The organism is Cyclobacterium plantarum (assembly GCF_011290685.1).
Lineage (GTDB): Bacteria > Bacteroidota > Bacteroidia > Cytophagales > Cyclobacteriaceae > Cyclobacterium > Cyclobacterium plantarum.
The window spans coordinates 230,686-288,356 of record NZ_JAANYN010000002.1 but is presented as its reverse complement, the minus strand read 5'-3'; the positions used below and the strand labels follow the sequence as shown (position 1 = coordinate 288,356).

Annotated in this window: 39 protein-coding genes (2 of these 39 only partly in view); 26 read left to right on the top strand and 13 right to left on the bottom strand. The window is 43.1% G+C overall.

The window, feature by feature from the left end:
- On the bottom strand, nt 1-2,216 hold the 5' portion of the coding sequence (locus G9Q97_RS05220; protein WP_166143847.1) for a TonB-dependent receptor domain-containing protein. The gene continues 313 nt to the left of window position 1, outside the view; the window shows 2,216 of its 2,529 coding nt (coding positions 1-2,216); it begins with the start codon at nt 2,214-2,216; its stop codon lies beyond the left edge, outside the window.
- Between the two features lie 296 nt (nt 2,217-2,512).
- On the opposite strand from G9Q97_RS05220, the gene G9Q97_RS05215 reads away from it, so the two are divergent.
- Entirely contained in the window at nt 2,513-3,586 is a 1,074-nt protein-coding gene (locus G9Q97_RS05215; RefSeq protein ID WP_166143845.1) for a sensor histidine kinase, read from the top strand.
- The gene (locus G9Q97_RS05210; RefSeq protein WP_166143843.1) at nt 3,583-4,308 is read left to right on the top strand and encodes a LytR/AlgR family response regulator transcription factor; all 726 of its coding nucleotides are present in this window, start codon (nt 3,583-3,585) and stop codon (nt 4,306-4,308) included. Before G9Q97_RS05215 ends, G9Q97_RS05210 begins: the two co-directional genes overlap by 4 nt.
- A gap of 57 nt (nt 4,309-4,365) precedes the next feature.
- Here G9Q97_RS05210 and msrA read toward each other — a convergent pair whose 3' ends face one another.
- Nucleotides 4,366-5,457, bottom strand: coding sequence for a peptide-methionine (S)-S-oxide reductase MsrA (msrA, locus tag G9Q97_RS05205; protein ID WP_166143841.1), 1,092 nt, complete (start codon nt 5,455-5,457; stop codon nt 4,366-4,368).
- A gap of 87 nt (nt 5,458-5,544) precedes the next feature.
- Nucleotides 5,545-5,745, bottom strand: a complete 201-nt coding sequence (locus G9Q97_RS05200) for a PspC domain-containing protein (RefSeq protein WP_166143839.1) — start codon at nt 5,743-5,745, stop codon at nt 5,545-5,547.
- A 298-nt stretch (nt 5,746-6,043) separates the two neighbouring features.
- On the opposite strand from G9Q97_RS05200, the gene G9Q97_RS05195 reads away from it, so the two are divergent.
- Both G9Q97_RS05195 and G9Q97_RS05190 read left to right on the top strand, forming a co-directional pair.
- Nucleotides 6,044-6,490, top strand: a complete 447-nt coding sequence (locus G9Q97_RS05195) for a hypothetical protein (protein ID WP_166143838.1) — start codon at nt 6,044-6,046, stop codon at nt 6,488-6,490.
- A 421-nt stretch (nt 6,491-6,911) separates the two neighbouring features.
- Entirely contained in the window at nt 6,912-7,058 is a 147-nt protein-coding gene (locus G9Q97_RS05190) for a lmo0937 family membrane protein (protein WP_166143836.1), read from the top strand.
- A 220-nt stretch (nt 7,059-7,278) separates the two neighbouring features.
- On the opposite strand, the gene G9Q97_RS05185 is transcribed toward G9Q97_RS05190, so the two are convergent.
- Both G9Q97_RS05185 and G9Q97_RS05180 read right to left on the bottom strand, forming a co-directional pair.
- Nucleotides 7,279-7,503, bottom strand: a complete 225-nt coding sequence (locus tag G9Q97_RS05185) for a hypothetical protein (RefSeq protein ID WP_166143834.1) — start codon at nt 7,501-7,503, stop codon at nt 7,279-7,281.
- Nucleotides 7,504-7,915: 412 nt separating this feature from the next.
- Nucleotides 7,916-12,151 carry a hybrid sensor histidine kinase/response regulator transcription factor gene (locus G9Q97_RS05180; protein WP_246255433.1) on the bottom strand — a complete coding sequence of 1,412 codons (4,236 nt, stop codon included), beginning with the start codon at nt 12,149-12,151 and terminating at the stop codon, nt 7,916-7,918.
- Between the two features lie 263 nt (nt 12,152-12,414).
- Here G9Q97_RS05180 and G9Q97_RS05175 point away from each other — a divergent pair, with 263 nt between their 5' ends.
- The 12 genes from G9Q97_RS05175 to G9Q97_RS05120 all read left to right on the top strand — a co-directional run bounded on the left by G9Q97_RS05175 (nt 12,415) and on the right by G9Q97_RS05120 (nt 31,998).
- Nucleotides 12,415-15,588: a SusC/RagA family TonB-linked outer membrane protein gene (locus G9Q97_RS05175; protein ID WP_166143833.1), complete on the top strand. Its 3,174-nt coding sequence runs from the start codon at nt 12,415-12,417 to the stop codon at nt 15,586-15,588.
- A gap of 95 nt (nt 15,589-15,683) precedes the next feature.
- Complete coding sequence (locus tag G9Q97_RS05170; RefSeq protein ID WP_166143831.1) at nt 15,684-17,180, top strand: RagB/SusD family nutrient uptake outer membrane protein; 1,497 nt, start codon at nt 15,684-15,686, stop codon at nt 17,178-17,180.
- A gap of 55 nt (nt 17,181-17,235) precedes the next feature.
- Entirely contained in the window at nt 17,236-18,174 is a 939-nt protein-coding gene (locus tag G9Q97_RS05165) for a dihydrodipicolinate synthase family protein (protein WP_166143829.1), read from the top strand.
- A 1-nt stretch (nt 18,175) separates the two neighbouring features.
- Nucleotides 18,176-20,881, top strand: a complete 2,706-nt coding sequence (locus G9Q97_RS05160) for a sodium:solute symporter family transporter (protein WP_166143828.1) — start codon at nt 18,176-18,178, stop codon at nt 20,879-20,881.
- Between the two features lie 83 nt (nt 20,882-20,964).
- A complete protein-coding gene (locus tag G9Q97_RS05155; RefSeq protein ID WP_246255431.1) occupies nt 20,965-22,479 on the top strand; it encodes a sialidase family protein in 1,515 nt (504 codons plus the stop codon).
- Between the two features lie 490 nt (nt 22,480-22,969).
- Entirely contained in the window at nt 22,970-24,067 is a 1,098-nt protein-coding gene (locus G9Q97_RS05150) for a PAS domain-containing sensor histidine kinase (protein ID WP_246255429.1), read from the top strand.
- Nucleotides 24,068-24,338: 271 nt separating this feature from the next.
- Entirely contained in the window at nt 24,339-25,688 is a 1,350-nt protein-coding gene (locus G9Q97_RS05145; protein WP_166143826.1) for an NAD(P)/FAD-dependent oxidoreductase, read from the top strand.
- Between the two features lie 132 nt (nt 25,689-25,820).
- Complete coding sequence (locus G9Q97_RS05140; protein WP_166143824.1) at nt 25,821-27,365, top strand: 4Fe-4S binding protein; 1,545 nt, start codon at nt 25,821-25,823, stop codon at nt 27,363-27,365.
- Nucleotides 27,366-27,367: 2 nt separating this feature from the next.
- Nucleotides 27,368-28,840, top strand: a complete 1,473-nt coding sequence (locus tag G9Q97_RS05135; RefSeq protein ID WP_166143823.1) for a cellulose synthase family protein — start codon at nt 27,368-27,370, stop codon at nt 28,838-28,840.
- 136 nt (nt 28,841-28,976) lie between these two features.
- Nucleotides 28,977-29,696, top strand: coding sequence for a glycosyltransferase family 2 protein (locus G9Q97_RS05130; RefSeq protein WP_166143821.1), 720 nt, complete (start codon nt 28,977-28,979; stop codon nt 29,694-29,696).
- A 77-nt stretch (nt 29,697-29,773) separates the two neighbouring features.
- Nucleotides 29,774-30,661 (top strand): hypothetical protein, encoded by an 888-nt coding sequence (locus G9Q97_RS05125; RefSeq protein WP_166143819.1) that lies wholly within the window; start codon nt 29,774-29,776, stop codon nt 30,659-30,661.
- Between the two features lie 11 nt (nt 30,662-30,672).
- Nucleotides 30,673-31,998, top strand: coding sequence for a carotene biosynthesis protein (locus G9Q97_RS05120; RefSeq protein WP_246255426.1), 1,326 nt, complete (start codon nt 30,673-30,675; stop codon nt 31,996-31,998).
- Between the two features lie 61 nt (nt 31,999-32,059).
- On the opposite strand, the gene G9Q97_RS05115 is transcribed toward G9Q97_RS05120, so the two are convergent.
- The 4 genes from G9Q97_RS05115 to nirB form a co-directional block, all read right to left on the bottom strand.
- A complete protein-coding gene (locus G9Q97_RS05115) occupies nt 32,060-32,740 on the bottom strand; it encodes a response regulator transcription factor (protein WP_166143817.1) in 681 nt (226 codons plus the stop codon).
- Nucleotides 32,741-32,758: 18 nt separating this feature from the next.
- Nucleotides 32,759-34,576: a sensor histidine kinase gene (locus G9Q97_RS05110; RefSeq protein WP_166143815.1), complete on the bottom strand. Its 1,818-nt coding sequence runs from the start codon at nt 34,574-34,576 to the stop codon at nt 32,759-32,761.
- Between the two features lie 140 nt (nt 34,577-34,716).
- Nucleotides 34,717-35,094 carry a nitrite reductase small subunit NirD gene (nirD, locus tag G9Q97_RS05105; RefSeq protein ID WP_166143812.1) on the bottom strand — a complete coding sequence of 126 codons (378 nt, stop codon included), beginning with the start codon at nt 35,092-35,094 and terminating at the stop codon, nt 34,717-34,719.
- Between the two features lie 47 nt (nt 35,095-35,141).
- Complete coding sequence (gene nirB, locus G9Q97_RS05100) at nt 35,142-37,640, bottom strand: nitrite reductase large subunit NirB (RefSeq protein WP_166143810.1); 2,499 nt, start codon at nt 37,638-37,640, stop codon at nt 35,142-35,144.
- A 161-nt stretch (nt 37,641-37,801) separates the two neighbouring features.
- Between nirB and cobA the strand changes: the two genes are divergently transcribed.
- Nucleotides 37,802-38,566: a uroporphyrinogen-III C-methyltransferase gene (gene cobA / locus G9Q97_RS05095; protein WP_166143808.1), complete on the top strand. Its 765-nt coding sequence runs from the start codon at nt 37,802-37,804 to the stop codon at nt 38,564-38,566.
- A 22-nt stretch (nt 38,567-38,588) separates the two neighbouring features.
- On the opposite strand, the gene G9Q97_RS05090 is transcribed toward cobA, so the two are convergent.
- The 4 genes from G9Q97_RS05090 to G9Q97_RS05075 form a co-directional block, all read right to left on the bottom strand.
- On the bottom strand, nt 38,589-38,981 hold the full coding sequence (locus G9Q97_RS05090; RefSeq protein ID WP_166143806.1) for a DUF7009 family protein: 393 nt from the start codon (nt 38,979-38,981) through the stop codon (nt 38,589-38,591).
- Between the two features lie 11 nt (nt 38,982-38,992).
- Complete coding sequence (locus G9Q97_RS05085) at nt 38,993-40,423, bottom strand: rubredoxin (RefSeq protein ID WP_166143804.1); 1,431 nt, start codon at nt 40,421-40,423, stop codon at nt 38,993-38,995.
- Between the two features lie 155 nt (nt 40,424-40,578).
- The gene (locus G9Q97_RS05080; protein WP_394352965.1) at nt 40,579-44,085 is read right to left on the bottom strand and encodes a molybdopterin-dependent oxidoreductase; all 3,507 of its coding nucleotides are present in this window, start codon (nt 44,083-44,085) and stop codon (nt 40,579-40,581) included.
- A 31-nt stretch (nt 44,086-44,116) separates the two neighbouring features.
- Complete coding sequence (locus tag G9Q97_RS05075) at nt 44,117-45,475, bottom strand: NarK family nitrate/nitrite MFS transporter (protein ID WP_187357710.1); 1,359 nt, start codon at nt 45,473-45,475, stop codon at nt 44,117-44,119.
- Nucleotides 45,476-45,907: 432 nt separating this feature from the next.
- Here G9Q97_RS05075 and G9Q97_RS05070 point away from each other — a divergent pair, with 432 nt between their 5' ends.
- The 9 genes from G9Q97_RS05070 to G9Q97_RS05030 form a co-directional block, all read left to right on the top strand.
- Entirely contained in the window at nt 45,908-46,651 is a 744-nt protein-coding gene (locus G9Q97_RS05070; RefSeq protein WP_449397385.1) for a DUF6503 family protein, read from the top strand.
- 20 nt (nt 46,652-46,671) lie between these two features.
- A complete protein-coding gene (locus tag G9Q97_RS05065) occupies nt 46,672-47,604 on the top strand; it encodes a patatin-like phospholipase family protein (RefSeq protein WP_166143800.1) in 933 nt (310 codons plus the stop codon).
- A 3-nt stretch (nt 47,605-47,607) separates the two neighbouring features.
- Nucleotides 47,608-48,300, top strand: a complete 693-nt coding sequence (locus G9Q97_RS05060; protein WP_166143798.1) for an SGNH/GDSL hydrolase family protein — start codon at nt 47,608-47,610, stop codon at nt 48,298-48,300.
- Between the two features lie 596 nt (nt 48,301-48,896).
- Nucleotides 48,897-52,193, top strand: a complete 3,297-nt coding sequence (locus tag G9Q97_RS05055) for a SusC/RagA family TonB-linked outer membrane protein (RefSeq protein ID WP_166143796.1) — start codon at nt 48,897-48,899, stop codon at nt 52,191-52,193.
- Between the two features lie 39 nt (nt 52,194-52,232).
- On the top strand, nt 52,233-54,014 hold the full coding sequence (locus tag G9Q97_RS05050) for a RagB/SusD family nutrient uptake outer membrane protein (protein WP_166143795.1): 1,782 nt from the start codon (nt 52,233-52,235) through the stop codon (nt 54,012-54,014).
- 54 nt (nt 54,015-54,068) lie between these two features.
- Complete coding sequence (locus G9Q97_RS05045) at nt 54,069-54,782, top strand: DUF3823 domain-containing protein (protein WP_166143793.1); 714 nt, start codon at nt 54,069-54,071, stop codon at nt 54,780-54,782.
- A gap of 613 nt (nt 54,783-55,395) precedes the next feature.
- On the top strand, nt 55,396-55,905 hold the full coding sequence (locus tag G9Q97_RS05040; RefSeq protein ID WP_166143791.1) for a plastocyanin/azurin family copper-binding protein: 510 nt from the start codon (nt 55,396-55,398) through the stop codon (nt 55,903-55,905).
- A 68-nt stretch (nt 55,906-55,973) separates the two neighbouring features.
- Nucleotides 55,974-57,278 carry an FG-GAP repeat domain-containing protein gene (locus tag G9Q97_RS05035; RefSeq protein ID WP_166143789.1) on the top strand — a complete coding sequence of 435 codons (1,305 nt, stop codon included), beginning with the start codon at nt 55,974-55,976 and terminating at the stop codon, nt 57,276-57,278.
- 210 nt (nt 57,279-57,488) lie between these two features.
- A protein-coding gene (locus G9Q97_RS05030) for a DUF6797 domain-containing protein (RefSeq protein WP_222851921.1) crosses the window boundary here: on the top strand, nt 57,489-57,671 show its beginning. The gene runs 2,118 nt beyond the window's last position; 183 of the gene's 2,301 nt are visible here — the first part of the coding sequence; it begins with the start codon at nt 57,489-57,491; the stop codon falls past the right edge of the window.

The following is a 57,671-nucleotide window of genomic DNA, read 5'->3' as shown; positions in this document are numbered from 1 at the left end:
CCGGAAGAACCCTGAAGTTGCACCCTACGACCCCTGTAGAAACTAAAGGCTTGGATCTGCCAGTCATTGGGTAGGGAGTAGTTACCAAATAACCTTCCACTCAGGACAAATCCCTCGTTTTGTGCTGCATATAACGGATCGTCCAAACCATTGTCCAACTGGGCAAAATAGCTGTCAATAGAACCGTTCAAAGAGAATTTTCCAGATATATTGATATTGGAGAAAACACTCAGGCCATAGGCCCTTTCATTGCCGATATTTTCATAGGTTGTAAAGATCACATCATCATCCTGAATGGTTCTTACCGGCTGGATTGAGCCTGTGGTGTTCCTTAAGTAAGAAGTAAAGTTCAGCGATGTGCCTTTGATAAAGGTACTGTAAGATACTTCATAATTGTCAGTCAACTCAGGGTCAAGCAGGGGATTTCCCTGGGTGATTTGCTGAGGATTTGCAGCTTCAATGTTGGGATTAAGGAAATTCAGTGAAGGCCGCTGTATCCTTCTGTTGTACGCTGCTTTCAGCATATTGCCATTGGCAAGTTTCCGGCCAAAATTCATATTGGGAACAAAAGTACCATAGGAAGGAATATCAGCCGGAAGGTCTGAGGTCTTGAAGTCGGCGGCTATATTGGTATATTCATACCGCATACCTGCTTTGAGGGTGTAATTCTCCAGAAAGCCAAGGGTATAGGAGAGATAGCCGGCGGTTACGTTTTGATCGTAATTGAATTGATTGGAAAGGGTGATGTCATCCAGTTCTTCGAACTCCCCATCCGGTCCCTCTGCCCTGAAATAGGCAAAGTCACTTACCGCTTTTCTCAGAATATTTTTGGCACCATATTCCAGAATCTGCTCATCATCAGCTCCCATCGGCGTTACATAATCCAGTTGGATGGTAAATTCCTCATTGAGGTTGTTGTTGTCATTTTTCAGCCTGCTGACTACCTGCTCAAATGATTCGTCGTATAAGCTATTAACAAAATCATTGGTCATGTTATTCCTGCTATACAATCCCGAAGCGCTAAACTCTTTGCCTTTCTTTTCAAAGGTTTTGGTGTAGTTGTAGCTGACGTCAACGCTGTTGGAAAGATTTTTTGTATTCACATCCCTAAGCAATTCACTGACTAACGCATCTTCTACATAGGTTTCTGTGGTCAGGTCATCCTGATTCATTTTCATGTTCCTCAAACCAAAACTTACAGAAGTGGTCATGAAGTTGTAGGTATTGATTTCATAATCCCAACCAAAATTATACCGGCCAAACATCATGTTGTTTCTGGTGTCTGCAGCCTGAAGGATTCTGGTGGCTGGACCATCCGGTGAAACAAGGGTTTGTTCGTTTTCAAAGCTACCCAGGATATTGTAACCTGCCCTACCGAAACCACCAAGGGTAAAGCCCATTTTCCCTTTTTTCAAAGCCGCATTTAATCCAACATTAGAACCCCTAATGCCTGCACTGGTACGGATATTCAGGGATGCACCTTGTAATTTATTCTTTTTGGTAACAATGTTGATTACACCCCCTGTTCCTTCAGCATCATATTTGGCTGAGGGAGAGGTGATTACTTCCACGGATTGGATTTCCTCTGCCGGGATTTGCTTTAAGGCATCCGCAATGTTATTGGCTACTATGGCCGATTGTTTGTTGTCAATCAATACCAGGATATTGCTGCTTCCTCTCATGGAAACATTTCCATCCAGATCTACAGTAAGCATAGGTACTCTTCTAAGCACGTCTGTTGCATCACCACCAATGGTGGTTTTATCGTTTTCGGCATTGTAAATGGTACGGTCCACTTTTTCTGTGATCAGGCTTCTCTGACCCTGAACGGTTACTTCTTCCAGTGCCACAGAGGACTCAGCTAAGGTGATATTACCCAGGAAAATGGAAGGGGTGTTGGGGCCAACGACGATATCTTCCCGAACCAGGGCATCATAACCTACATAGCTTAATTCTACCTTGTATTTGCCAGCTTCCTTTACATTGAAAAAGAATTCGCCATTATCATCTGCTACCCCTCCTGCCAGGGAAGCATCGCTTTCGGCTTTCTTTAACAAGGCTGTTGCATAGGGGACAGGTTCACCTGTTTCCTTATCAACCACTTTACCGGAAATTTTAAACTCCTTTTTCTCTGCATTTCCCTGGGCAAAGAGATGCAGGGAACCTGCTGTGAGATAAAGGGTTGTAGCAAGAAGCAATCCAAATAGCCTTTTCATTATTATTGATATGTTAAAATGTATAGATCTTCGTTAGTATAACTGCAACAAAGGAAAATCTTTCTTTCTTTATTAAAAAATACAATAGATAGCTGCCTTACATCTATCGACAAATGCGGCAAAACACCGGACCAATGCTTTTTAGAATTTTGATTTTTCTTTGGTAGATCAAAATATCGTATCGGTAGCTTAAATCCCGGAATTGGTAGATTTTTCAGTAAGTTTCATTTACTTTACTTTATGTTTATGGTGGATTTGTGGCGTGTTTGTCGGTTTTCAAGTCCAAAATTCTAGTTATGACACATTCCAACGAACCAAAAAGAATTACTTTTCTCATACATATACTGGTATGGATTTTCATAGCCATTGTGATTTTTGTAGTCAGCCCCTTGTCCTGGAAAGTAGACTTGCCCGTTGAATATTGGTTCAAACAAGGCTTTGTATTGTTTTTCCTGATCCTATTGTTTTATCTTAACATGTACCTGTTTGTTCCGAAGGTGCTGTTTAAAGGCAAAAACTGGCAATTTATACTGATAGCCATCTCCAGCACCTTATTGGTGTTATTTCTGATCATTCAATTTGAAAACCTGCTCAACCTTCAGGAGTTGATGCATTATGCCTTCAGGCCAAATGTTCCCTATGAACCCAGGCCCAGGAATTTCAACTTTGATTTGTTCACCATCCTGCTTTTGCTTTTTGGTTTTGGGATCAGCACCAGTGTGGTGGCGGTACAAAAGTGGCAGGCGGATGTGGAACTGAGAAGGCAGATGGAGCAGGAAAAAATTTCTTCGGAGTTGTCCTACCTCAAGGCACAGATTAATCCCCACTTCTTTTTCAACACCCTTAACAATATCTACGCCTTGACCAATATCGATGTGGAGCGGGCACAGAAGGCATTGCTGAAACTTTCCCGCATGATGCGGTATGTGCTTTACGAAACGGACAAAGACCTCACCCTATTGAATAGGGAGCTGGATTTTATCAAGGATTATATTGAGTTGATGCGACTGAGGTTATCAGATAAAGTAAATTTGGAAATCAATATCCAGGAAAACACCGAAAACCTGCCCATAGCCCCCATGCTATTGCTTCCTTTCCTGGAAAATTGTTTCAAGCATGGTATCAGTGCCAAAAATGAAAGCAAAATAGAGATAAGCATTTCCCTGCAAGGGAAAATATTACATTTGAAAACCAATAATGCCAAATTTCCTTCCAATCCCAATAGTAAGGAAAAGCTCAGCAGTGGCATTGGTTTAAGCAACACCAGAAGAAGGCTGGCATTGATATATGGAGAAAAACACCGGCTTTTGATCGATCAGGAAAATCAGGAAAATGAATTTAGGGTGGATCTAACCATCAATTTGGTATGAAAATCAAATGTATAGTCGTTGATGATGAGCCTCTGGCACTGGAGATGGTCTGTAATTTTGTAGATAAAACTGGCTTCCTGGCGCTTCAAGGTAAATTTGACAGTGCCCTGGAAGCTCTGGCTTACATCAATTCTCATGAAGTAAACCTGATGTTTTTAGATATACAAATGCCGGACCTTACTGGAATGGAGCTGGCCAGGGTTTTGGAAAATAGAAAGCATCAGGGATCGCCCAAGATAATTTTTACTACTGCGTATAATCAATATGCTATAGAAGGCTACAAGGTGGATGCGTTGGACTATTTGCTCAAACCCTTTAGTTATGAGGAATTTTTAACGGCCAGTCACAAGGCATTGCGCTTTTTTGAGAAAAAAGACACAGCGCCTAAAGCCTCAACTGAGGACTATATTTTTATCAAAGTGGAATACCAGCTGGTCAAAGTCCTGCTCAGGGAAATTATTTTGGTAGAAGGGTATAAAGATTATGTTAAGATTCACCTCTCTGGAAAATCATCGCCACTGCTTTCACTTACCACGCTGAAAAGTATGGAAGAAATGCTTCCCGAAGACCATTTTATGCGCATACATCGCTCTTATATCATCTCCCTGGACTATATACAATCCATCAGCAAAAGTACGGTCAATATGGGAATCATGAATATTTCCGTAAGTGATGGCTATAAAGAAAATTTTCTTCGTTTTATTGATAAATGGATCAATTAAAAAAGCGAAAGACCATTTAACCGGCCTTTCGCTTAAAAGTTAATTTTTTTTTGGGGATTACTTAACGGCATACAAGAATGCCCCATAACCTTCTACTTCCATATCTGACAAAGGAATGAATTTCATGGCGGCGGAGTTCATACAATACCTCAAGCCGGTAGGCTCAGGACCATCATTGAAAACATGACCCACATGGGAATCACCGTATTTGCTTCTTACTTCTACCCGCACCATCCCTTGACTCCTGTCAATAGGTTTTTCGAGATAGCGGGCATCGATGGGTTTGGTAAAGCTGGGCCAGCCGGATCCGGATTCATATTTGTCCTTTGAGCTGAAAAGCGGGGCACCCGAAACAATGCAGACATAAAGGCCCTCTTCTTTATTGCCATTATAGGTATTGTCAAAGGCTCGTTCCGTAGCTTCCTCCATAGTAACCTGGTATTGAAGATTGGTTAGTTGGGCTTTTAACTCATTCTTTGATGGACTTTGGTACTTATTTGCAGATGGTACCTCCCAGTGTTGCGCTATAAATCTATCCCTTCCGGAACCGGTGCGATAAGCCTTGTACTCCTTGGGTTGTTTTTTATAATAATCCTGATGATACGTTTCAGCTGCATAAAAATTGGTAAATTTAACCACCGGAGTTACAATCGGTTTATCAAATATTCCGGATTGGTCCAAGGCTTTTTTGGAGTTTTCGGCAACCGATTTCTGTTCCTGCGAATGAAAAAAGATGGCAGATTCATACTGGCTTCCCCGGTCATAAAAACTGCCTCCTGCATCGGTAGGGTCAAACAATTTCCAAAAGATATCTATGATTTCGCTGTAACTGATTACATCCGGATCGAAAGTAACCTGTACCGCTTCCTTGTGACTGGTTTGTCCGGAAGACACCTGGGAGTAGGTAGGGTTTTTCTCTTTACCTCCCGCATAACCTGAAACAACGGAAAGTACGCCATCTATTCCCTCATATGGGGCTTCAACACACCAAAAACAACCTCCGGCAAATGTAGCTTTTTCCGTTCTGCCCTGGTAATTCTCCAGCACATTTTCCTCCTCCTTATTGTCGGAATTTTCAGACGCATTGCAACTGGAATTCGAAAACAATAAAAGGAAAAGAACTGCTAAATATTGAATGCTTTTTTTCATTTGTTTACTTATTTTGACCTTCCCTAAAAACGGCAAAAAAGCAACTTATGTTCAAAGGAATGTTCAATTTACTAATTATCAGGGCATTTAACCCAATTCAGTTTCTTCCGGCATGATAAACCAAAGGATCAGATAGACCAAAAGACCCGGAAAAGCAGCACTTAAAATGGAGACCAAAACATATACTATTCTCAGCTTATCAGCATCCCAGCCCAGGTATTTGGCCAAACCACCACAAACTCCGGCGATCATTTTGTCATTGATGGTGCGTTTTAGTTTTTTTTCCATGGTCTTCGAAAGTTTCTTCGTTTTTAAAAATAAGTAGTTTTGCAAAAGAGATCTGATCCCCGTTTTTATTGAATAGCAAGCATAAAAATAAGAAATAGGATGGCAAGTACAAAAAGCAGTAGCGAAGAAGAGGAGCGCAATTTGTAACATACAGTTGATGATTTTCCGGAATTTTGAAGCTTGGTTCCGATTTATGGCATTTGTTTTGTTTCAAAATAGGCAAGTTCTGGTAGAGGAGAAATCCAGGATAGGCTGGTTCCTTTACCGGAGTATTGTAAAACCAAACCAACATAGTATTATGAAGTTTACATCTGTATTTTCTACTGTTTGTTTAGTCAGTTTTCTTTTGTTTACATCTTGTGAGGCAAACAAGAATGAAAATGATGGCTTGAAGTCCACGGAAAAGGATCTTCAGGAAATGTCAAATGAAGTAGAAGAAGAAACCGAAGAAGCTTTCGCTGAAGCCAAAGCAGAAATTTCTGAAGGAACATCGGCTCTTAAAGCCGAGGCAGAAGAAGTTAAAAAGGAGGTTAAAGAAAATCTGGGTGAACCTGTAAATGAAACGGTTGACCGCTATTTAACCAAGCTGGATAAAAGTATTGCCAATCTGGAGATTAAATCCAGGGAATTTTCTCAGGCTGCAGCATCCAGAAAGGAGCAAATCAAGAAAGAATTTGAGGAGCTGGAAAGCGAAATAGAAACAACAATCAGTAACTTAAAAAATGAAATACAAAACGAGGGATAAGTAATTCTTTCTTCATTTTAAAAAATAAAAGGCCATTTACTCGATAAGGTAAAATGGCCTTTTTTGCTTTTAATTGGTGCATCATAAAATGAGTTGAGAAGCTGTATTTTTTCAAATTATTCCGAAGCCCTGTAATCGCATTTAAAATAATCTTTATAAATGATATAATCCTAGATGGTGTGGATTATTTGAAAGTAATTCGTAATTAATTTATTTAATTTGGCATAATAATTGAAATTCATTATATATTACTTAATAAATTATTGAATGTTGTGGTTAAAATTGAGGACCTGCTGCTATCAAAAATCAGATTTTGTTTTAAAATAAAAATATAAATTATTATTGGTGATTCTATGTATTTAGAATTTCATAAATTTATTAGTATCAAAAATCAATTTTCAATTATATAAAAATGTCAATTATGAGAAATTTATTGTATTTGATTGCAGTGATTGTTATTATTGGATGGATTTTTGGGTTTTTCGTGTATGATGCAGGAGGAGTTATCCATATCCTATTGGTAATTGCAGTGATAGCTGTTTTGCTAAGTGTAATTAGGAGGGCATAGTCAGTCCATATTGCTCAGAATAGCTTTTATTTTAACACTAAACCAACTATTATACTACCCAAAATGATAACCGTTGAAAAGGTATCGGGCATATTGGCTGGTGTGGGATTTACACCAGCTTTAAGACTTGAACAATAAAGTACCAAACCTGCCGGTAGGCAGGAAATCAAGACAAAAAAATCCTTCCCCCCACCGACCTGCCGCACCCTCCTGAGAAATTTCAGGACAGGCCACTGACTACCGTCAGGACAGGCTCGGTTTTTTGTCGGGCCAGCGCGCTTTGCGTATTTAAAATATAGTTCTTCTTTTTTTTAAATTTTTTCACAAATAATACCTTATATGAATCCGTTTTAAATCCGTCCTCGGTAAATAGGCAAATCCCTCCGCCGCGGCGGAGGGATTTGCCTGCCCTGACCAGATCAGGGGGGGATTTTTTCAGTAACATCTTAAAATATCAATTTGTTAATTGTTACTTGTCTTGAAATCTTTTCAGATACCGGGCTTTACTGTCACAGCGAAAAATAACTTTTTAAAAAACTCAGAAATCGGGATAAGGCTGTGTATTAGCAACTCATTGGACAACATAGGTTGACGGAATAAAATGGGGATCAGGTGAATGGGAACGAACGAAAAAGCAGAGTCACAATAACACGAGGTAATATCAAAAAAAACCTCTGTGCTTTGTGGTTTTTTGGGTCATCTGTTACAACAAAATAGAGGTATGAAGAACACCGGGATTGCTGGGCTTCCTGCCGCTGGGTATACCCCGTTTGCCTGGTGGTATTAAATGCAAAATCAATCAATAAATGTGATTAAAAAATCTACAATATTAAATTGATTGGTCTGCAGGCATGAATTCAAGCTTTTCCGGATTTTTGGTTTCGTTCTCTGTAAGTTTTTGGGTTGCTGGAAAATTGTTTATGGAAGCATTGACTGAAATATTTAGGACGGTTAAATCCAACCATATAGGCGATTTCTGAAATTTTCAGGTCACTCTCCAGGAGCAATTGGGCAGCTCTTTTTAACCGGATCATTTGGATAAACTCATTGGGGGTTTGGTCCAGCAAGGACCTGAATTTTTCGAATACAAGCGTCCTGCTCAAACCCAGTTCTTTCACCAGGATTTGGATAGAGAATTGTGGATCATCCATGTGATTTTCTATAATGGTTATTGCTGAGGTAAGGATTTTTTCATCGGTAGAACTGATTTGTATTTTCTCCGGACTCAAATCCAGCGTTTGCTTGAATTGCAACTGGAATTTGTTTCTGCTTTCCAGCAGGTTTTCAATTTTTGCCTGGAGCAGGTCCAGGGGGAAAGGTTTGGTTATGTAATCATCTGCTCCGGATTCGTAGCCTTCCAGTTGATGTATATGGGAGCTTTTTGCTGTCAACAATAAAACCGGGATGTGGCTGCTTTTTACATCATTTTTTATTCTTGCACAAAACTCAATGCCATCCATTTCCGGCATCATCACATCCGACAAGATCAAATCCGGATGATGCCTGCTGATGCTTTCCAGGCCTTCTTTTCCATTCATGGCCGTAACGACAGAAAATTTTTCGGTCAAACTTTCACTTAAAAGGGTTAAAAGCTCGGGGTTGTCTTCTACTACAAGTACCTTTTTATCCGGCTTTGCAGGCTTTGCTGCCCCACTGCCTTTTTTTATTTTTTCGGACTTATCGCTGTTCGCCAAAATAAGCATTTCATGGTCTTTGTTTGCAGCCGCCTTTGCTGCAGAGTTGTTGGGGATCAGTTCTTGTTTTTGATAATGCTCAAACCCGGACCTAAGCTTGACTGTAAAGACTGTTTTTACATGGGGTTTGCTGTAAACCTCAATTATTCCCTTGTGAAAATTGACCAGGTTCTTGGACAATGCCAACCCGATGCCGGTTCCCACTTTCCCGAAAGAATGTTCTTCTTTTATCTGGTAAAACCGATCAAAAATCAATGGCTGGTATTCCGGTTCTATGCCCGGACCATTGTCTTCTACCTCAATTTGGAAACCCGGAACATTGGTTTCCTTGCTTTTTAATGTACAGGCCAATAAACGAACAACAATTTTACCCCCGTCCGGAGTGAATTTAAAGGCATTATAAATGATATTGTAAAAAACTTTTTCCATCTGCTCAGGATCAATCCATTGCTCTTTGGGAAGATCACTGTCCATAAAAAGCGAAAAGTCTAGGTTTTTCTGGCTGGCCATGGCTTCAAAGGATTGGTAAATGTCCTGCAAAAACGCCTTGATATCCACCTGCTTTACAGCAAGCTGCAGATGGCCTGTTTCCTGCTTTCTGAAATCCAGCAATTGGTTGATTAGTTTCAATAGCCTAACTGCATTGTTATGAATGGAGACCAATTGATTTCTGGCTGCTTCTGGTAGCCCCCGATCTTTTTTTAAGCGTTCCAGCGGTGCTTTTATCAGCATCAAGGGGGTTCTGAGTTCATGGGAAATATTGGTAAAAAACCGCATTTTCAACTGACTTATTTCCTCCTGTTTTTGTTTTTCCAGCCTTTCATATTTCAAATCATTTTGCAGTTTGATCCGCCAACTGATGATTTTTTTGAACAGGTAGCCTAGCAAAACCAATAAAAGTCCATAGCAGAGATAAGCCCAATGGCTGAGGTACCAGGGGGGCAATACGATCAGTTTTAACCTACGTACGGAGGATTGTTCAGCACTTTCTTCCCAATAGGATTTGAGTTCCCACAGGTATTCGCCGGGTTTCAAATTGGCGTATGGGGCAAATCTTCTTTTGCTGTCGGTCACAATCCAATCTTCATCAATTCCGTTTAGCCGGTAGGCAAACATGAGTTTATCCTGCCCAGAATATTCCAATGCACTGAATTCAAATTCAAAACTGTTGTGTTGGTAATCGAGTACTACCTCTTCCGTGTAGCTGATATTTTGTTCCAGAATTTCACGATCCAAAATCAATTTCCCTGGCAAAACTTCCTGATTCAACACCTTTAATTTGGTGATCATCGGACGATTGGGAGCAGGTAATGGCTTGATGGTTTCTGGATAAAACATGTTCAACCCATTGGTTCCTCCAAAATACATTTTGCCATCTGAAGCCCTATAAGCTGCCCCTAAATTAAATTCATTGGATTGGAGTCCATCTTCCTGGGTATAGTTTTTGAATTTTTCAGTTTTTTTATTGAATACTGAAAGCCCCCGGACCGTACTGATCCACAATTGGCCCCGGTCATCTTCAAGCACGGCTTTGATCACATCACTTGGCAAACCATCTTTTTCCCGGTAAATTTTGAAACTTCCATCTACGGGGTTTAGCCGGTTTAGTCCACCTCCGAAAGTTCCTATCCAGAAATAACCTTGCTGATCCTCCATCAAACAGGTGATGATATCATGGCTGATGCTACCCGGGTCGTCAGGCTCATTTTTGTAATAAGTAAATACTCCGGTTTTCAAGTCCATTTTATTCAGCCCACCCCCATAGGTGCCTATCCATAAATTTTCCTTGCTGTCCACATATAGCGTTCGGATATCATCAAAACTTGGTGTTTGGGTATTGCCCGGCTCATGTGGAATGCTATTAAAAGTTTTTGTTGACCTGTCAAATTGATTCAAGCCCCCACCATTGGCAGCACCAATCCATAACCGGCCATCATTGTCCTCAACAATAGACCATATTTCGGTTTTTCTATTCCGCTTGGGATCATTGCTCAAATTAGGGAAAACGGTAAAGGAACGGGTTTCCGGGTCGAACAAATATATGCCACCGCCATCAGTCCCAATCCATATGGATTCATCCCTGGTTTGATAAATGTATTGGACATTGTCATTTTTCAGGCCTTGTCCCTGCGAGGAATTGAAATAATCGAATTTTGTTGCTCCTTTGGCCAGAAGGTTTAGTCCTTCATTAAATAAGCCAACCCATAAATTCCCCGAAGGGTCTTCATAGATAGACTTTACCATTTTCCCCGAAAGCCCCTTTTCTTTGTCAGGATGAAAGCGGATGTGGTCAAATTGCTGGTGTTTTGAATTGGTTTTATTCAACCCTTCCCCGGAATACATGCCCAGCCAGATGTTCTGGTTCCGATCCTGAAAAATGGTATATACGGAGTTGCCATTGAGACTGTATGGATCGGTGGGGTCATCCTTATAATGTTGCCATTTGTTTTGGTTTTGCTCGTAAAGAATCAGCCCATTGCCCAATGTACCTATCCAGATATTGCCCTGTAGATCACTGCTGATCTGGGTAATGTTCAAAGGACCTGATAACCTAAGGGATTCTACATCATACGCTTGAAATGGTAAGAATTGGCTGTTTCCTGCAGCTCGTTTAAAAAGCCCCCCTTTCTCCGTGCCGATCCAAAAGTCCCCGTTTTTATGCTCAAAGAATGCCTTTACAGATTGGTTTGGGGGAAATAGGGAGGACGATAACTTTTTGATTTCTGATTCATTGATCTTGTAAGCGCCTTTTTCAAAGGTGCCAACCCAAATACTGCCTTGTTTATCTTCATAGATTGTCCATATTTTGTCATCCTCAAGGCCTGAGTTATTGCTATGGAAATGGTCAATATCCAATTCCCTGGAATAATCTTCCAGATTTCCCTTGTCAGATAATCCTTGCAGGCCTGAAATTTTAAAAACTCCCTCAGTCTGGGTGCCAATCCATATATTGCCCTTGGAGTCCAGAATTGTGCTGGAGATTTTTTTTCCAGGAATAACCGGAATACTGTGGTTAAAGGCATTTAACCTTAAGAATTTTTCGGTTTTAGGATGAAACACGTTCATGCCACCTCCCTCCGTTCCAATCCAAATCATTCCATTCTGATCCTGCAATAGTGTCCTGATTACATTGTTGCTGATGGTCAGGGAATCGTCAGGGTCATGTTTGTATGCTTTGAATTGATATCCATCAAATCGTGCCAGCCCATCGTCTGTGCCCAGCCATAAGTAACCGGAATCATCTTGAAGTATGGCCAAAACTGAATTTTGTGGTAAACCGTCCAGGCTGGTGTAGTGCTGGAAACGGTAGGCAATGCCTGGCTCCTGTCCCATCAATAGACTGATGGGTACAAAAATAATACAGCTACTCAGACACAGGTATTTGAATGTTGAGGACAAAGTCTCAAGTCATTTATTTCAGTATTCAAAATTAATCATTGGCGGTTGTAAACATACCGGAATTCATGTTTTAATTTAAATCCGGACAATAGTTTACCCTTTTCCGGACGAATGAAGCCTTATCCGGATGATACCTGCCAGCATTCAGTACTTTCCCCTACCATGCATTTTCCGCTACTAGCCTAGATTTGTTGCAGGCTGATTTGGCCTCCCTGATGCTGCTATTTTCAGGGTAATCCTATTCATAAGTAAAACAAAATAACATGGAAAATTTTAACTCTAAAATGGTTATCCTCCTGTTTTTCTGCTGCCTCCATGCAGGTTGGGTTGTGGCCCAGGAAAGAGAAATTACAGGTACGGTGACAGATGAGGAAACAGGTGAAAAGCTTCCCGGGGTTACCGTATTGGTATTGGGTACCGCTACCGGTACGGCTACAGATCTGGACGGGCAATATAGCCTTACAGTAGCAAGTGGACAAAGACTCAGGTACAGTTTTATCGGGTATGCCTCCAGGGAAGTCCTTGTTGAGAACCAATCTGTGATCGATATCGGTCTTTCAGCTGAATCTCAGGGTTTGGATGAAGTGCTGGTCATTGGATATGGGGAACAATCGAGGGAGACCCTTACCTCTTCCGTTTCCAAATTGGATCAAAGGGTGCTGGACAACATACCTTTTGCCAATGCAGCTTCGGCCTTGCAGGGAACGGTTTCCGGAGTGAGGGTTCAGACTACATCCGGGCAACCAGGCGTGGCACCCAGGGTAATTGTCAGGGGAGGAACATCCATCAATGAGCCGGACGGAGCCCAGCCCCTCTATATCATTGACGGGGTGATCCGGAATAACATGAATGACATCAATCAGGATGATATCGCTTCTTTCCAGGTGCTAAAGGATGCCGCAGCTACCGCCATATATGGAGCAAGGGGATCAAATGGGGTTGTAATCATTACGACCAAGACAGGTAAGGTAGGGAAAACTTCAGTGACTTACCGGTACAATGCAAGTCTCTCGGAGCAATGGAACCAGTATGATATGGGATCGGCAAGAGATTACATTTATTTCAATAGGACAGGTATTCTGGCAACAGGAAGAAAATCATCCAATCAGTTGTTCAGGCTCAACCAGCCTTCCGGATTTGGAATCGGAAATGACTTGTCCAACAATACCGCATTTACCCCTCAATACCTTAATGCGGAAAATGAATACAAATTGAATGAGGGATGGCAATCCATGCCTGACCCGGCAGATCCAAGTCAGACCATCATCTTTGATGAGGTAAACTGGCAGGACATCCTCTTTCGGCAGGCCCTGACCCAAAACCATTATGTTTCCGTTTCAGGGGGATCCGAAAAAGCAAGGTTTGACATGGGAGTAGGCTACCTCAACAATGAGGGAGTCGCCATCAACACGGATTATAAAAGATTTACCGTGAGGATGAATGGAGATGTCAATGTCAACCAGAAACTGGACGTTTATGGCAGATTGAATTTCACCAACTCATCCAACAACACGGTTTTTAGTGAAAACCAGATTTTTCAACGGGCTTTGGGTTTGCCTCCCACCACCAAATTCCGGTTTGAAGATGGCAGCCTGGCTCCTGGACAAAACAGGAGTATGGGGAATCCGGTTTATCACCTCAATCAAAGCGAAGCCTTGAATGCTACCACAAGGGTGACCCTATCCGGTGGCGCCAATTATGAAATCTTACCGGACCTGACTTTTGAGCCTATGGGTTCACTCTATTTTGTCCATGGTACCAATAATTCCTTTCAAAAGGCATTTTTTAATGGTCCCACCCAATTTATTGATTCAAGGGATGCTTTCGCCTCCAATTCCGTTTTCTGGCAGAAGCAGTTTGATGGGGTTTTTACCTACAGAAAAAGCATAGATTTCCATAATTTTCAGGCGAAAGCTGGCATCTCTTACTTTGACCGGCAAAGTTATGCCGCCAGTGGTTCAGGAAGGGGAGCTGCTTCCGATTTGATCCCTACGTTAAATGCCTCAGCAGAGCCCAGGGATGTAAGCAGCTCTCATACACAGCTCAGGATTTTGGGTTATTTTGGCAGGGTCACTTATGATTATGATCAAAAATATCTTTTTTCTGCATCAGCCAGGTATGATGGAGCTTCCAATTTAGGTAACAACAATTATTGGGGGATCTTTCCGGGTGTATCCGCAGGATGGAATTTGCACAAGGAAGATTTCTGGTCCGGCTTTTCCAATAAGGTTTCCGCATTGAAGTTAAGGGCCAGTTATGGGATAAATGGAAATATCGGAAACCTGTCTGATTTTCATGCACAAGGCCTGTATTCCGTGGGTTCCCGTTACAATGATGTGGCAGCCATACAAAATAACCGAATGGCCAATCAGGATTTGCAATGGGAAAGATCGGCCACCTTTGACATTGGGCTGGATATTGGCTTATTTAATGATAAAGTTTCGGTGATTGCGGATTATTACAACAGGATAACTGACAATCTTTTGACCAATCTTGAATTGCCGCAATCAACGGGGTTTTCCAGCATCCTTACCAATTTGGGAGCATTGCAAAATGAGGGAGTTGAATTGGAGGTAGGCGCTACCATGATGCAAAAAGGGAATTTCGCCTGGGACCTCTCCTTTAATGCCACTTACAATATCAATACCATTGTCAGCCTGCCGGAAAATGACAATGAAAACAACAGAATTGGAGGTGTATTTGTCTATGATCCGGCCCGGGGCATGTACACCTGGAAAGGCGGATTGCAGGAAGGGCAGATGATGGGAGATCTTTTTGCTTATGCCTATGATGGAGTTTATCCCACAGATGAAGCAGCTTTGGAGGGACCTTATGATGTGTTGGTTCCGGGAAATGATAAAACCAAATTTGGTGGAGACGTGCAATGGCAGGATCTGGACCAAAACGACACCATTGACAGCAGAGACAGGGTGGTGGCTGGAAATATTTTCCCAAAATGGACAGGTGGTTTTACCAATAGGATCAGTTACAAGAACCTTTCCCTGAATATCAGGACTGATTTTGCGCTGGGGCATACCATTTACCACGAAAGCAGGGCCAGATTCAATGGGCAGTACCAGGGTGATATCGGTATTTTGCAGGAAACAACCCGTTCCTGGCAGGAGCAGGGAGATGTGACTCCATTTCCCAGGTATTACTGGGCAGATCAACTGGCCCAGAACAATTCCTTTAGGGGAAGTACATTTTTTCATGAAAAAGGAGATTATCTGGCATTGAGGGAAGTGACGCTGAGTTACACCTTTCCCGGCAAATGGACAGATGCCGTCAAGGTAGGAAATGTCAGGACCTACTTTACCGGGTCTAATCTATACTACTTTACAGGCTATACAGGTTTAAATCCCGAAGTCGGTGGTACTGATTCCGGGAGATATCCCATTCCCCGGAGTTTTATGCTGGGGATTAATGTCAATTTTTAATTTCTAACAGGCTGTGAAAATGAACAAAAACAATTTGGTAATGGGAGTTTTGATGTCCGTAGGAATAAAAGCATAATCATAAATCACAAAAAACAATGAAAAATTACATTAACAAATATATATTCAGGGGACTTATTGCAGGTGCGGTGCTATTGGGCTCCTCCTGTACAGATTACCTGGAACTGGAACCGGTGAGTACGATTACAACAGCCGGATTTTGGGTAAATGAAGACAATGCCAATGGAGCTTTACAGGGCATGTACGTTCGTTTTAGGGACCAGGCAGCGTATAACCTTTTTATTTTAGGGGAAGCAAGATCGGAGACACTCAGTTATGGTTTGCAGGCATCTGAGGGAAGGGAAAGGTATTTTGAAAATTCCCTTGACCCTAATTTTTCTGGTCCAAACTGGTTGAGGTTATATACCGTCATTCACGATGCGAACCTGATCCTTAAATATGTGCCGGATATAGCATTTGCGAGAGAACAGGATAAAAACAAGATGCTTGGAGAGGCTTATGCCATGAGGGCTTTTCTCTATTTTACCATGGCCAAAACCTGGGGAGCAGTGCCCCTGGTAACTGATCCAACAGAAGGGTACGATGCAGAAAGCACCTTCCGTTCCAGAACAGGAGTGGATGAAATTTTTGCCCAGATTAAATCCGATATTGACCGGGCCCTGGAACTTCTGCCCGCTGATACCCTGGGATCCGGCCGGGCAGTATGGTCAGCACCGGCCGTAAATACCCTGAAAGGTGATGTGTACCTGTGGACAGGAAAGGTACTCGATGGAGGAGCAGCTGATTTTCAAACGGCGCTTACGGCACTTAATGAGGTGGCAGGACTGCCAGAACTCGGCCTGATGGAAAATTATGATGATATTTTCCGCTATGATCAGAAAGGCAATCAGGAAGTATTGTTTGCTGTCAGGTTTCTGGATTTGGAAAGCGGGACCAATTACAACAATGAACTTTACATCAGGGATGACCAAATTCCTTCCGGAACACCGGATAATATCAGGGAAACAATTGGTGCAGGTGGAGGATTGAACCGCTGGGCCCCATCTCCGCTTCTCAGGGAAGCTTTTGAGGAGAATGACCAAAGAAAAGATGCCAGTTTTGTTTCAATATTTCTAAATTCCGGGGATGGAGCCGAAGAACACTATGCTTCCGTGGTCCGCAAATACAGGGGATTTGTGGATCCCTCCGGCAGAAGGTTTATTGATGATATAGTCGTTTACCGCTTTGCAGAAGTATTACTTTTAATGGCAGAAGCAAAAAATGCCTTGGGGCAGGATCCATCTGCTGAAATCAACCAGATAAGGCTGCGAGCTTATGGGGATCAGTTTTCTGCTTTTGAATACAGCGATTCTGGCCAGGAAGCCAATGATGAAGCCATCCTTCAGGAAAGAATGTTGGAATTGGCCTTTGAAGGGAAACGTTGGTTTGATTTGGTGAGGTTTGACAAGGCATTTGAAAGGGTACCCTCTTTACAAAGCAGAAGTAATGAGCGTCACCTTTTGCTTTGGCCGATTTCTCTGGGAACCATTAGTTTAAATTCTAAAATTGAGCAAAATCCAGGTTACGGGAATTAACAGAAACTTATTGGGGTCATGGATAGGGCATGGCCCCATTTAAAAAAAAGCTATTATGAAAATTAATAAAATTGAAGGATTAATTGCTGCCACATTTGCGCCATACGATGAACATGGTAAAATCAATCCCTTGATCGTCTCTTCCTATGCCAGTTCCCTTAAAGCCAATGGAGTTAATGGTGTTTTTATCAATGGAACGACCGGGGAGGGGGCATCACTAAGTTTGGAAGAAAAACAGGTATTGATGGAAGCCTGGGTGAAGGAGCAAAATGAAGGATTCAAAGTCATTGCCATGCTGGGGGGAAGCAATCAAAACGAATCCATAAAACTGGGGAAACAGGCAGCCGGGCTGGGCTTATATGGAGTAGCTGTCACCGCTCCCTATTATTTCAGACCCGGAAATGTGGAGCAATTGGTGGACTACATGCAGCCCATTGCTGCTGCTTCGCCCGGATTGCCTTTTTACTTCTACCATATTCCCTTACTTACCAAAGTGGAGCTCCCCATAATTGGATTGCTGGAAACTGTTGCAGATAAAATTCCCAATTTTGCAGGCATCAAATATACCCACCATAACTTGATGGAGTTTAACCAATGTCTGCGATTCAAAAACCGTAAATATGATGTACTTTGGGGATGGGATGAAACCTTTTTGGCTGGACTGGCCATGGGAGCGAAGGGAGCAGTAGGAAGCACCTATAATTTCGCATCCCCACTGTACCTGGAAATAAAGCAAGCTTTTGCATCCGGAAACATGGAACGGGCGCTGAACTTGCAGGAAAAATCCATTGACTTCATTCAATTATATGGGAAATTTGGCGGACCTGCAGCAGGAAAAGCCATTTTGAAACTTTGTGGAATAGATTGCGGTAATTTCAGGGCACCGGTTGATTCTTTGGCCCCGGCAAAACAAGAAGAATTAAAGAAAAAATTGCTGGATATGTCCTTTTTTGATTTTTCTATTAATAATCATCGCAAATCATGGAAGTCCTGACATGGTAAAGGTACTTAAATTCCTTTTTTTTGGCTTGGTATTCTTTTCATTCCTCATAAACGCTTCATTGGCTCAGCAAAAGCCTAAGATTTATGGTGATTATGAATGGGAACAGTTAGCAACCTTGCCGGCTCCTGATGGGGAAGGCGCTTCCCTGGGCTATGCCGGGATGTATGCAGGCACCCATAATGGGGCATTGATACTGGCTGGTGGGGCCAACTTTCCGGCTGAAAAACCATGGAAGGGTGGAAAGAAAAAATTCTGGAATAAGATTCATGTCCTTATAAAGGATCAGTCCGAGGTAAAATGGGTGGAGGGTATAGCGCCTAGCATGTCTGAGAGCATGGCCTATGGAGCATCAGTGAGCACGCCGGGAGGTGTTTTCTGTTTAGGTGGAGAAAATGAGGATGGCTACCAAAGCAGCACCTGGTGGATTTCCTGGAATGAAAGCATGCAGGAAGTAACCGTAAATGACGGCTTGCCGCTTCCTATGCCACTTTCCAATGCCTCCGCAGTATACCATGAGGGATTCGTGTATCTGGTAGGTGGCGAGAATGAACAGGTATGGAACAAGTTCTACCGGCTGAATATCAATGATCCGGGAGCTAATTGGGAATCTTTACCGCCTCTTCCTGGACCTGAAAGGTCACATGCCATGATGGCTATCCAACACGACGGCAAAGAGCAAAGGATTTATCTGGCAGGTGGAAGGAGAAAGGAAGCAGGTGCTCCTACTGTTTTTTTCGGCGATTTGTTTTCCTTTTCATTTAACAATATGCGGTGGGAAAGCCATGGAAGCATAGAAGACGGAGCGGGAAATAAAATCCCCCTGGCTGCAGGAACTGCAGCTCCTTTTGGATCTGGTCACATCCTGTTATTTGGTGGAGATGAGGGAAAGATATACCAGGAATTGGAACAAATTGCCCTGTCTTTGACTGAACCTTCTCTGAACAGTTCGGATTCTCTGGAATTAGTAGATGAAAGAGAAAATCTATTGGATTCCCATCCTGGTTTTAGCAGGCGGGTTCTGGCCTATCACGCGGTGACCAAAACCTGGTCGAGGTTGGCCGACCTTCCATTTAAAGCCCCTGTAACTACCCCTTCCGTATTCTGGGAAGGAACCCTAGTACTACCATCCGGAGAGGTTAGTCCCGGCGTCAGAACACCAGGTATTCAGAGTATGGTGGTTTCCAAAAAGGAAGGTTTCGGCTGGTTGAACTATTCGGTTTTGGGGCTTTACCTGGGTGTTTTGGTTGTCATGGGATTTGTTATTTCCAAAAAACAGGCATCCGTTTCCGATTTTTTCAAGGCAGGGGGAAGGGTACCCTGGTGGGCGGCCGGCATCAGCGTATTTGGTACCCAGCTCAGTGCGATTACCTTTATGGCCATTCCCTCCAAAACCTTTGCTACAGACTGGACCCTGTTTTGGTTACTAATGACCATCATCATGGTTTCCCCTATCATTATTTTCTGGTTTTTGCCATTTTTCAGAAGGCTCAACCTCACATCTGCTTATGAATACCTGGAAATGAGGTTCGATAAAACCGTCCGGCTTCTGGGAAGCTTGATTTACATGGCCTTGCAATTGGGACGGTTGGGAATTGTATTGTTGTTGCCTTCCCTTGCCTTAGCTGTAATTACAGATATAGATGTCATGACCTGTATACTTTTAATGGGTGTATTGAGTATTTTATATACTGTGCTGGGAGGTATTGAAGCAGTCATTTGGACAGACGTTATTCAAGTGGTGGTATTGTTGGGAGGAGCCTTGGTATGTTTGGTTTTAATGGTATTTAGTATCGATCTGAGCTGGGGAGAGCTGGCCGCGTTCATAAAGGAAGATCAAAAAATGAGGCTATTTGATACGCAGCTTGATTTTACGGGTACGGCAATCTGGGTCATTTTATGGGGTGGGTTGGCTTCAAATATCGTTCAGTACGGCAGTGATCAAACTGTCATACAAAGATACCTGACCACCAAAGATGAGGCCTCTGCTTCCAAAAGCATTGTGACAGGAGCCCTGATGGCTTTGCCTTCGGCTTTGATTTTCTTTTCCATAGGGACAGCATTGTACTTGTTTTACCTGACTCATCCCCAGGAGTTATCTCCGGTAATGACCAATACGGATAGTATTTTTCCCTGGTACATTGTTACCCAATTGCCCAATGGGGTGTCAGGCTTGCTGATAGCTGCCGTATTTGCGGCCGCAATGTCCAGTCTGGATAGCAGCATGAATTCAGTGGCCACCGTGGTGACTACTGACTTTTACCATAAGATTTTTCCCAACGACAGTAAAGGAAAACATACGCTTACCTTTGCGAGAACCGTTACGGTTTTCGTCGGAGTATTGGGGACAGGATTTGCTTTGCTGATGGCCACTATGGGGATTCCTTCTCTCTGGGACCAGTTCAACATGCTGATTGGCCTCTTTGCCGGTGGTTTGGGAGGGATTTTCCTCATAGGCATTCTCTCTTCCAGTACCAATGCCAGAGGAGCACTGATTGGTCTTTTGGGAAGTGCCCTAATACAGGTTTTGGTAAAAACCCAAACGGCTTTAAGTATCCACCTGTATGCATTTACCGGTTTGGTTAGTGCCATGTTATTGGCTTACCTGGCCAGTAAATGGTTTCCCAGACCATCCAAAGAAAAACTTACCGGACTTACTCTCAAAACTATGGGTAAAAGAATAAACAAAGAATTGGTTTGAAATGATAAAGCAAAAAATAGCTCATGCCAGAAAATGACTTTGTCAGGCCATGACAAGAATTACGAACTTAAAATAATTGAAATATGAAAATGATCAACATGTACTTACTGGTTTTTTTACTGCTAAGCTGTACCCGGGAAAAAGATTGGCCTGTTTCTGAAGATTTGATCTGGCAACAGGTATATGTTCCGGTGATTGCCGGAAAGGCCACTACCATAGGCCGTTTGGAAATGAAATTGAAAGCCGAGCAAAGTTTTGAGGGTATGGGTTTGGACATAGCGTCCGGCATTAAAATAGAGGATCTTTCACTTTATAAAAATGAGAGTGAACAGAAGAAATTGATAGGATCATTTACCTTTAGGGATGATCAATGGCTGTATGAGGAGCCAATTGACTTGTCGGCAGGTGATCACTTCTTTGAAATAGCCATAACCGTGAATAAAGCCGCAGATCTTAAAGAGAAGATGGATGTACAGGTAGCTTTTGTGGAGCTGGAAGGGGAAAAAGCGAAGCCATCGGGTCAGGAAAACCTGGATTCCTACCGCCTGGCAAAATCCCTTAGAAACAAGGGGGACGATGGGGTGCATACCTACAGGATTCCCGGAATGGCAACCAGCAAAGCCGGAACGCTGCTGGCTGTTTATGATGTACGCCGGGAACAGGGCTCAGATTTGCAAGGAGATATTGATGTGGGTTTGAGCAGAAGTACCGATGGTGGGCAAAATTGGGAACCCATGAAAATCATCATGGATATGGGAGAATGGGGAGGCCTGCCCCAGGATCAAAACGGTATTGGAGACCCTGCCATATTGGTCGATCAGGAGACAGGTACAATCTGGGTAGTGGCTTTGTGGTTGCATGGAAAGCCAAATACGGCAGCCTGGAACAGCTCCGGCCCCGGACTAAAGCCCGAAGAAACAGGTCAGTTGATGTTGGTGAGGTCTGACGATGACGGCAGATCCTGGTCTGAACCTGTCAATATCACCGAACCTATGAAAGACCCGTCCTGGCAGCTCTTTTTCAATGGTCCAGGTAAAGGCATTACCATGAGAGACGGAACACTTGTCTTCGCTGCCCAATTTAAGGATGCTGAAAAAATGCCCTATAGCACGATTATTTACAGTAAAGACAGGGGCAAATCCTGGAAAGTAGGAACAGGAGCCAAATCCAATACTACGGAAGCTCAGGTAGTGGAATTGTCGGATGGAAGTTTGATGTTGAACATGAGGGACAACCGGGGAGGTGCCCGTTCTGTGGCCGTAACCAATGACCTGGGCAAAACCTGGGAGACCCATTCCAGTAGCAGGTCAGCCCTTATAGAACCAGTATGCATGGCTAGCATTATTCAAAATAACGATGTTTTATTTTTCTCCAATCCCGCATCAACGGAGGCCAGGCAGGACATTACCATCAAAACCAGTTTAGACCAGGGCGGCAGCTGGCCGGAAGAAATGCAGCTGCTGTTGGACCAGGGAAGGAGTGCAGGGTATTCCTGCCTGACCATGATTGACGATAAGCACCTTGGTATAATTTATGAAAGTAGTCAGGTGCAGTTGGCTTTTCAGGTCATAGCGGTGGAGGATTTGATACAAGAGTAAAGCGGATTTTATTAATTGGAATTTTTTCCCATCTGTTTAGGAATATTACCTAAGCAGGTGGGAATTTTGGTTTAAGGTTTCATCTGTTTATGATTTGATTTTTAGCGGTCATAACTTGCCCCGATTTATCGGGATGGAATCTCGCAATCAAAATCTTCCCCCTGTGTGACGTTCTCGTCATGCCTGCCTGCCTCGGGCAGGCTCGATTTCAGGAGATCTTTTTAGTCATACCTCTGGAGAAAAAAATACCCAGACATTTTTACCGAAATGTTTTTTTTTATGTATCAAAAGCATATTTTTTTATTTGTAAAATTACAGTCCGGATTTTGTGTAAAACAAGGCGTTTTTGGCTCAGTAATTGTTAAATATGTATTAAACGAAAGATAAATTTGAAATTGACTTCAAGTCCAAAAGCCCTTTAAACAAAGTTCCTGTAGAGATTTGTTCTCAATTATTAAGGCTTTTTTAAGCAATTTCATTGAAAGAATAAATGATGTTAGAAAATTCAGCGAAAATTTTGGATGGTTCTGAAAATGATTTGGATTTGTTTTTTAAGATGTCTCCCGACTTGCTTTGCATAACAGGTTTTGATGGGTATTTCAAACAGGTAAACCCTTCATTTCAAAAATTAATGGGTTATACTCAGGAGGAACTATTGTATCGCCCCATAAACTCCTTTCTTTATGGAGAAGACGAAGACATTACTACAAAAATTGGTGCGAAAATAAATGATGGAGATAACGCATTACGAAATCATGAAAACCGCTACCTCACCAAAAAAGGTGAAAAAATATGGCTTTCCTGGAATTTCTTTCCGTTGCCTGAGAAGGGTTTGATTTATGGAATTGCTAAAAATGTGACCTACAAAAAGGAGATCGAGTCACATAAAAATGATCTGATCAGAAAACTTACGGAAACAAACGACAAGCTCAGACAACTTACTTTTACAGCTTCGCATGACCTTAGAGCTCCTGTAAATAATATTCTCGCCATTTTCAAATTAATGGATCCGGGCAAGATAAAGGATAATGAAACATCTGAGTTGATCGACCTTCTTAAATTATCAACAGAGGGTCTAAAAACCAGGCTGGATAATTTGCTAGAGAATTTGAAGCAGGACGATGTAATGCAGGTCAAGGTTGAAATGCTCCGGCTAAAGGAGGTATTTAACAGGTCCGTTACGTCCATTCAATCTATGGTGGAAAACTCGGGTGCGGTGATTTTATCTGACTTTTCCCAATTGCCGGAAATTCCTTTCAACAGAACCTATCTGGATAGTATTTTTCTAAACCTGATATCCAACTCCATTAAATACTGTCGGCCAGACATTAAGCCACTGGTTGAAATCCGTTCATACGAAAAAGATGGCCGGGCACATCTTGAATTTGCAGATAATGGTTTAGGCTTCAACTTAAACATGGTGGAGAAGGACATCTTTGGATTTGACCAGAAATTTCACCACCATAAAGATAGTCATGGAATCGGCCTTTATTTGGTAAACAAACAGGTTACAGCTTTGGGTGGAAAAATTGAAATCAAAAGCAAGCCAAACAGGGGGGCGAAGTTTATTATCTCATTCAAAGGGTAAAGCCTCTGAGGCATTACTTTCAGGCTTTTACTTGAGTATGGGATATTTTTACCTCAAAAAGGGTTGTAAGAAAGACAGATTTAAACGGCCTGTTCCACCCCAATTCCCAATAATTCAGAATTGTTCCAAAAGCAAACTTTTTAATTTTTTAAATCCTGATTTTTTTCATCAACTTGTCAGGAAAATGTAATCCTTTCGTCCGATAGGATGATTTAGCTGATGCTGAAAGCCATATATTTTAAAATTGACCGGATTTTGAGAAATTGCGAAAATGAGTGAAAATAATATTGTAATCCTGGGCAACGGAATTTCAGGAGTGACCTGTGCCAGGCATATCCGGAAAAACGATCCAAATATCCCGATAACCATAGTTTCCGCCGAGACCAGGCATTTTTTTTCAAGGACTGCCCTGATGTATATCTACATGGGGCACATGAAATATGAGCATACCAAACCCTATGCGGATGACTTTTGGGAAAAAAATGATATCAAACTACTATTTGGATGGGTAAAAGCAATTGATTTTTCAACTCAGGAACTGAATTTTGAGGATGGAGAGGTATTGGGCTATAAGCAATTGGTATTGGCTACCGGATCTAAACCCAATATGTTCGGCTGGCCAGGCCAGGATTTAAATGGAGTCCAGGGCTTGTACAGTTACCAGGACCTGTTGAATATGGAGAAAAACACTCAGGATATCCAGCATGCTGTACTTGTAGGGGGAGGATTGATTGGTGTGGAAATGGCAGAAATGCTGGCTTCCAGAAAAATACCCGTCACTTTTTTGGTTAGGGAAAAGGGTTTTTGGGACAACATACTTCCAAAGGAAGAAGCTGCATTGGTGGGACGGCATATTCGCGAACACCATATTGACCTTAAGCTGGATACAGAATTGAAGGAAATCATAGGGGATGAAAAAGGGCAGGTGAAGGCAGTCAAAACCTCCAACGGTGAAATCATCAACTGTCAGTTTGTGGGCTTGACTGCAGGTGTAAGCCCTAATATAGCGCTTTTTAAAAATAGTGATTTAAACACCAATCGCGGTATCCTTGTAGATGATCAGTTCCGAACCAACCTTCCCAATGTTTATGCCATAGGGGACTGTGCGGAATTCAAAAAGCCGCCAGGGAAGGACCGCAAAAATATTGAACAGGTTTGGTATACAGGGCGTATGCATGGAGAAACCCTGGCCCATAACCTTACCCGCGAAAAAAAAGTGGGTTATACGCCTGGCATTTGGTTCAATTCAGCCAAGTTTTTTGATATCGAATACCAAACTTACGGCCATGTCCCTCCAAGCTGGGAAAATCCTATCAGGACATTTTATTGGGAGGGCGAATCAGGAAAGGTGGCCTTGAGGTTTTTATTTGATCAGGAAGACAGGATTTTGGGAATGAATGCCTTTGGCTGGAGAATGAGACATGAATTCTTTGACCGGGCCATAAAAGAAGGCTGGAAAGCAGACCGGGTAATCGGGCAGTTGGATAAGGCCAATTTTAACCCGGAATTTCACAAGAAGTTTTATAAGCAACTGCTTGACAAATATAACGGTGAAAATAGCACCTCCATTCCTTTGCCCAGGCGGTCATTTATTCAAAAGTTAATGGGTTCAAGGTCATGAAACCTAACATGAGGAGAACGTCAAACGGTGGGGTACCCCCCAATAGCTATCGGAGAACCACGGGGGATTTTCCCGAAAAAGATTGGACCTTAGGTAGGACGTAATTTAAGGTCTTTTATAAATAATAAACGCATGAAATTACTTCAAAATTTAGGCCTGGTTCTATTCATCATTGGACTGCTGGTGTTTACGGGAATCCCCTTTTCCGGGTCTTATCAATTGGACAGGAAAATGGTTCTGGATCATACCAAGGAAATGCACCAGGATGCCATGGTGGAGGTATTGGAACCCATGTATGAGAATACCTACGCTTCCAATTTTTCCTTTATCAAAGATTTTAACGACTTATTCAATGCCTACAATGAAGGATTAAAAGAAGAGCAAGCCTGGGATAAAGTGATTTGGGATGATTATGCATTTCCATTGACCAAAGCGGCTTCCAATGGTCCGGTAGAAGATGCTCCCTTATTGTTCCTGGCATTATCCATAGGCCTGGCAGTTATGGGAGGTTTATTATATGCCATACCTTTATATAGGAACAAACCGGCTGGGATCAAGCATGACGGGATTTATTTTTCTTCCATGAAAGCCAGGGGTTGGCTGGGCATCATCACTGGCACATATCTGATCGTTTTCTATATTATTTTGTACTGGTATCCTGAATACCTGACCAATTTGGTGATCATGGTGGATCCATTAAGTATTTTGCTTTCAGGAGGCCCCGCCAGCCAGTGGTTTTTGTATGGACTGATTTATACCCTGGCAATATTGGTAATGGGAGTAAGGATGTTCAGAAAATACAAGGGGAATAATTACCAAACCATCCGGACTGCTTCGGTGATGTTTTTTCAATTGGCCTTTGCCTTTCTGATTCCTGAGATTCTGGTGCTGTTTAACATGCCCTGGCATGATTTCAAAAACATCTGGCCATTGGATTATTCTTTCTTTTATGAGTACCGCATAGAGGGTATGGTAAGTTCAGGGGCCCTGGGCATGTTTATGCTGATTTGGGGCATTATCCTGATTGTAATAGGAGTGCCGGCTTTTACCTATTTTTATGGCAAGCGCTGGTACTGCAGTTGGGTCTGTGGTTGTGGGGGGTTGGCTGAAACGGTAGGGGACCCATACCGGCAGCTTTCCGATAAATCCCTAAAAGCCTGGCAGGTGGAAAGGTATCTGGTTCACGGAGTGCTGGTGCTTGCCGTTGTTATGACCGCTGTGACCATTACTAATTATTTTATGGAATTTGGTCTGTTGGAACAGGCCACAAATCAGTTTCATTCCCTCTATGGTTTTGCCATTGGATCGGCTTTTGCAGGAGTGATAGGTACGGGATTTTATCCCTTTATGGGGAACCGGGTGTGGTGCAGGTTTGGTTGTCCTTTAGCAGCCTACCTGGGATTGGTGCAACGCTTCAAATCAAGGTTCAGGATCACTACCAACGGCGGGCAATGCATATCTTGTGGCAATTGCTCGACTTATTGCGAAATGGGGATTGACGTTCGATGGTATGCCCAAAGGGGACAAAATATTGTGCGTTCATCCTGTGTAGGCTGTGGGGTGTGCTCGGCTGTGTGCCCCAGGGGAGTGCTCAAATTGGAAAATGGGCAGGAAGCTGGTAGAATCAATGACATGCCGATCATCATTGGTAATGAATCGATTAAAGTAAAGTCATAAAAATGTGGATATATTTGTTTTTGGGGATATATGGTTTGTCCATGTGTTTCATTCTGTGTTACAGCCTGGCACAGGCCAATCTTTTGTGGCACTTTTTTCGGTTTAAAAGAAACCTGACTCCTGCAGCCAGTGCTTCTGATACCAATTTGCCTGCCGTGACCATTCAATTGCCTGTTTACAATGAAAAATACGTGGTCAAAAGATTGATAGCAGCAATGGCCAGAATGGATTATCCGGCAGATAAATTGGAAATTCAGATTTTGGATGACAGCACGGATGAAACTTGTTCCATCATCAGGGAACTGCTTCAAAATTTTCCCAAAACCAATTTTAAATACCTACATAGAAAGGAAAGAACAGGCTTTAAAGCGGGAGCTCTACGTGAAGGGCTCGAAAAAGCATCGGGGGAATTGATTGCTATTTTTGACGCTGATTTCATTCCTGATGATCAGTTTCTTTTGAAAACCGTACCTCATTTTAGCGATTCCAGAATAGGGATGGTTCAGTCCAGATGGGGACATTTGAATGAAAATTACTCCTTATTTACCAGGCTGCAGGCCTTTGCGCTGGATGCACATTTCATGGTGGAGCAGATGGGGAGAAATGCGCAGCAGGCTTTTATTAATTTTAACGGTACGGGTGGCATCTGGCGAAAAGAGTGTATTATCGATGCGGGCAATTGGCAGGAAGATACGCTGACGGAGGACCTGGACCTGAGTTACCGGGCACAGCAAAGGGGATGGAAATTTTTATACCGTCCTGATGTAGTATCTCCTGCAGAATTGCCTCCGGTGATGTCAGCCATTAAATCCCAACAATTCCGTTGGACAAAGGGTGGGGCAGAATGTGCTGTAAAACACCTCAAGCAGGTGCTGAAAGGGCCATTTAGCTTCAAAGTAAAAATGCACGCAGCGGCCCACTTGTTGAATTCCATGATATTTATTGCGGTATTGCTGGTTGGTCTTAGCAGCATTCCGGTCTGGTGGGGATTTTACCAGGGGCTGATACCCCTTCTTTACTTCAAGGCAGCGGCCTTATTTCTATTGAGTTTTATCATCATCGCTTTGGTTTATTTTTTCGCCAATCTTTCCCTGGCCAATTATTCCAGGAAAGGATTACTGCGTTATTTGTGGGAGTTGCCGGTTTTTCTTTCCGTTTCCATGGGGCTTTCCGTACATAACGGACAGGCCGTTTGGGAGGGCCTGACTGGTAAAAAATCACCCTTTATCCGTACCCCCAAATACAACCTGGATGAAAAGCGCGGGGCCTGGGTCAGCAATGTATATCACCAGTTGAAAGTTCCCGCAGGTACTTATGTGGAAGCAATTTTGGCTTTGTTATTCCTTGTTCTCGTAGGGCTTTCTCTTTATACCGCCACCTACGAAATGCTGCTTTTTCATGCCATGCTGGCTTTGGGCTTTGGAATGGTAAGTGTGGCCTCTTTTAGAAGTTACCGTATAAAGGCAGGCAAATAAACCGAAGAAATAGTTAGCAAGTCATGAAAAATCGTACAGCAATACGTTCAGCCTTTTTCATAGCGTATTGAGCATGCGCCTGTTTCCCTTTGCCCGATTTCCAGGTATAGTAATTGAAGACATTAATAAAAAATAAATGACAACCCTTAGTAGTGAACCCTTTACCTTTTCCGGGCAACGAATAGACGTACTCATCCCAGCTTTCAACGAAGAGAATGCCGTAGGAAAAGTAATCGCAGAAATTCCTGCTTTTGTCAGACATATAGTGGTGGTCAACAACAACTCCAATGACAACACCCGCAAAGTGGCCTCTCAGGCAGGTGCGATTGTACTGGATGAGCCGCAAAAAGGATACGGAAAGGCCTGTCTTACAGGCATGGAATACCTTTCTAACCTACAAGAGCCTCCTGAAATCCTTGTTTTTTTAGATGCGGATTACAGTGATTTTCCGGAAGAAATGGAGGGCTTAGTTCAACCTATTCGGGATGGAAATATAGATATGGTCATCGGCTCCCGGGCCAGGGGGAAAAAGGAAAAAGGGTCCATGACCTTTCCCCAGGTTTTTGGAAATTGGCTGGCAACCTGGCTGATGCGAAAAATGTTTGCGGCCGAATTTTCAGATTTGGGTCCCTTCAGGGCTATCCGATGGGATAAGTTAATGCAGTTGCACATGGAGGATCAAAACTTTGGCTGGACCATTGAGATGCAAATCAAAGCGGTAAAAATGGGATTGCGCTATACGGAGGTTCCTGTTAATTACAGGCAAAGGATAGGCGTCTCCAAAGTTAGCGGTACAGTAAAAGGTGTTGTAGGAGCGGGATACAAAATCTTGTGGACCCTGTGGAAATACAGATAAGGTATTCCGGGGAAGTCCTGTAGGACAATGGGTAAAATCTCGTTTTTTTCTTTAAATTGACATTAAATTGAAATATCATGAATAAAGGTTTACTGTTGTTTTCTTTGATTTTTATAGTGCTGTCTTGTGCCAGGCCTGAACGGGAGAAAGTAGATTTTGAGGCTTGGGGCGAATATTGGTTTCAGGGACAGGCTGAGATCAGTAGTTTTAACCTGACCCAATACCGTTATGGTGAACCCAGGGAAGGTGAGGCAGTTTTGATTTTTGTGACAGAAGATTTTTCCAGAAGCAAGCAGGTAAAATTGGACGATCCCGCAACCGCCGGGAGAGATAAACTTTCGGTTATCAAAATGAACCAGACAAGAGATTTTATCACCGGAATTTACCCTTACCACATGATGCTGTCTGCATTTACACCCACCAGGGAGGCCATGCAGGGAGTGAAATTTACGGCTTCCTCCCAGGAATGGTGTGGACAATCCTTTACGCAAATCAACCTGAATAGTGGGGAATCCTATTCTGGAGAATTATTTTCCTATTTTGAAAAAGAAGGAGATAAAAGCTTTTCCCTCACGGGAATGGCGGAGGATGATTTGTGGAACCTGATCAGGATAAATCCCAACCAAATCCCCACCGGAAGTGTACAAATGTGGCCCTCCCTGATTTACCAACGATTCACCCATGGGGAATTTGTTGCAGAAGAGGCATTTATCCGGTTGACAGATAAAAGCAATAACCTAAGGCAATTGGAGGTGACATATAGTTCCGGGAAACGGGAACTGAAAATAGATTTCGAAAAAGAATTCCCCTATCCGATTGTGGCCTGGGAAGAAACCCATACCCTGGATAACGGTGAAAAAGAAGTTACCCAAGCTACAAGGAAAGGAATGAAGGTGATTGATTATTGGAACAGAAACGCCCTGGAAGACGAATTTTTACGGGATGAATTAAAATTAAATCCATAAATACCACCTTTTTGAAAGTTGCACTTTGTTTGATAGGGATTTCCGTTGGTTTGTTGGGAATGGGATATTGGGTTCCCAGAACAGCTTTTCCGGAATTGTTGGGCCTATATGGAATAGCATTCCTGGCTTACCTGTATCTGGTTGGCATTCATAAAAAAAGTGGACTTTCACCCTACCTTGTATTGCTTTTGGCCCTCAGTCTGCGCTTGTTGCTGCTGGGAGCTATGCCCGGTCTTTCAGATGATTTTTATCGCTACCTGTTCGATGGACAGCTTTTGTTACGGGGAATCAACCCCTATCTTGAGCTACCTGTTTTGGTCAAAGACATTCCTGAAAACGCCTACTGGAGCACTTTATTGGAAAACATGAATTCACAGGAGTATTATTCCCTTTATCCTCCGCTGCACCAGTTTTTTTTCGGGTTGGCAGCCCTGGCAGGTGAAAATATTTTCCTTAATGTTCTGGTTTTAAGGTTTTGTCTACTATTCGTGGAGGGTATCAATTTGTGGTTGATGCAAAAATTGCTTTTTCTATGGCGTTTGCCTGCTCACCAGCTTTCCTGGTATGCATTTAATCCCCTGGTAATTATGGAATTGACAGGGAATCTTCATTTTGAAGGGATTGTTTTGACCGGTTTGTTATTAACTGTTTATTTTCACAGCAGAAATAAACCCCTGGCAACGGGACTTAGTTGGGCCTGGGCCATAGGGGTAAAGTTAAATCCCTTTATCCTGGCACCTGTATGGATACGCTTTTGGGACAGTAAAAATTTCTGGAAATTTACTTTGGCGGCTGCCGCTTTTGTGCTTCTCTTCCTAAGTCCTATTGTGTTGCTGGACGGGGCCCGGAACTTCTACCAAAGTTTTCGCCTGTACCAAAGTACGTTTGAGTTTAATGCCTCCATTTATTACCTGATCAGGGAGATTTCTTCATTTTTTGTAGACTATAACCCCATTGCTCATGTCGGACCAGCCCTGCAGGTCCTTGCAGGCATAAGCTTATTCGGAATGGGTTTATACCAGAGAACCTTTACCAAGGAAGCATTGGTTTCGAAAATGGTATGGATGTACCTGGTTTTTCTACTGCTGCAAACCACTGTTCATCCCTGGTATTTAATACCTGCTTTAGGCCTCAGTGTGTTGACCCTTAACCGGAGTTTTGTGGTATGGACCGGATTGGTTTTCTTGTCTTACCATGCTTATTCCCGGCCCGGTTTTGAAGAGAATTTATGGCTGATCACCTTTGAATACGTTTTCCTTGCCCTTGCGCTATTGGTTATTGGGTACCGCTATTACCAAAACCAGCGAAGCCTTAGCACAGGTGTTTCCAGGGATTGATGTTGGTGCTGCAGCCATATCCGGGCTTGAAGGGAGATAGGCATTAACAGCCAGGACAGCTTCAGGCATTTTCAATATGATCTTTTAATCCCGGCTCTTCCTCAATTTTTTTGAGTAATTCTACCACATTGTTGACCTTGAGTTTTTTCATGATATTAAACCTGTGGGTTTCTATGGTTCGGATACTTTTACCCAATTGTTGCGCGATTTCTTTGTTTCCTATTCCCTCAGCGATCATTTTAAGTATTTGTTTTTCGCGTTTGGTAATATCGTAATGTTTAACCGATCCCATGGGTTGGATGATTTTTCTGTCGCGGACATTCAGGTAGCTATTGACCAAAACCTGGCTGATGTCTCCGCTGAAATACTTTCCACCCTGATGAATGGTGTTGATGGCTTTTAAAAATTCATCCTTGCTGGTGTCTTTGAGCAGGTAACCGGAAGCTCCACTTTCTATGGATTGCAGGATATAATCTTCATCATCATGCATGGAAAGGATCAGGGTTCTGGTGGGTCCCGCTTTTTTGGAAAGTATTTTTGTAGCTTCCAGACCATTCATGACAGGCATGCGGATGTCAATGATGAGCAGGTCAGGCTTTAGTTTTTCTACAGCAAATAGTGCTTCTTCTCCATTGGATGCTTCTCCGACTACAGTTACTTTGCCTTCATTTTCCAACAAATTTTTGATGCCATTTCGTACCACCACATGATCATCTGCCAATACTACTTTTATTTTTTCCATATTTTCATTACCTATCGTTTAATCCAAAGGCACACTTATATTGATACTGGTGCCTTTACCTGGTTCAGTTCTTATTTCACACTGGCCATTGATGAAATTGGCCCTTTCACGGATATTAAATAAGCCATGGCCGGATGCTGAAAAATGGCCCTTTTCTTCCAACTTTTTGATATCAAAGCCCCTTCCATCATCTGCAATCTCCAAATGCAGGGTTTGTGAATTGTGGGAAAGGGTAATTTTCACCTCTTTGGCTGCTGCATACTTAATGGCATTGTTTACGGCTTCCTGACAAATCCGGTAAAGGTTGTTCTCTATTGTTCCCTCCAACCGGCTCAAAAAGCCTGTTTTATTCTCAAAAGTGACTTCCAGATCTGAAATTTTGCTGATCTCCCGGGCAAATTTATTCAACACGGGAACAATCCCATAATCTGAGAGGGCACTTGGGGTAAGGTTAAAAGAAATTCTGCGAACTTCCCTAATGATGCTTTTGAGCAGGTCTTTCGCCGTTTGGAGCTTATCTTTTTCGAAGTCTGAACTTACAGAATGTATGCCTTCCAGGTTAAACTTCATACCGGAAAGCAATTGTCCTATCCCATCGTGCATGTCCCTGGAGATCCTCTTTCTCTCCTCTTCCTGCCCTTCCAGTATCAGTGCGGATCTGAATTGCTGTTCTTTTACTTTTTGTTCAATTTTTTCCCTGTTGATTTCCCTGGAAATGGCCTCGGCTTCCTTTTTCTCTGTTTCATCGGTGCTGACCATGAGTATTTTGTCTGTTTGTCCGATTTCATTTTGTGTAGGAATCAAATTTACTTTTAACCAGACAAAATCTCCGGTTTCATTGACTACTTTGATTTCTCCATTCCATGATTCACCATTATGAACCATTGTTTTGATGTTTTGCAGGTATTCGGCATTGTACCCCTGATCCTGCAACCAGGCAAAAAGATTTATGGGACGGTTAGTTTCAAATTCCATTAAGGATACGAATTGGTCGGAAAAATCTTCAAAATCGCCATCTGCCTGGCAACGGGCGTAAATGGTGAAATCTGCTACTTTTACATCCACTTCGAGCAGGTCCTGATAGGCCTGTTCCAGGGAACTATACAAGGCACTCAGCTGCAGGGTCATCTTTTTGGATTTTTGCTCTGACCGGAGTAGCTTTTTAAATGTTTGACCAATGGTTTTGGCGGAAGGGATGAAAACGAAAAATATTTCAAAAAGAATCACACCCAATGAAATCACCAATAAGAATATTTCAATATTTCTCAGGTTCATTACTTTGGATTTGGCTTCATCATCGTACTGGAACACAATCGCGTCCATGCCTTTGAGGAAGGCCGATTCCCGGCTAATGATGCTGCGGATATCTTTTCGAATGCTGTCTGTCGGTAGTTTAATATCCTGTCGAAGTTTTCTGACAATATTTGAAGCAGCTACAGCCATAAGCTGCTGGTCTTGTTCTATGTCCCGGAAAAGTCTTTCAATGCTTTTGCTGTTTCTACCCTTAATCCCTAAAGTATCATTGCCATTTTGTAAGGCATTGTGGGTTTCTACCCATTCCTTCAGAGCCAGATCAAGTTCTTCCAATATATCTTTCTTATCTGAGGGAGCGCTGCTTTGGCTCAGTAACAGGACACATTTACTGATCCTTTGACTCAGCATCCGTTGTCTTCCGGAGAGATTCACCACACGAGAGTCATTCTTTTGTTCACTGATGAATTTCTGAACCAGCACCTGACTGACGATGATGCTGATGGCAATGGCACATAGGGCCACCAGGTAATACCTGCCCAGCTTTTCAAATGTGGGTTTTTCTGCGATTTTTTTACTTTCCATGCTGCATTAACTGCTTAAAATTACGTAAAAACACTTAAAATTCCCATCTAGTAGGATGAAAGGGAAAATAAAAAAGCAGGGACTGTATACCAATCCCTGCCCAATAGAAAAAAGCCCTCAGGCTAATTGGTTATTTCAGGTTAATTCTCAAAACCTACATATACATATCCATCCTCCACTTTTATGGGGTATGTTGCAATGTCGCAGGTATCTCCATTCAGGTTTTTTCCCGATTTCAGGGAAAAGGTTTTTTTATGAAAGGGGCAGGCTACTTTAGGTTCGTCTCCCTGCGAGCCAATCATTCCGCGGGACAAAGCCATTTGCATTTTATGGGGACAAAGGTTCTGGCAGGCATACCATTCGTTTCTTCTGCTAAAATTGTAAATGGCTATCTGTAAGTCCTTGTATTTGATACAGGCACCTCCGTTTTCAGGCAGGGCACTTACCGGGGCGGCTTTAAACCAGGTAGTGATTTTAGAAGTATCAGCCGTTTTGTATTTTTCCAGTTTGGTCGACATATTTTTCAAATTTTTTAAGAATTGAGTTTTGACAGTTAAAATCCGTATCAAGTCCAGGAAGCAGGGATTTTTTGACCCCGCATTTCTTTAAAACCAATGGAAGGGTCTCCCTGCTCATCGTTGACAAAATGCTTGAATTTAGCCCTGAGTTCTGGGTTATTGACTACTTCTTTCCATTCGCAGGCATAGGTTTGGATCATAAATTCCATTTCTTTTTCCAATACCTCACCAATCCCCAGGGAATCGTTCACCACTACATCCCGCAGATATTCTATGCCACCCTCCATTTTATTGAGCCAGGTGGCCGTCCGGTTCAATGGTTCGGCCGTTCGGATGTAAAACATCAGGAATCGGTCAATGTATCTCAAGACAGTTTCTGAATCCACATCGTTGATGAGAAGTTTGGCATGTTGTGGCTTGGATCCGCCATTGCCACAGACATATAGATTCCAGCCTTTTTCGGTGGCGATAAGACCAAAGTCTTTGCTTTGTGCCTCTGCACATTCGCGGATACAGCCGGATACGGCACCTTTTAATTTGTGCGGAGAGCGGAGACCGCGGTACCTTTCCTCCACCCGGATGGCGAAGGAAACGGCATCTTGTACCCCGTAGCGGCACCATGTTGATCCCACACAACTTTTTACCGTTCTCAGGGATTTACCATAAGCATGTCCACTTTCAAATCCGGCATCAATCAGCTCTTCCCAAATATCCGGAAGCTGGTCCACTCTCGCTCCAAACAAGTCTATCCGCTGCCCTCCCGTAACCTTGGTATATAGCCCGTATTTTTTGGCTACCTGGCCAATGACGATCAGCTTTTCGGGAGTGATTTCTCCACCCGGTATTCTAGGAACAACGGAATAGGTGCCGCCTTTTTGAATATTGGCCAGGTAGCGGTCATTGGTGTCTTGTATTGTGTCCTGTTTGGTGACCAGTTCATTCCAGGTGCTGGCAAGAATCGATGCCACTGCGGGTTTACAAATTTCACAGCCATCACCTTTTCCAAATTGGTCCAGGAGTTCATCATAGCTCCGGATACCTTTTATCTTTACCAAATCCAGAAGTTCCTGCCGCGAATAGTCAAAATGTTCACACAAGCTGTTTTTTACCTGCTTTCCCATTGCCTTAAGTTGGCTCTTGAGCAGATCATTTAACATGGGAGCACAGCCACCACAGCCAGTTCCGGCTTTGGTGCAGCACTTGATTTCATCTATATTGTACAGTCCCTCCTTTTCGATGAGCTGACAAATATCCCCTTTGGTCACATTTTCACAGGAGCATATTTGTGCCTCAGCAGGAAGGCTTTCCAGGCCTGCACTTTCGGGTGCTTTTCCTCCCCTGTTCCCCAGTATCAGATCCTCCGGATTGGGGGGCAGGGGCATCTTGTTTTGCGTCATCTGTAGCAGCATCCCATACGCTGTGGCATCCCCCACCAACACGCCGCCCAACAGGCGTTTGCCATCTTTTGAGACATTGATTCTTTTGTATACTCCGGAATTTTTGTTTTCATAAACGATGTTTTCTGAAGGTTCCAATTCACCAAAGGGATCACCAAAACTGGCCACATCCACGCCAATCAGTTTCAGCTTGGTAGACATGTCAAAACCCAGAAAAGGTTTGGATGCTTTTCCACATAGTTGGTTTACAACCTGGCTGGCCATTTCATAACCGGGGGCTACCAATCCATAGATCATGCTTTGATAAGAAGCCACTTCTCCAATGGCGAAAATGTCTTTGTCCTCTTTGGTTTGAAGGAATTCATTGACAATCACTCCTCCGCGGTCAGCGGTGGAAATTCCACAAGTTTTGGCCAGCTCATCCCGGGGTTCGATTCCTGCTGATATGACCAGCATGTCTACGGATAATCCGGATCCGTCTGCAAAATCCAGCCCGGTTAGCTTTCCGTTGCCATTGATTTGTCTTGTGTTTTTGCTCAGGTGAATGGTTATGCCCAAATCTTCCAGTTTTGACTTCAGAATTCCGGCCCCGGCATCATCCAATTGTCTGGGCATTAATCTGGGGGCAAATTCTATAACATGGGTTTCCAAGCCCATGTCCATTACCGCTTTGGCTGCTTCCAAACCCAGCAGACCGCCACCGATTACCGCCGCAGATTTGGCTTTTTTCCCAAAATCCATAATGGCATCGAGGTCCTCAATGGTCCTGTATACAAACACCCCTTTCTTTTCTACCCCATTGATGGCCGGGACAAATGCAGCCGAACCGGTGGCCAGTACCAGTTTGTCATAGTGCATAACTGTTCCGGTATGACTGACCACCCTTTTTTGTTCCCTATCAATTTCAATGATAAGTTCATTGGTACGCAGGTCAATTTCATTTTCCTGATACCAGGAACGGGGAGCCATACTCAGGTCATCCACTTTGGACCCGGAAAAATAGGCACTTAAATGAACCCTGTCATAGGCAGGCCATGGCTCTTCTCCAAATACGGTGATTTGGAAGTCTTCCTTTGAGGAGGCAGCTCTCAGTTTTTCACAAAACTTGTAACCTACCATTCCGTTTCCGATCACTATTATCCTTGTCATGCTAATTGTTTTATCGAATGAATGGGCTATTGCTTTTTCTAAGTAAGACAACTGAATCTTTCTGTTTGATTCAAAGGCTAAGGTAAATATATTTTTAATAAATACGTAAAAATACGTAAAAAAATACTTAAATTTGTTTCATTAAATAAGTATAGGTTCGAATGAAAAATTCAGAAGCAAGATTATCACTGGTAGGGGCAGGGCCCGGGGATCCCGATTTGATCACTTTAAAGGCAGTAAAAGCCCTGGAAACTGCCGATGTCATTCTGTATGATGCATTGGCCAATGAGGCCTTATTGGCATATGCTCCTGAAACGGCAATGAAGATTTTTGTAGGTAAAAGTGCAGGGATGCATTATAGGCAGCAAAAGGAAATCAACCGAATGATCGTAAATTATGCTGTCACCTGTGGCCATGTAGTCAGGTTAAAAGGAGGTGATCCTTACGTCTTTGGTCGTGGTCATGAAGAGTTGGAGTATGCCGAGAAGCATGGGATACCAACTACGTATATCCCTGGTATCAGTAGTGCGATGGCTGTTGCAGGCCTGCAGGGTATTCCTTTAACCAAAAGAGGAGTGAATGAGAGTTTTTGGGTTGTGACCGGCACCTTGAAAGACCACAGTACGGCCAGGGATTTGTATTTTGCAGCTCAGTCATCCGCTACGGTAGTGGTCCTCATGGGAGTAAAAAAACTTCCTGAAATCGTGAGTTTATTCAAAGCGTACCGGGGGGAAGATGAACCCATTTGCATGATTCAGAATGGAAGTAAGTCCAATGAACGTTCTGTTACAGGAAAATTGCACAATATCCTGTCCCTGCAGGAGGAGGCAAAGCTGGCTGCACCAGCCATTATTGTAATTGGCCAGGTAGTCAGGGAAAAGTTTCTGGCCAAAATACAACAAAAGGAACTGGCGAGGGTGACATAAAAGTGGAAATTGGAATAATTTCCTATTCGTCTTTTTGATAGTCTTCCAGAGATTTAGGGTTTGGAAAATTGTCCCTTTCATCTTCATCAGGTCTTTGGTGGAGGCATTGAAAATCCTTTTCAATCAGCAGCATACATTCGAATTCCTTGCCTTCATTTTGGACATGTCTTATACTGATTTCATCTGTTTTTGCCCAGTCTTCGCCCAGTTTGGCAGGCAGGTAAACTTCCAATTTCTGGTTCAAAAAACGGGCTTCCGGCATTTTGCCAAAGTCTCCGGGAATCAAACTATAAATCAAGACCTGTTCTTTTCCAAGTTTTAATTCCTGATGTAAAGGCAGCCCCTGTCCAATGCTGCTCACCTCGGATTGACTTAACCGGAGCCGAATGGAATTGTCATTGATTCTGAGTTTCATGCCAAAATAATTTAATGAACGATTAATTTAAAAGCCGATTTTGGACTCTCACATACAGGACAAGAATAGCTGTCCGGAAGTTTCATAAAGGAGGTGCCTGGAAGTATATTTGATTCTGGGTCACCGTATTTTTCATCATATACAGTCAGGCAATTGGAGCATTGGTATTTCCTGAGAGGTTTTTTATTGGAACTGTCCTTATTGTCTTGAGAATCGGAGGACTTTGGAATTTTTAGTTGGTCATAATATTTATAGCTGAGTTCAATCAACAAAGGGGGCAAAGTTTCAATAGGTACATTTTTAACGAAGTAAAAATACTCAGAAAGGTTGGGATTGAAGTCTTTTGAGTAGAGAATATTGAAGGTTTCGGGATCATTATCACTTGTTTTTTTCGCTTTCTCTATGGCCACTGAGGTAAATAAAACCATGTGTCTTGTCTTCACCGAAAAACTCAGGCCATAAGTGCTGATATCCTGCTTGTCAAGGGCCCGTACCAGGTAATTTTTAATGGCTAGTGCTTCATCATCCATTACAGGTAAATGCCAATTGAGTTCCAGGGAGCTATGTCGGATATTGATGCCAAATTTCCCTAGTAGTTTTTCCCAACTTAACCGGTCCTTTTCTGCAATTCCTTTGATAATGATAGATTTCCAGGGTGTCAGGCAAATTTTCCCAATATTGGTGGCCGTGCAAAGCTGGCAAAGTGCCTTTAGAAAATTAATTGCGAACCGGTTGTTTCGCCAATATAGCCCCAACCAATACTTACCGCCAACAATACGGTTCATGCCTTCGTAATAGGGGGAGTTGGATTCCGGATAGTCCAGTTCCTGCGCTGCCTTTTGAATATTAGGTGTTTGGCTTTCTACTACGCTCTGATAGATTTCCTCGTATTTTAATCCACTTTTTACCGGATTAATTTCTTCAATTGCTTTGGCAATTTTGGCCAGATCATACCCGTAAATCAGGTCTGGGGCAGCCCAGGGTTTTTGATCAATTTCTGAAAACCGCAAGTACAGGTACCAATAGTTGTCAACAGCGGAGGCTACAAAATTAATGTTCCCAGTAAAAAGGGGCACCAGATTTTGGACCGGATCGGTGATATTGATTTTTAGTTTGGGCCTGTAGTCAAAAGTGTCCAGGATATAGTGATAAGTATGGGATGCCAGCCAATGCGTTGTGGGCATGACATCAAGGGCAGGGTAGGAGGAAACGATATTTTGAAATTCTTCCCCGTCTGTATCGTAAGCTGTGTCGATAGCTTCGAAAGTTTGGGAAAGGGTATCCAGGTTTTTGTTTTTCAAAGGGAAAAGCACATCCTGCCTGGATCCAAGATGAATGTAGGTAGCGCCCAATTCATTGGCTGTCTGGATCATTTTTAGAAAATCACCCGGAGAAATGATTCCTCCTTTGACAAATACCCTGACTAAATCTTCTTTTTGCATGTTGTAATATTTTGCTCCCTAAAAAGGAAGCCATTCTTCCGGTTTTCCCGGGTAAGTAAATGTATTCGGTTTTATTTATATTTTCACCCATTTAATGGGGCGTATTCGGGCAAACTTTTCCAGGTACAATGCTTTTCCCGACCAGAATTTTTACCCTAAGCGTCGATAAGTGAATGGAGCTCCTCATCCAAAATCCCCTTGACTTCCGGTTTACAACTTCCGCATCCCATTCCTGCGCCCGTTTTTTGGCAAAGTTGTCGGAAATCCCTGTATCCCGATTGGATGGCTTGGCTAATATTTCCTTTGCCAACATTGCTGCAGGAACAAACCATTTCGCCGATCATTTCGGCTTTGGTAGATTTGCCTCGCAATAGTTCCTGCCGTTTCGTGGAAAGTTCTGTCTTTTCCTCAATAAGGTTTTTAAATTCTGCAAATTCAGACTTGTCACCCATCAAAATGGCACCTACCAGTTTATCCTGATACACGATACATTTTTTATAGTAGGTCTGTGAGCTATCGATCAGCAAAATTTCCTCATACCCTTTTGAATTGGCAGGTATCTCCGGTGTCCCAATAGAACAAAGGTCCAGATCCGCAAACTTAAGGATATTCATTGGGATACTTCCTTTGTATAGACTGAGCAAATCACCAGTAATAAAGCGGGCAGCAATATCTGCCTGCATTTCGGCAGCAGCAGTAATCCCGTTGAGTTTTCCCTTGTGTTCCGCGATTTCACCCATGGCAAATATGTCGGGATCGCTGGTTTGCAGGTAGTCGTTGACCTGTATCCCCCGGCCACAAACCAAACCGGTCGATTTACCCAATTCTATATTAGGTCGGGTACCTATGGCATACACCACTGCATTGCAGGAAACAGTTTGACCGCCTTTTAGGCTGGCCGATATATTTTTGCTTTCACCCTGGGATTCCAGGTGTGACAATTGGTTATTCATGAAAAGCTGTACACCCATCTCCTCAAGTTTTTCCCGAAGCAGAGAGCTGGCCATGGGATCCAGCTGTCTTTCCATTAGCCGCGAACCCAATTGGACAATGGTAACCCTCAGGTTGATTTCCCGAAGTGCAGCAGCCAGTTCCAATCCCAGTAAGCCTCCTCCAACAATCAGCACATGCCCTTTAAAATCTAAATATTCTTTTAATTCGTCAGCATTTTCTCTGTTACGCATGGTAAATACACCGGGTAAATGCATTGGTGCATCAGCCGGGATAAAAGCCCTGCTTCCCGTGGCCAGGATAAGGATGCCATAATGGTGTACCCTTCCTTTTTCATCGGTTACCGTTTTACTGCTGCGATCAATGGATTCAATACCGTTTTCTACATACAGCTGGATGTTCAGTTTATCCATTTCCGTCGAAGATTTGAATTTCAACAAATCTTCCCAGGTTTTGTGGCGGTTAACATAATCCGGAAGCAATACCCTGTTGTAAAATGGGTGCTTTTCTTTGGAGAACACATGTATTTCATCTTCCTGGTTGAATTCCCGGTAAGAATTGATGAAGCGGAAGGCAGCAGCTCCCGCCCCTATAATTACAATTTTCTGCTTTGATTTTTTAAACAGGCTTACCTGCACTGCGGAATATTTAAAATCTGGTTGTTTCGAAACCGGATCGATCGCATTTCCGGTCAGGTTGTTGGCCCTGGCAAAATCGTTCTGAAGGATTTTGCCCCAATGCATGGGAAGGAAAACCACCCCCTTTTTAATTTTGTCCGTGATTTGGGCATGTAGCCTGACTTCCCCTCTGTTTCCTGAAACCAATACCGTGCTGCCTTGACTGATGCCCCTTTCGCTTGCATTTTCGGGGTGGATTTCCAGGAATGGTTTTGGCAGGTGTTTGTTGAGTTTGTTTACCTTTCCGGTACGGGTCATGGTATGCCACTGGTCTCTGATCCTGCCAGTGGTCAGAACAAGCGGAAATTCAGGAGATGGTTTTTCGAAGGCGTTCTTTGGACCGGATACCTGAATTTGTGCACGCCCATTGGGGGTAGGGAATTTTTTATTGGTGAAAAGGCGCCTGGTTTCTCCCTGAGTTTTGTTGGGAAAGGGCCACTGTATCGTGCCTCTCTTTTTCAGATGATCATAATCTAACCCGGAAATATCTATATTGGTACCTTTGGTCATGGCACAATATTCTGCGTAGACTTCGGCCATGTTGGTGAAGTCAAATCCATGAAATCCCATTTTTTTGGCAAAACGCATGAGGATTTCCGCATCAGGCAGGGCTTCCCCGGGAGCTGAAGTAAATTGACTCAGGTGGCTGATCCTTCTTTCCGAATTGGTCATGGTGCCTTCTTTTTCTCCCCAACCCGCTGCGGGAAGGACCAGATCGGCATAGGGAATCGCCTCGTTTTTGTCGGAGATATCCTGAACAACTACAAATCTGGCTTTTTTCAACGCGGCTTCTATTTTTCTGGCATCTGGCATGCTTACCAGGGGATTGGTGCAAATGATCCATATGGCTTTGATAGATCCGTCTTCGGCACCCTCAAATATTTGGGTAGCTGTTTTCCCTGGTTTTTCAGAGATATTTTCTACCTCCCAGAATTTGGCTACCTCATTCCTGTGGGCGGGATTGCTGAGGATTCGGTGGGAGGCCAGTAAGGTGGCCATTCCACCCACCTCCCGCCCCCCCATGGCATTGGGTTGCCCGGTAAGGCTGAATGGACCGGACCCGGGTTTACCAATATGGCCGGTGATCAGGTTTAGGTCTATCAGAGCCAGGTTTTTATTGACCCCATCTGCACTTTGATTGAGGCCCATGGTCCAAAGGGTAAGGAATCCCCTGGCGTTGCCGATAAAGGATGCGGCCATTTGGATGTCGTTAATGGAAACCCCACAGATCTGTGCTGCATCTTCTAAGGTGGTTTTCAATACCAGCTCTTTATAAGCATTAAACCCATCGGTGTGCTTTGCGATGAAATCCAGGTCGATGTCTCCCTGCTCGATCAGACATCTTCCCAAAGCATGAAACAGGACTTCATCCGTTCCGGGATGGACCTGCAAATGAATATCGGCAATCGAACAACTTTGCGTGATGCGAGGATCTACTACAATGATTTTGACATCGGGATGCTTTTCCTTTTGTTTTTCTATTCTTCTCCAAATAATGGGATGACACCAGGCTGGATTGGCTCCCGCCACAAGAAAACAGTCGGCTTGTTCAATATCCTCATAGGCGATGGGTACACTGTCTTCACCAAGTGTTTTGATATAGGCCATGACTGCGGAACTCATGCAAAGCCTTGAGTTGGTGTCCACATTATTGGTTTTCAGGAAACCTTTGGTTAGTTTATTGACCAGATAGTACTCTTCAGTAAGGCATTGGCCAGAGACATAAAATGCCACGGAATCCGGTCCATGGGTTTTAATGATGGATTTAAAAACCGCACTAGCCCTGTCCAGGGCAGTATTCCAATCTACCTGTTCCAATGGGTGGGATTTTCCCCAGCGCATTTGGGGATGGAGCAACCGGTCCGATTTGTCTTCCACTACGTAGTGAAGGTTCATGCCTTTGGAACACAGCATTCCCTTGTTGACAGGATGTTCAGGATCTCCTTGTATGGAAATCTTCCCTTTTTTATCTTTTAAGACATTGATCCCACAGCCTACGCCACAGTACGAACAGGTGCTTTTATAGTTGACCATTGACATACTTGATTGAGTTAGCGTTAAAATATTAACTGTTCACCATTTCCGGTTGCAGGGCAGCCTTTTGGGCCAATGATTCCTCCAACTCTTCCTGGGCAATTTTTTCATCTGCCTTTGAAAACCTTATCAATAGCGAGCAGGTACTGATGGTGGCCACGACGATTCCCAGTATGGAAAGGGCCTCACCATAGCTTAAACCTTCCATTTTTAAAAGAAAACCGGCCATCACTGCTCCTACATTGCCCCCTGCACCTACGATTCCGGAAATCATACCGATGGCTTTTTTATTGATAAAAGGTACCACGGAAAAGGTGGCCCCTTCCGCCATCTGAACGAAAAGACTAAATAGGATCATGGTACCTATGGCCAGCGGCAGCAAAGTCATTTGGGAAAATACCACAAGGGCAATTCCTTCTACCAGCAAAACAATTCCCAAGAACCCTACCCGGCCTTTGAGGCCCCATTTGATACCGGCCTTATCCCCAAAAAAACCACCCAGGGTTCTGGCAAAGAGGTTCATCAGTCCGAATAATCCTGCAATTAATCCTGCAGTTTTCAGGTCCAGGTTGAAAAAATCATGATAGTAGATGGCTGCAATATTGTTGATGGTGAGTTCTATACCAAAACAGGCACCGTAAATCAAAAATAAGGCCCAAACCCTGCGGTCCGTTACAGCTGCTTTCAGGGCGCCTTTACCATCCGCTTTTTTCTTTCTTTTGTACTCCAGGTCCTTTTTGCTGAGGTCCTTGATGTTTCCCTCCGGAAAATCGGTGGTCCACTTGTAATAGGCCAGGGCGGTAAGGATCATGGCAAAACCCGGCACCATCATGGCATATCTCCAGGCTTCCGCTTCCAGAAATCCCAAAGAAATAAAGAGCGCAAAAATAACAGGCATGATCATTTGGGTGACACCACCACCCATATTTCCCCATCCTGCAGAGGTGGCATTGGCTGTTCCAACTACATTGGGAGCAAACATCACCGATGTGTGGTACTGGGTGATCACAAAAGAGGCTCCGATAATCCCTATGGCCAATCGGAATAAAAGAAAACTTTCATAACTATCGCTTAGCCCAATCAGGATAACGGGGATGGCTCCCAACACCAGGAGATAGGTATAGGTGATCCTTGGGCCTATACGGTCTACCAACCAGCCGATAAACAACCTGCCCAGGACAGTTACTGCTACAGATGCAATGATGATATTGCCTATTTGGGCTTTGGTCAAATCCAGTTCTTCCCGGACAACGGCCATTAAAGGGGCGATACCAAACCAACCGAAGAAGCAAAGAAAAAACGCAAACCAGGAAAGATGAAAGGCCCGCATCTGCCGGGACTTGAAATCAAAAAGATTGATGGATGTAGCTTTTTTGTTTAGAGCTTGCATGTTTGTTTTTATTTTAGGTTGCAAATGTGGATATGGGCAGGGTTTAATGTTTGGTCGACATAAAGGTTACTTTGAGTCCGCTAAGATAAAGCAAGTATTTAAAAATAAGTAATATTACGTAAAAAAATACGTAAAATTCAAAAATACGTAGATATTTAAGTCTGGAAATGGGCTTAAAGCGTTTACACTGCCATTATCCGCTGACATATAAAGCTATGCCTCTCGCAGTAGCTGGGCCTATTCCGGAAATTTCCAGCGTTAGTTTTGATAAAAAATTATGGTTAGTAGTATAAGAATATGTATTATTGTTACTGGCAGCCATTGTTGAACCTGAAAAGTAGAGGGATAGGTTGAAGTTGGTTGTCAAAAGTTTCCTTTGTCTATAAATACCTGATTTTAAGTTAAAAAATGAACCGTAATATTTCTTATTTAGTGAAAAAGTTTAGTTTCCTTTTGCTGCCCTGGGTTGCTTTTTCTTTAAGTGCTTGTCATTCGGATAATGAAGCCCAGAAGATAATCGACCAATCAATAGCCGCACATGGTGGAGCACTTTTTCAGCAGGCAAAGATCAGTTTTGATTTCCGGGACAGACATTATGAAATTTTTAAATCGCCTGATCGATTCAGGTATGTCAGGTCTTTTTCTGATGAATCAGGGAAAGTTGTCGATGTATTGGACAACGAGGGTTTTGAAAGGAAGGTGGATGGCAATCCTGTAGGACTGACAGAAAAGGACGAAAACGCTTATTCCAACTCGGTGAATTCAGTGGCTTATTTTGCCTTTTTGCCTTATGGGCTCAACGACGCAGCTGTGATCAAGCAATATTTGGGTGAAACCAAGTTGGAGGGAGAGGAATACCACCTCATAAAGGTAACTTTTGAGCAAGAGGGGGGAGGAGAAGATCATGAAGATGAATTCTTGTATTGGATCAACAAGCAGGATTACAAGATGGATTATCTGGCTTATACCTACCACACAGATGGTGGAGGAATCAGGTTTAGAAAAGCGATCAATACCCATGATGTTTCTGGCATCCTGCTGCAGGATTATGATAATTACAAACCCGAGGATGAGCGTTTGCCGGTGGAATCCATGCAGGAATTATTCGAGTCGGGAGAGCTGGAACTCTTGTCTAAAATCCTCCTGGAGAATATTGAAGTAGAATTGATTCAATAAAATATACCAAGCGATAGAAAATGCAACATAAGAGAGCGTTGGTTATTTCAGGAGGAGGGAGCAAGGGTGCCTTCGGGGGTGGGATTGCGGAATACCTTATTCGGGATTGCAATTATAAATACGACATCTTCGTGGGAACCTCTACCGGAAGTTTGCTGGTACCCCTACTTTCCATAGATGAAATTGAAAAAATAAAAGCCATTTATACCTCAGTGACCCAGGATTGTATATTCAGTACCAATCCTTTTATTATATCCAAAAAAAACGGGGTATTCAAAACCAGGATCAACCACTTCAGTACGATAAAAATGTTTTTGAAGGGAAAAAAGACCTTTGGAGAAAGCAAAGCTCTTTTTAAGCTCATCAAAAAAATCATAACACCAGGAGATTTTGAGAGAATGCAGCAAAATACGGCTGAAATTTATATCACCGTGTCCAACCTGAGTAACAATACGGTAGAATACAAACGTTTGAAAGATTGTGAATACCATGATTTCTGCGAATGGATTTGGGCTTCCTCCAATATGATACCATTCATGAGTTTGGTGGAGAAAGATGGCTGTGAGTATGCTGACGGTGGTTTTGCCGATCTGGTACCCATATCAGAGGCCATTTATCGGGGTGCTACCGAGATAGATGTGATTGTATTAAAAGCCAGGGCGGGCAGGGAAATGAAACGTCCTGTAAGGAATGCCCTGGAATTGACCACGAGGGCATTCGATTTCATGTTGGATCAAATATCAAGTGATGATATTAAAATCGGGGAATTACTGAGCAAAAGGAAAAGAGTGACCCTTAATTTTTATTATCCTCCTGCGGTATTGACAGAAAACAGCCTGATCTTCGAACCCTATCAAATGAAAAAATGGTGGCGGCAGGGAAAAAGATTTGCAAAGGAACAGAACCCGGTGTGCAAATGCATAGAAGTCGGGATGCAGGAAGAAACCAAATGATGTATGAGAAGCATAAAACTTTCCGGATTCTTATTGATTGTTTTTTTGTTAACCGGTATGAATAAACCGGTATTACCAAAAGTGTTTGTTATCGGGGATAGCATATCCATGCAATACGGCCCCTATCTGGAACAATACCTAAAAGGAAGCTGGGTTTATGACCGCAAAAGAGATGATGGAATTAATTCAGCCAATCTGGACAATCCTGCCGGAGCCAATGGGGGAGATTCCGGAATGGTACTGGAATATCTCAGACAGAAAATGAATGACCCTGCTTTCAATCCGGATTTGATGCTGATCAATTGCGGACTACATGATATCAAAACCGGCGTCAATACAGGAGAACGGCAAGTCAATTTGGATCAATACCGTAGTAATCTGGAGGATATTCACGATTTGCTGGAGGAAAGAGGCATTCCTTTGGTTTGGATCCGCACTACTCCGGTGGATGACGAACAACACAATGCCAATCAAAGATCCTTTTACAGGTACGCAGCAGACCTTGCCATTTACAATGCAGTAGCTGATGAAGTTTTTTCTTCCAGAGATGTTCCGATGATTGACTTGCACCGTTTTACCCTGAATCTGGGTGAAAACCTGTACATAGACCATGTCCATTTCAATGAAGAAACCAGAGCCAGGCAGGCAGCTTTCATATCGGGGTTTTTAAACCAATATTGGAATGATTTACCTTAAACATGGTTTTTTTTAACATTAAAATTTCAAATTTAAGTTAAAGTATTTTTCTTTTTGGAGAAATAATATTTTGAACCCCAAAAAAAGTTGATTTTTTTACCTATTATTAATTGTGCAGTGCTTCAATTGTTCTCAAAGGCCTTTCCGATAATCTGAAATTATTCTACAAAAAATTATTTTTTTTCAAATTATTACATAAATTTACTTTTGTAAAAATGTATACGGTATTCAAAAAATGTGTTTTGGAAATAACCGGATATGCTAAATAAAGTAATAATAATCAGAATATTAGACCAATTGAATTGGAACAACTCAAATTGAAAAGTTTAATGCTTTTAAATAAAATATGCTGATCTTCTTAAGGGAAAAAGCCAAGTCCACTGATCAGGGAGGGGGCTGAATTTTTCATTCAGAGGATTGGAAGCAGAATTAATTTCCAATAAAAAATTAAAAATATGGTATACAACAGCAGTTAAAAAAAGAGTCGGCTGATTGAAACCAGCCGACCAGTGCCTTATGGTGATGATCATTGGGGAATGTGCATGCCATAAGACCAGCATTTATTGAAGTTTTACATCCAATAAACCCTTAAAATTATGAAAAATAAATTACTTAAGACAGCATTTGGCTTGTCTTGGTGCTTTCTTTTTGGCATTATTTTACTTTTTGTGGTGCCAAAGCAAGGATTTTCCGGGGAGTTTTCCCTAAGCAAAGTCCATGAAAACGACGCACTATCATCCAATAACCTAATATTCAACACCGGCTCAACCAGCTCAATAACATTTTTTAACGAATTGGAAACGATAACGGGTACCGTAAAGGATTCCAATGGAGAGCCTATTCCTGGGGCGACGGTGATCATTGAAGGATTTAACCAGGGCACTGTTACGGATATCGATGGAAAATTTACCATTGATGCCGATGAAGGTGCGGTAATTGTCATTTCCTTTATTGGTTTCCGGTCCCAACGAATTACCGTAGGAAACCAAACTCAATACGACATCATCTTATCTGAAGGAGAAACTTCCCTCGATGAAGTGGTTGTAGTTGGTTATGGTACACAAATAGAATCCCGGATAACGGGGAGTATTGCAAGAGCGGATCCGGAAGATATGGCCAGGGTGTCAACCCCAACTGTTGGGCAGGCATTACAAGGGCGTGTTGCAGGCGTTTTTATAAAAAACCAGAATGGCCAGCCTGGACAAAATAAGACGGCGATCAATATTCGGGGATTTGGCGAACCGCTATATATTGTTGACGGATTACCTGTTGATGAGGCGGTTTTTTCGAATATCAACCCCAATGATATTGAGGAGCTTAATGTTCTGAAAGATGCTGCATCGGCGGCTGTTTATGGTGCAAGAGCCGGAAATGGCGTTGTCCTGGTGACTACCAAAAGAGGAAGTGCTGGAGATGTTCGTTTTTCTTACCGGGGAGATGTGGGTTTCCAGGGATTAACCATGGTACCAAAGGTCATTGACTCATGGGAGTACATGACTTTGTTTAATATGAGGAACCTGGATCGGGGATTAGGCTTTCGTTGGACTCCTGCTACCGTTGAAGAGTTCAGGGCCCATAACGATGGATCAGATCCCGAAAATTATCCAAGTGTGGATATGTTTGATATGGTGACCCGTGACGCTTCACCGATGATAACGCATGATTTATCAATCAGGGGAGGAAATGATCGCGCCCGTTATTTTATATCCGGTAATGTGTTTGATCAAACCGGCCTGGAACGCAATGTTTTTGGGGAAACAGATACCCGGTTTAAACGCTACAATATTCGCGGAAACCTTGATGTGGACGTAACTGATAAATTTAGTTTTAATTTTGACATGAGTTACAACCTGCAGGATTTTTATGGTCCAAGAAATGCCTTTGAAGGCACGGACTGGTCGCAGGGTCAGGGAATATTTGCCCGTAGCGGACGTTGGCGTCCATTTCATTCAGTGGTGGAATTACCCGGTGGTCATCGCGATTTTCCAAGAGGAGCCCCGGAAGGCCAAACGGTAAATCCCCTGAATTTAGCGAGTGCAGACATTGGAGGTTCACAGGAATTTCACAGAAGTTTTATAGATTTTAAGCTGGGAGGGGAGTATCAACTGCTTCCGGGTTTGAGCACCAGGGCTACTATTAATTATCAGGGCACCAGTCTGCAGGAGAAGATGTTCCAGAAAAGAGCTCCTGAATATAGGTACAACCCAGATACGGAGATGCATGAGTTTGTTCGCGCACTCAATGCCGACACCAGAGTAGAAAGACAAAACAGCCAAACCGAAAACATCAATTTCCAGTATTTCTTAAACGGGGACCATTCATTCGGGGAGAATCATTCGCTTACAAGTATGTATGTGTTTGAATTTATCCAGCGGGATTTTGAAAGAATTGATGCCAGTCGAATAGGCTATGAATTTCCGATTGCCCAATTGAGTGCGGGACCACCCAGTCAGCAATTTAACAATGATGTAATCAACAGGAATAAGCGGGTAGGCCACATAGGCAGAATTGCTTACAATTATGGCGACAAATATTCCCTGGAGGTAAGCGCAAGGTACGACGGTTCCATGAGGTTTCCGGAAGATTCCCGTTGGGGATTCTTTCCATCTGTTTCCGGCGCATGGAATATTTCCGATGAAGGATTTATGCAGAATAGTGGTATATCGAATTCCCTGACCTATTTGAAGCTTCGGGGTTCCTGGGGAAGGCTGGGTTTTGATGCAGCAGGTAACTTTCAATTTTTACCAACTTTCTCTTTTGACAATTTTTACATTTTTCAGGACGATCTTTTGCGCCGGACAATCAGTACAGACGGGCTTCCCAACCCAAATATTACCTGGGAAAAAATGGACATCGTCAATTTTGGTTTGGACGCTTCCTTCTGGGGGGGGATGATAGAAGGTACTTTCGATATCTTCCGCAGACATCGTTTTGATGTGCTCGGGCAAAGGATTTTGGATGTACCGCCAGTCGTAGGGGCAGTGTTGCCTCAGCAAAATTTCCAGGAATTTGAAAACAGAGGGCTGGAACTTAGCCTGCGACATAACAATACAATCAACAGCAATTGGAATTATTCCATTGGAGGTAATTTCGGGATTTATGAAGAAACTGTGATCAACACCGATGAACCTGATTTCATCAACAAAGAGGTCGAACGACGGGAGAAGGAGATTGGTCGCCGGGTAATAACAGGTGGCAGGAATAATGTCAATGTTTTCTACCTTCAGACGGATGGTCTTTTTGCCTCCCAGGAAGAGATCGATAATTGGGCAGATATAGATGGCAATGGAAATCGCTCCATACAGATTGGAGATGCGAGGGTTATAGACAGGAACGGGGACGGAAGGATCACCGATGCGGACCAGTATATTGCTACTTCCGGTACCCAGCCAAGGATGACATTTGGCTTTCAAACCCGAGTCGAATGGAAAGGGCTTGAGCTTGTGACTTTCTGGCAAGGTGCTTCCCGATTTGGTTGGAATTTAACATGGAGTGAGTTTGAGTCACCGTTCCCGTCCAATGGAGTGGCACTGCAGAAAGACATCACTGAGGCCTATATTCCGGAAAATGAATTTGGCCTTCCGGCGGTAAGTGCTACCAGTGCCAGGTGGCCCAGGGCATCTGGAAGATTCAATAGTAATTATGATATGTTCTTGATTGATGGGAGCTACCTGCGTCTCAAGCAGCTTCAAGTGGGGTATACCCTTCCGGTAGAACTTATAGACGGACTAGGTTTAAGAAGAGTGAAGGTGTATGCAGGTGGCACCAACTTATTGACATTTTCAGACATTGATTTTCTGGATCCAGAGATTGACGAAAACCCTAGACAGTTTTTCGGTAACTACCATCCACAGACGCGGGTGGTCAATGTGGGAGTTGAAATTGATTTCTAAACCGAAAATAAACCGATTTCCAAAATAATTTTCTAAGTTATGATATTCAGAAAAAATATATATAAAGCACTTACACCAGTCCTGCTTGGATTTCTGGTGTTGATGAATTCCTGCGGAGATGTTTTTGACCTCAATGAGCTGCCTCAGGACCTTGTAAGTGCAGATCAGGTATTTGAAAATGAAGCCTTTGCAGAGGCATTGGCTGCTGATTTGTACGCATTATTCCCCTTTACCAGTTTTTCTACCCCGAATGGAGGTCATAATTTTGCCGGGCCGCTGGGTCATCACGATTTGGGTACCCAACGAGGAGGAGGATCCACTAGCTGTAGAACCCACGGGGGAATGAATTTAAACGCTGATTGTGAAGGATTATGGAATTACGAGTATATAAGGGACCTGAATTTCTTTATTGAAAATATCCGGGCATCTGCGCTATCTGAAGCATTTAAAAGCCAAATGGAAGGTGAGGTCAGGGTATTGCGTGCAGCGACGTATTTCAAAATGCAAAAGCGCTATGGGGGAGTACCCCTGGTTGATGTTGTACTCGATCCCTTTGAGGAGGTCCCGGAACAATATCTGGCTAGAAGTACGGAAGAGGCCTTGGCCGATTTTATAGACGCTGAACTGGAAGCAGCGGCCGGCCTGTTGACGGAAAATCCTGAGCAAACAGGTAGGGTTAACCGCTGGACTGCCTATGCCTACAAGGCAAGGGCAAATCTTTGGTCAGCTTCAATCGCAAAGTTTGGAACCCTGGCAGATAACCAGCTAACGGGTATTCCATCATCCAGAGCCAATGAATTCTATGAAAAAGCCAGTGCTGCGGCCCGGCAGGTAATTGATTCAGGTAATTATTCCTTGCTCCAGGGTTCAGATCCTGTACAAACCTTTTTTAGCATTGGCGTTGAGGACTCAAATGCGGAAACCATCTTTGAGAGGATTTATAATGGTGTAGAAATTAACCATGCCTTTGCCCACCAGAATCAACCAACGCCCTATTCTGAAGGCCAGGGCTCCCAAATGAATCCTACCCTGGAACTGGTCAACCACTTTGAAAATTTGGATGGGACCTTTAGTACACCTGAACTGGGTCCGGACAATTTGTATGCAGAGGGTGATGGGCCCTGGACAAATAAAGATCCAAGATTGTACGCCACAGTCCTTTTTGAAGGAGATCTTTATGCAGGTAACGTAGTAAATTTATATGAGGGCATAGATCCGACAGTTGGGGGAACCAATCCGGACGCAATCATTTCGGAAGTTGGCGTATCCTATAACGGGAAACCCTCTGTCGGTAATGCCAGCCGCAGACAGGCCAATCAATTTTTCCCATCTACTGGTTTTTTGCTTAAGAAACTAGTAGCCGAAATCCCTTTTGTACCCGATGATAGGGAAGCGTACAATTGGAAAGAGTTACGTTTGGGCGAAATGTATTTAATCGCAGCAGAGAGCGAATTCGAACTCGGAAATATGGCTGGTGCGGCCATGCATCTTAACTTTACACGCGAGCGGGTAGGATTGATACCTTTGAATGCGGCAACCATTACCCGTGATCGTGTGAGAATAGAAAGAACGAGTGAGTTGATCTATGAGGGCCATCGGTGGGATGACCTTAGAAGATGGAGAACTGCCCAAGATGCCTTGAATGGCCAGATTGTGGGGGGCGTCCGGGTGATTTATCACGATGATTCCGGACAATATTATTTCCTTCCTATTCAAGGGGAAACTGTACAGCGCCTGTTTCGTCCGGAGCATTATTATAATCCAATTACACTTGCCAGAATTGAAACCAATGGAGCATTGGTCGAGAATCCTGGTTACTAAAGGATTGGTATCACTAATCCCTATTAAAAAATGTAATATTTAATCATGATGAGAATGAAGGTTATAAAAATAAATAAAATACCCATTTTGGCATTGATGGCAGTCTGTATTACCACAATGTCAGCTTGTGAAGAAACCATTACAGACTTTGGTTTTGATGGTCAGATCAGCGGTATGATTGTGGATCAAAACGGAAACCCGGTGTCTGGGGATGCCTCAAATCCGGCTTTTACCGTTTTTGTTTTAGGAGAAGAAGATCGGGTTCCGCTTGAACTGAGAGTAAATGGGGATGGTTCGTATGCCAACCTGCATTTGTATCCCCAGTCATATGATGTCTGGATCGAGGGACCCGTGGATGGTCCTGGTCCTGGTGAACTTGTCGTTGACCTGGCAGGAGCCCCGGTAGAACAAAACATTACCGTTACACCTTTTTTGGTTATTTCACAGCCCAATGTGAGTATATCTGGTGGCCAACTTACAGTGAATTATGAAATAAGCCCCAGCCCGGGGCATGAGGCTGCGGAGAGAGTTGTGTTGGTGAGTACCGTTGCCAAGGTGGGAGTGGATACTGGCAATGGCCCCAGGTGGCAGACCAGAGAGGTGACCCTTGATGGTAATTCAGGATCAGCAACTGTACCACTTGACGCTGACCTGCTGAGCATGTCCCAGGAAAGGGGAGGAGGGAATTTACACGTCCGGGTGGCAGCCAGGTCTAGTCAAAGTTCTGATTGGAATCATAGCATTCCAATTGTTATCCAGGCACCCTGATAGTCTGGTAAAGAGAGAATAAAGCCTGGTTTTATTCTCTCTTTATAATGGTTCTAACAGATCATGACAATAAAATACAGTAAGTGAAATGAAATTGGTTAAACCTATAAATCTGTTTGTCTGAAAATAAGTGATTGTTGATAAAATGAAAAGAGAATTATTTAGCTGAAGAAAACTACAGATTTAATAATACAAAGAAATGGAATGATAAGAGGAAATAAAGGATAGCTGTGTAATAATACTAAGTGACGTTTCAAATATTTGTTGAACGTAAAGCTCACGTGAATGGGCCTTGGTAAGGGGTTTGGAAAAAATAGTTGTCTCCAATTAACACTTGGTTAACTTCATTAACTTTTCCTTAAGGGGATTTAACTTTTTGTAGGTCCAACTGCAATCTATTTTCCCCAACCTTTGGAATATGAAACCGAACTTGCATTAGGCAGAGATGCGTATGACATGCAGCGCGATGATTTTAGGACACCTGCCTGCTTGCAGGTGAGAGCTTCTCCGAAAAAAGTTTGGGTAGGCCGGGAAGCAACTGAAAATAAATAATAAATTACCAACTGTAAGCAATGATAACTTAATCTTTAATATCTAAATAAATATTCTATTTATGCGAAAAATAATTATATCAGGTTTTAGCTTTTTACTGCTATCTTTTTTCATTTCCACAACCTTGACTGGCATAGAAAGGGTAAATATGGACGATGAATCGACCACCAATACTTTTTCATCCAAACGCAACGGATCTGCTGATACCACTGTAGTAGAAATCAAAACGGAAGGAATTGATCTGAGTTACTCCGTTCCGGAGATCAAGGCCAAAGCCGGAGAGATTCTACGCATTCAATATATCAATGGAAGTGATATGAATCACAATATTGTATTGGTCAAAGGAGAGGAGGATATCCGACCGGTAGGGGTTGCCGCTTTGCGGGCGATAGCAAATGACTGGATTCCCGAAAAAGAAATGGATCGCATTATCGCATACAGTGCCCTGGCTCATGCAGGTGATACGGTATCCTTTTCTTTCAAGGTGCCACCACCTGGTATCTATCCCTACATCTGCACCTATTCGGCCCATTGGACGCAAATGCAAGGGCGGTTGATTTCAACAGAGTAAATAGCTGGCTGGTATCGGTATTATTAATACAGAATCAATAAAGAACTAAAACTATAAACATATAAATCATGGTATTCATAAAATCTTCAATTTTCACCAAAGAGGCTTCCATGCTTCCCACCTTGTTATTTTTTCTTTTGGGCTTTTTGGGTACGACTGTTTCTGGTACGGCACAGGGTAGCAAGAAAAATATCCAATTCAGAACGCACATTATTGACGACGATCTTATAGGCGGTGCATTTTCGAACACTGGAATGGCAGATATGGATGGGGATGGTAAGCTGGAATACATCATGAGCTCCAGGGGAACCAAAAAAATATATGTTTACAAATTTCATGAGCCAGGGCATTGGTCCAGATACATTGTGGGCGAAAACCCTCCTACAGATGCCGGAGGAGCCGTACTTGACGTGGATGGTGACGGACTGCCCGACTATCTGGTAGGAGGAGCATGGTACAGGAATTCGGGAGATCTGAATACCCCTTTCGAGCAAATTGTATTCGATCAGGAGATAACCGACGGCTCTATTCACGACCAAATCGTGGCTGATGTAAACGGAGATGGTCGTATGGATGTGATTACCATGTCGGATAAACACAATCTTCGCTGGTATGACATTCCCAGTAATCCCAGGGATCCCTGGGTTCGGCATGACGTTGGAGCTGCGGTCCATGGCGGCGTGGCTCCAAGAGGATTTGGTGATCTGGATGGTGATGGCGATATAGACCTGGTGCGTACCGATGTATGGTTTGAAAATGTAGATGGCAAGGGAACCGAATGGAAGCAGCATGATCTGGGACCTTTCATGCCACTTCCGGAAGGGGAGCCAAGCTGGGCGGCCAATGCTGCCAGATCATGGGTGGCTGATATCAACCAGGATGGCAGGCCTGATGTGGTGCAAACAGTTGAAGAGATGCGTGGAGGCAGAGTTTGGTGGATGGAAAATCTTGGCCCTGATGAGGGTGGTGCCATTCAGTGGCACCGACACGAAATCGCCGGGGGTGATAGGATCCTGGGCGGAATGCATTCCCTCGGAGTAGCAGACTTTACCGGTGATGGCAAACCTGATGTGATTTCGGCCGAACAAGACTGGCAACGCGCCCGCCCTGGTGCTAATGGAGAAGAAAATCCCCGCTATTTTCTGTGGGAAAACCTTGGAGTGGGTCCATCCTGGTCCAATAATGCCACCGTTGAGTGGAAGGAGCATGTGATAGCAGATATCAATCTGGGTGGTCATGAAATTGTTTTTGGAGATGTTACGGGTAACGGAATGTTGGATATATTAGGAAAGCCCTGGAGCCCATCTGACAACAACGCCCTGGGTGGAAAAGCCTATGTCATATTCCTGGAAAATAAATCTGTCCTTGATTAGCATTTAGGGATCATTCCCATCTGTATTTTTGCTCATTCAAAAGTAAATTAATGCTTAAATTAAAACTATTTTGATCGTTAAATCAATAAGATCTCCACAGGCCAAATGAAAAATTCAAAAGGACAACTACGTTTAATCCCAGCATTGTTTGTATTTACCTGCTTATGCATGTCTTTACCCCTTCAAGCCCAGTTTCAACCTTCGGATAATATGAACCCAATGGACCATGGGCCATTTGTAACCACTACAATTGCCCATGATCCGCTGACGACAAGTAGCATTTTCGTGAATAAAGGAATCGCAGTCAAGTTGGGAACAGACCATCAGGCAGTAATGACTTTTGATACGGACTTATTGCGTGTTGCCAGTGCCTGGACCGGAGGCTTCCTGCAT

Bases quoted from the DNA above. Each gene is read 5' to 3' on its own strand.
- G9Q97_RS05040 (WP_166143791.1), top strand. From the start codon at position 55,396: ATGCGAAAAATAATTATATCAGGTTTTAGCTTTTTACTGCTATCTTTT.
- G9Q97_RS05045 (WP_166143793.1), top strand. From the start codon at position 54,069: ATGAAGGTTATAAAAATAAATAAAATACCCATTTTGGCATTGATGGCA.
- G9Q97_RS05090 (WP_166143806.1), bottom strand. From the start codon at position 38,981: ATGAAACTCAGAATCAATGACAATTCCATTCGGCTCCGGTTAAGTCAA.
- cobA (WP_166143808.1), top strand. From the start codon at position 37,802: ATGAAAAATTCAGAAGCAAGATTATCACTGGTAGGGGCAGGGCCCGGG.
- G9Q97_RS05195 (WP_166143838.1), top strand. From the start codon at position 6,044: ATGAAGTTTACATCTGTATTTTCTACTGTTTGTTTAGTCAGTTTTCTT.
- G9Q97_RS05050 (WP_166143795.1), top strand. From the start codon at position 52,233: ATGATATTCAGAAAAAATATATATAAAGCACTTACACCAGTCCTGCTT.
- G9Q97_RS05065 (WP_166143800.1), top strand. From the start codon at position 46,672: ATGCAACATAAGAGAGCGTTGGTTATTTCAGGAGGAGGGAGCAAGGGT.
- G9Q97_RS05035 (WP_166143789.1), top strand. From the start codon at position 55,974: ATGGTATTCATAAAATCTTCAATTTTCACCAAAGAGGCTTCCATGCTT.
- G9Q97_RS05150 (WP_246255429.1), top strand. From the start codon at position 22,970: ATGATGTTAGAAAATTCAGCGAAAATTTTGGATGGTTCTGAAAATGAT.
- G9Q97_RS05135 (WP_166143823.1), top strand. From the start codon at position 27,368: ATGTGGATATATTTGTTTTTGGGGATATATGGTTTGTCCATGTGTTTC.
- msrA (WP_166143841.1), bottom strand. From the start codon at position 5,457: ATGAAAAAAAGCATTCAATATTTAGCAGTTCTTTTCCTTTTATTGTTT.
- G9Q97_RS05125 (WP_166143819.1), top strand. From the start codon at position 29,774: ATGAATAAAGGTTTACTGTTGTTTTCTTTGATTTTTATAGTGCTGTCT.
- G9Q97_RS05200 (WP_166143839.1), bottom strand. From the start codon at position 5,745: ATGGAAAAAAAACTAAAACGCACCATCAATGACAAAATGATCGCCGGA.
- G9Q97_RS05085 (WP_166143804.1), bottom strand. From the start codon at position 40,423: ATGCAAAAAGAAGATTTAGTCAGGGTATTTGTCAAAGGAGGAATCATT.
- G9Q97_RS05080 (WP_394352965.1), bottom strand. From the start codon at position 44,085: ATGGTCAACTATAAAAGCACCTGTTCGTACTGTGGCGTAGGCTGTGGG.
- G9Q97_RS05190 (WP_166143836.1), top strand. From the start codon at position 6,912: ATGAGAAATTTATTGTATTTGATTGCAGTGATTGTTATTATTGGATGG.
- G9Q97_RS05210 (WP_166143843.1), top strand. From the start codon at position 3,583: ATGAAAATCAAATGTATAGTCGTTGATGATGAGCCTCTGGCACTGGAG.
- G9Q97_RS05055 (WP_166143796.1), top strand. From the start codon at position 48,897: ATGAAAAATAAATTACTTAAGACAGCATTTGGCTTGTCTTGGTGCTTT.
- G9Q97_RS05110 (WP_166143815.1), bottom strand. From the start codon at position 34,576: ATGGAAAGTAAAAAAATCGCAGAAAAACCCACATTTGAAAAGCTGGGC.
- G9Q97_RS05155 (WP_246255431.1), top strand. From the start codon at position 20,965: ATGAAAATGATCAACATGTACTTACTGGTTTTTTTACTGCTAAGCTGT.
- G9Q97_RS05175 (WP_166143833.1), top strand. From the start codon at position 12,415: ATGGAAAATTTTAACTCTAAAATGGTTATCCTCCTGTTTTTCTGCTGC.
- G9Q97_RS05185 (WP_166143834.1), bottom strand. From the start codon at position 7,503: ATGTTACTGAAAAAATCCCCCCCTGATCTGGTCAGGGCAGGCAAATCC.
- G9Q97_RS05060 (WP_166143798.1), top strand. From the start codon at position 47,608: ATGAGAAGCATAAAACTTTCCGGATTCTTATTGATTGTTTTTTTGTTA.
- G9Q97_RS05130 (WP_166143821.1), top strand. From the start codon at position 28,977: ATGACAACCCTTAGTAGTGAACCCTTTACCTTTTCCGGGCAACGAATA.
- G9Q97_RS05140 (WP_166143824.1), top strand. From the start codon at position 25,821: ATGAAATTACTTCAAAATTTAGGCCTGGTTCTATTCATCATTGGACTG.
- G9Q97_RS05075 (WP_187357710.1), bottom strand. From the start codon at position 45,475: ATGCAAGCTCTAAACAAAAAAGCTACATCCATCAATCTTTTTGATTTC.
- G9Q97_RS05145 (WP_166143826.1), top strand. From the start codon at position 24,339: ATGAGTGAAAATAATATTGTAATCCTGGGCAACGGAATTTCAGGAGTG.
- G9Q97_RS05115 (WP_166143817.1), bottom strand. From the start codon at position 32,740: ATGGAAAAAATAAAAGTAGTATTGGCAGATGATCATGTGGTGGTACGA.
- nirD (WP_166143812.1), bottom strand. From the start codon at position 35,094: ATGTCGACCAAACTGGAAAAATACAAAACGGCTGATACTTCTAAAATC.
- G9Q97_RS05170 (WP_166143831.1), top strand. From the start codon at position 15,684: ATGAAAAATTACATTAACAAATATATATTCAGGGGACTTATTGCAGGT.
- G9Q97_RS05160 (WP_166143828.1), top strand. From the start codon at position 18,176: ATGGTAAAGGTACTTAAATTCCTTTTTTTTGGCTTGGTATTCTTTTCA.
- G9Q97_RS05165 (WP_166143829.1), top strand. From the start codon at position 17,236: ATGAAAATTAATAAAATTGAAGGATTAATTGCTGCCACATTTGCGCCA.
- nirB (WP_166143810.1), bottom strand. From the start codon at position 37,640: ATGACAAGGATAATAGTGATCGGAAACGGAATGGTAGGTTACAAGTTT.
- G9Q97_RS05215 (WP_166143845.1), top strand. From the start codon at position 2,513: ATGACACATTCCAACGAACCAAAAAGAATTACTTTTCTCATACATATA.